At 64.3% G+C, this 57,671-nt stretch carries 45 protein-coding genes, 1 tRNA gene and 1 pseudogene (2 of these 47 cut by a window edge); 25 read left to right on the top strand and 22 right to left on the bottom strand.

Annotated elements, in window-relative coordinates:
- The 3 genes and pseudogenes from topA to AC0KVN_RS00460 form a co-directional block, all read left to right on the top strand.
- Positions 1 to 1,845, top strand: partial view of a type I DNA topoisomerase gene (gene topA / locus AC0KVN_RS00470; protein ID WP_483655214.1) — the 3' portion only. Its footprint begins 738 nt before the window's first position; only the last 1,845 of its 2,583 coding nucleotides appear in the window; its start codon lies off the left edge, out of view; it ends in the stop codon at positions 1,843 to 1,845.
- Between the two features lie 119 nt (positions 1,846 to 1,964).
- Positions 1,965 to 2,891, top strand: a complete 927-nt coding sequence (locus tag AC0KVN_RS00465) for a hypothetical protein (RefSeq protein ID WP_004207247.1) — start codon at positions 1,965 to 1,967, stop codon at positions 2,889 to 2,891.
- Between the two features lie 7 nt (positions 2,892 to 2,898).
- Positions 2,899 to 3,036: pseudogene (locus AC0KVN_RS00460) on the top strand (AraC family transcriptional regulator); the annotation flags it as partial.
- Here the strand turns inward: AC0KVN_RS00460 and AC0KVN_RS00455 are convergent.
- The 4 genes from AC0KVN_RS00455 to lepB all read right to left on the bottom strand — a co-directional run bounded on the left by AC0KVN_RS00455 (position 3,033) and on the right by lepB (position 7,072).
- Entirely contained in the window at positions 3,033 to 4,532 is a 1,500-nt protein-coding gene (locus AC0KVN_RS00455) for an ABC1 kinase family protein (protein WP_483655213.1), read from the bottom strand. The pseudogene AC0KVN_RS00460 and the gene AC0KVN_RS00455 overlap by 4 nt on opposite strands.
- Positions 4,533 to 4,585: 53 nt before the next feature.
- Positions 4,586 to 5,494, bottom strand: coding sequence for a GTPase Era (gene era / locus AC0KVN_RS00450; protein ID WP_017499591.1), 909 nt, complete (start codon positions 5,492 to 5,494; stop codon positions 4,586 to 4,588).
- 73 nt (positions 5,495 to 5,567) lie between these two features.
- Positions 5,568 to 6,248, bottom strand: coding sequence for a ribonuclease III (rnc, locus tag AC0KVN_RS00445; protein WP_097383364.1), 681 nt, complete (start codon positions 6,246 to 6,248; stop codon positions 5,568 to 5,570).
- A complete protein-coding gene (gene lepB, locus AC0KVN_RS00440; protein ID WP_010337902.1) occupies positions 6,248 to 7,072 on the bottom strand; it encodes a signal peptidase I in 825 nt (274 codons plus the stop codon). The genes rnc and lepB overlap by 1 nt, the downstream gene beginning before the upstream one ends.
- Before the next feature lie 189 nt (positions 7,073 to 7,261).
- On the opposite strand from lepB, the gene pgi reads away from it, so the two are divergent.
- Both pgi and gor read left to right on the top strand, forming a co-directional pair.
- Positions 7,262 to 8,761, top strand: coding sequence for a glucose-6-phosphate isomerase (pgi, locus tag AC0KVN_RS00435; protein WP_004207241.1), 1,500 nt, complete (start codon positions 7,262 to 7,264; stop codon positions 8,759 to 8,761).
- A gap of 198 nt (positions 8,762 to 8,959) precedes the next feature.
- A complete protein-coding gene (gene gor, locus AC0KVN_RS00430) occupies positions 8,960 to 10,306 on the top strand; it encodes a glutathione-disulfide reductase (RefSeq protein WP_435567497.1) in 1,347 nt (448 codons plus the stop codon).
- Between the two features lie 94 nt (positions 10,307 to 10,400).
- Here gor and AC0KVN_RS00425 read toward each other — a convergent pair whose 3' ends face one another.
- Together AC0KVN_RS00425 and AC0KVN_RS00420 are read right to left on the bottom strand one after the other, a co-directional pair.
- Positions 10,401 to 11,114 carry a 2OG-Fe dioxygenase family protein gene (locus tag AC0KVN_RS00425; protein WP_435567498.1) on the bottom strand — a complete coding sequence of 238 codons (714 nt, stop codon included), beginning with the start codon at positions 11,112 to 11,114 and terminating at the stop codon, positions 10,401 to 10,403.
- Between the two features lie 152 nt (positions 11,115 to 11,266).
- Positions 11,267 to 12,052, bottom strand: a complete 786-nt coding sequence (locus AC0KVN_RS00420) for an SDR family NAD(P)-dependent oxidoreductase (protein ID WP_435567499.1) — start codon at positions 12,050 to 12,052, stop codon at positions 11,267 to 11,269.
- Positions 12,053 to 12,154: 102 nt separating this feature from the next.
- On the opposite strand from AC0KVN_RS00420, the gene AC0KVN_RS00415 reads away from it, so the two are divergent.
- The gene (locus AC0KVN_RS00415) at positions 12,155 to 13,051 is read left to right on the top strand and encodes a LysR family transcriptional regulator (protein ID WP_161730605.1); all 897 of its coding nucleotides are present in this window, start codon (positions 12,155 to 12,157) and stop codon (positions 13,049 to 13,051) included.
- A gap of 36 nt (positions 13,052 to 13,087) precedes the next feature.
- Here the strand turns inward: AC0KVN_RS00415 and AC0KVN_RS00410 are convergent, their stop codons facing one another.
- On the bottom strand, positions 13,088 to 15,544 hold the full coding sequence (locus AC0KVN_RS00410) for a TonB-dependent receptor (RefSeq protein WP_435567500.1): 2,457 nt from the start codon (positions 15,542 to 15,544) through the stop codon (positions 13,088 to 13,090).
- A 245-nt stretch (positions 15,545 to 15,789) separates the two neighbouring features.
- The gene (locus AC0KVN_RS00405) at positions 15,790 to 17,205 is read right to left on the bottom strand and encodes a helix-turn-helix domain-containing protein (RefSeq protein ID WP_010338815.1); all 1,416 of its coding nucleotides are present in this window, start codon (positions 17,203 to 17,205) and stop codon (positions 15,790 to 15,792) included.
- Positions 17,206 to 17,345: 140 nt separating this feature from the next.
- Here AC0KVN_RS00405 and AC0KVN_RS00400 point away from each other — a divergent pair, with 140 nt between their 5' ends.
- From AC0KVN_RS00400 to AC0KVN_RS00370, 7 genes are all read left to right on the top strand, one after another.
- Positions 17,346 to 18,878: an acyl-CoA carboxylase subunit beta gene (locus AC0KVN_RS00400; protein ID WP_004207231.1), complete on the top strand. Its 1,533-nt coding sequence runs from the start codon at positions 17,346 to 17,348 to the stop codon at positions 18,876 to 18,878.
- Between the two features lie 113 nt (positions 18,879 to 18,991).
- A complete protein-coding gene (gene mce, locus AC0KVN_RS00395) occupies positions 18,992 to 19,432 on the top strand; it encodes a methylmalonyl-CoA epimerase (RefSeq protein ID WP_037506692.1) in 441 nt (146 codons plus the stop codon).
- Between the two features lie 112 nt (positions 19,433 to 19,544).
- Entirely contained in the window at positions 19,545 to 21,698 is a 2,154-nt protein-coding gene (scpA, locus tag AC0KVN_RS00390; protein WP_099231546.1) for a methylmalonyl-CoA mutase, read from the top strand.
- Entirely contained in the window at positions 21,699 to 22,712 is a 1,014-nt protein-coding gene (bioB, locus tag AC0KVN_RS00385; RefSeq protein WP_004207227.1) for a biotin synthase BioB, read from the top strand.
- A gap of 130 nt (positions 22,713 to 22,842) precedes the next feature.
- Positions 22,843 to 23,058, top strand: a complete 216-nt coding sequence (locus AC0KVN_RS00380; RefSeq protein WP_435567501.1) for a hypothetical protein — start codon at positions 22,843 to 22,845, stop codon at positions 23,056 to 23,058.
- On the top strand, positions 23,059 to 25,056 hold the full coding sequence (locus AC0KVN_RS00375) for an ATP-binding protein (protein ID WP_435567502.1): 1,998 nt from the start codon (positions 23,059 to 23,061) through the stop codon (positions 25,054 to 25,056).
- 142 nt (positions 25,057 to 25,198) lie between these two features.
- Positions 25,199 to 25,570, top strand: a complete 372-nt coding sequence (locus AC0KVN_RS00370; RefSeq protein ID WP_435567503.1) for a tRNA-binding protein — start codon at positions 25,199 to 25,201, stop codon at positions 25,568 to 25,570.
- 1 nt (position 25,571) lies between these two features.
- Here the strand turns inward: AC0KVN_RS00370 and AC0KVN_RS00365 are convergent, their stop codons facing one another.
- Complete coding sequence (locus AC0KVN_RS00365; RefSeq protein ID WP_483655212.1) at positions 25,572 to 26,603, bottom strand: M28 family peptidase; 1,032 nt, start codon at positions 26,601 to 26,603, stop codon at positions 25,572 to 25,574.
- Between the two features lie 180 nt (positions 26,604 to 26,783).
- Between AC0KVN_RS00365 and AC0KVN_RS00360 the strand changes: the two genes are divergently transcribed.
- Both AC0KVN_RS00360 and alr read left to right on the top strand, forming a co-directional pair.
- Positions 26,784 to 28,373: an MFS transporter gene (locus AC0KVN_RS00360; RefSeq protein ID WP_435567505.1), complete on the top strand. Its 1,590-nt coding sequence runs from the start codon at positions 26,784 to 26,786 to the stop codon at positions 28,371 to 28,373.
- Positions 28,374 to 28,400: 27 nt separating this feature from the next.
- The gene (gene alr / locus AC0KVN_RS00355; RefSeq protein ID WP_435567506.1) at positions 28,401 to 29,444 is read left to right on the top strand and encodes an alanine racemase; all 1,044 of its coding nucleotides are present in this window, start codon (positions 28,401 to 28,403) and stop codon (positions 29,442 to 29,444) included.
- Positions 29,445 to 29,500: 56 nt separating this feature from the next.
- Here the strand turns inward: alr and AC0KVN_RS00350 are convergent, their stop codons facing one another.
- Both AC0KVN_RS00350 and AC0KVN_RS00345 read right to left on the bottom strand, forming a co-directional pair.
- Positions 29,501 to 30,673: an acetyl-CoA C-acetyltransferase gene (locus AC0KVN_RS00350; protein ID WP_435567507.1), complete on the bottom strand. Its 1,173-nt coding sequence runs from the start codon at positions 30,671 to 30,673 to the stop codon at positions 29,501 to 29,503.
- A 50-nt stretch (positions 30,674 to 30,723) separates the two neighbouring features.
- Entirely contained in the window at positions 30,724 to 31,698 is a 975-nt protein-coding gene (locus AC0KVN_RS00345; RefSeq protein ID WP_435567508.1) for an alpha/beta fold hydrolase, read from the bottom strand.
- Positions 31,699 to 31,822: 124 nt separating this feature from the next.
- Here AC0KVN_RS00345 and phaR point away from each other — a divergent pair, with 124 nt between their 5' ends.
- The 3 genes from phaR (at position 31,823) to proS (ending at position 34,368) form a co-directional block, all read left to right on the top strand.
- Positions 31,823 to 32,401, top strand: a complete 579-nt coding sequence (gene phaR / locus AC0KVN_RS00340) for a polyhydroxyalkanoate synthesis repressor PhaR (protein WP_017502180.1) — start codon at positions 31,823 to 31,825, stop codon at positions 32,399 to 32,401.
- Positions 32,402 to 32,407: 6 nt separating this feature from the next.
- Positions 32,408 to 32,752, top strand: a complete 345-nt coding sequence (locus AC0KVN_RS00335) for a hypothetical protein (protein WP_333702292.1) — start codon at positions 32,408 to 32,410, stop codon at positions 32,750 to 32,752.
- A gap of 89 nt (positions 32,753 to 32,841) precedes the next feature.
- Positions 32,842 to 34,368 carry a proline--tRNA ligase gene (gene proS / locus AC0KVN_RS00330; RefSeq protein WP_435567509.1) on the top strand — a complete coding sequence of 509 codons (1,527 nt, stop codon included), beginning with the start codon at positions 32,842 to 32,844 and terminating at the stop codon, positions 34,366 to 34,368.
- A 124-nt stretch (positions 34,369 to 34,492) separates the two neighbouring features.
- Here proS and AC0KVN_RS00325 read toward each other — a convergent pair whose 3' ends face one another.
- The 3 genes from AC0KVN_RS00325 to hslV form a co-directional block, all read right to left on the bottom strand.
- A complete protein-coding gene (locus tag AC0KVN_RS00325; RefSeq protein ID WP_435567510.1) occupies positions 34,493 to 36,616 on the bottom strand; it encodes a S9 family peptidase in 2,124 nt (707 codons plus the stop codon).
- Between the two features lie 112 nt (positions 36,617 to 36,728).
- Entirely contained in the window at positions 36,729 to 38,030 is a 1,302-nt protein-coding gene (gene hslU, locus AC0KVN_RS00320; RefSeq protein WP_004207215.1) for an ATP-dependent protease ATPase subunit HslU, read from the bottom strand.
- Between the two features lie 17 nt (positions 38,031 to 38,047).
- Positions 38,048 to 38,614 carry an ATP-dependent protease subunit HslV gene (hslV, locus tag AC0KVN_RS00315; RefSeq protein WP_375187952.1) on the bottom strand — a complete coding sequence of 189 codons (567 nt, stop codon included), beginning with the start codon at positions 38,612 to 38,614 and terminating at the stop codon, positions 38,048 to 38,050.
- A gap of 183 nt (positions 38,615 to 38,797) precedes the next feature.
- Here hslV and AC0KVN_RS00310 point away from each other — a divergent pair, with 183 nt between their 5' ends.
- On the top strand, positions 38,798 to 38,983 hold the full coding sequence (locus AC0KVN_RS00310) for a hypothetical protein (protein WP_004207213.1): 186 nt from the start codon (positions 38,798 to 38,800) through the stop codon (positions 38,981 to 38,983).
- A gap of 34 nt (positions 38,984 to 39,017) precedes the next feature.
- Here the strand turns inward: AC0KVN_RS00310 and AC0KVN_RS00305 are convergent, their stop codons facing one another.
- The gene (locus AC0KVN_RS00305; RefSeq protein WP_046989731.1) at positions 39,018 to 39,146 is read right to left on the bottom strand and encodes an entericidin A/B family lipoprotein; all 129 of its coding nucleotides are present in this window, start codon (positions 39,144 to 39,146) and stop codon (positions 39,018 to 39,020) included.
- Between the two features lie 142 nt (positions 39,147 to 39,288).
- On the opposite strand from AC0KVN_RS00305, the gene AC0KVN_RS00300 reads away from it, so the two are divergent.
- Positions 39,289 to 39,363, top strand: a tRNA-Val gene (locus tag AC0KVN_RS00300).
- Between the two features lie 173 nt (positions 39,364 to 39,536).
- Here AC0KVN_RS00300 and AC0KVN_RS00295 read toward each other — a convergent pair.
- The 3 genes from AC0KVN_RS00295 to AC0KVN_RS00285 are packed head-to-tail and all read right to left on the bottom strand — an operon-like array spanning position 39,537 to position 42,963.
- Complete coding sequence (locus AC0KVN_RS00295) at positions 39,537 to 40,790, bottom strand: DUF3526 domain-containing protein (protein ID WP_483655211.1); 1,254 nt, start codon at positions 40,788 to 40,790, stop codon at positions 39,537 to 39,539.
- Positions 40,787 to 42,229, bottom strand: coding sequence for an ABC transporter permease (locus AC0KVN_RS00290; RefSeq protein ID WP_483655210.1), 1,443 nt, complete (start codon positions 42,227 to 42,229; stop codon positions 40,787 to 40,789). Before AC0KVN_RS00290 ends, AC0KVN_RS00295 begins: the two co-directional genes overlap by 4 nt.
- Positions 42,226 to 42,963 (bottom strand): ABC transporter ATP-binding protein, encoded by a 738-nt coding sequence (locus tag AC0KVN_RS00285; protein ID WP_069336064.1) that lies wholly within the window; start codon positions 42,961 to 42,963, stop codon positions 42,226 to 42,228. The genes AC0KVN_RS00290 and AC0KVN_RS00285 overlap by 4 nt, the downstream gene beginning before the upstream one ends.
- A gap of 153 nt (positions 42,964 to 43,116) precedes the next feature.
- Here AC0KVN_RS00285 and AC0KVN_RS00280 point away from each other — a divergent pair, with 153 nt between their 5' ends.
- Both AC0KVN_RS00280 and AC0KVN_RS00275 read left to right on the top strand, forming a co-directional pair.
- Positions 43,117 to 45,321, top strand: a complete 2,205-nt coding sequence (locus tag AC0KVN_RS00280; RefSeq protein ID WP_435567511.1) for a TonB-dependent siderophore receptor — start codon at positions 43,117 to 43,119, stop codon at positions 45,319 to 45,321.
- A gap of 17 nt (positions 45,322 to 45,338) precedes the next feature.
- Positions 45,339 to 47,147, top strand: coding sequence for a M14 family metallopeptidase (locus AC0KVN_RS00275; protein ID WP_483655209.1), 1,809 nt, complete (start codon positions 45,339 to 45,341; stop codon positions 47,145 to 47,147).
- Between the two features lie 43 nt (positions 47,148 to 47,190).
- Here the strand turns inward: AC0KVN_RS00275 and AC0KVN_RS00270 are convergent, their stop codons facing one another.
- From AC0KVN_RS00270 to AC0KVN_RS00260, 3 genes are all read right to left on the bottom strand, one after another.
- Entirely contained in the window at positions 47,191 to 49,311 is a 2,121-nt protein-coding gene (locus AC0KVN_RS00270; RefSeq protein ID WP_435567513.1) for a TonB-dependent receptor, read from the bottom strand.
- Positions 49,312 to 49,464: 153 nt separating this feature from the next.
- Complete coding sequence (locus AC0KVN_RS00265) at positions 49,465 to 50,781, bottom strand: sigma-54-dependent transcriptional regulator (RefSeq protein ID WP_483655208.1); 1,317 nt, start codon at positions 50,779 to 50,781, stop codon at positions 49,465 to 49,467.
- Positions 50,778 to 52,535, bottom strand: a complete 1,758-nt coding sequence (locus AC0KVN_RS00260; protein WP_483655207.1) for a sensor histidine kinase — start codon at positions 52,533 to 52,535, stop codon at positions 50,778 to 50,780. The genes AC0KVN_RS00265 and AC0KVN_RS00260 overlap by 4 nt, the downstream gene beginning before the upstream one ends.
- A gap of 257 nt (positions 52,536 to 52,792) precedes the next feature.
- On the opposite strand from AC0KVN_RS00260, the gene AC0KVN_RS00255 reads away from it, so the two are divergent.
- The 3 genes from AC0KVN_RS00255 (at position 52,793) to mqo (ending at position 57,449) form a co-directional block, all read left to right on the top strand.
- Positions 52,793 to 54,133: a dicarboxylate/amino acid:cation symporter gene (locus AC0KVN_RS00255; RefSeq protein WP_435567516.1), complete on the top strand. Its 1,341-nt coding sequence runs from the start codon at positions 52,793 to 52,795 to the stop codon at positions 54,131 to 54,133.
- 12 nt (positions 54,134 to 54,145) lie between these two features.
- Positions 54,146 to 55,627, top strand: a complete 1,482-nt coding sequence (locus AC0KVN_RS00250; RefSeq protein ID WP_482240359.1) for an alginate export family protein — start codon at positions 54,146 to 54,148, stop codon at positions 55,625 to 55,627.
- 97 nt (positions 55,628 to 55,724) lie between these two features.
- The gene (mqo, locus tag AC0KVN_RS00245) at positions 55,725 to 57,449 is read left to right on the top strand and encodes a malate dehydrogenase (quinone) (protein WP_483655206.1); all 1,725 of its coding nucleotides are present in this window, start codon (positions 55,725 to 55,727) and stop codon (positions 57,447 to 57,449) included.
- A 57-nt stretch (positions 57,450 to 57,506) separates the two neighbouring features.
- Here the strand turns inward: mqo and AC0KVN_RS00240 are convergent, their stop codons facing one another.
- On the bottom strand, positions 57,507 to 57,671 hold the 3' portion of the coding sequence (locus AC0KVN_RS00240) for an SDR family NAD(P)-dependent oxidoreductase (protein WP_435567519.1). Its footprint extends 570 nt past the window's final position; 165 of the gene's 735 nt are visible here — the last part of the coding sequence; its start codon lies beyond the right edge, outside the window; its stop codon occupies positions 57,507 to 57,509.

The following is a 57,671-nucleotide window of genomic DNA, read 5'->3' as shown; positions in this document are numbered from 1 at the left end:
ACCAAGCCGCTCACCCGCAATCCCCCACCGCCCTTCACCACCTCGACCCTGCAGCAGGAAGCCGCGCGCAAGCTCGGCTTTTCGGCCAGCCACACGATGCGGATCGCGCAGCAGCTCTACGAGGATGGTGCGATCACCTATATGCGTACCGACGGCGTGCAGATGGACGGCAGTGCCATCTCGGCCGCGCGCAAGGCGATCGCGGAACGCTATGACGGCGGCTATCTGCCCGAAAAGCCGCGCCAATATCAGACCAAGGCGAAGAATGCGCAGGAAGCGCACGAAGCCATTCGTCCGACCGAATTCCATCGTGACAAGGTGGGCGGCGGCGATCATGCGCGGCTCTATGACCTGATCTTCAAGCGCGCGCTGGCGAGCCAGATGGCGTCGGCCCGGCTGGAGCGCACCACCATCGACATGGTCGACGGCAGCGGCAGCCATACGCTGCGCGCCACCGGCCAGGTGGTGATCTTCCCCGGCTTCCTCGCCCTTTACGAAGAAGGTCGCGACGATGCCGAGGATGACGACAGCAAGCTGCTGCCGCGCCTGAGCGAAGGCGACGCGCCGGCCAAGAAGAAGGTGAGCGCCGAACAGCATTTCACTCAGCCGCCGCCGCGCTATTCCGAAGCCTCGCTGGTCAAGAAGCTGGAAGAGCTGGGCATCGGTCGCCCGTCGACCTATGCCTCGACCCTGCAGGTTCTGAAGGACCGCGACTATGTGCGCGTCGAGAAGAACCGCTTCTTCGCCGAGGAAAGCGGGCGTCTCGTCACGGCCTTCCTGGAGCGCTTCTTCGAACGCTATGTCTCCTATGATTTCACCGCGGGTCTTGAGGACGAGCTGGACGAAATTTCCGGCGGTCGTGCCCAGTGGCAGGAAGTGCTCGAGGCCTTCTGGAAGGACTTCAAGCCCAAGACCGCCGAGATCATGGAGCAGAAGCCGTCGGACATCACGGCCGAGCTGGACAAGTTCCTGGAGCCGATGCTGTTCCCGCCCAAGGCGGACGGCAGCAATCCGCGCGCCTGCCCGCTCTGCGCCGATGGCCAATTGTCGCTGCGTGGCGGCCGCTTTGGCGCGTTCATCGCCTGCTCCAACTATCCCGAGTGCAAATATACCCGCAAGTTTGGCCAGCCCGGCGGCAGCGATGGCGCCGATACCGGTCCCGAAATCCTGGGTCAGCATCCCGAGACCGGGCAGGACATCGTCAAGAAGTCCGGCCGTTTCGGCCCCTATATCGAGATGGGAGAGGGCAAGGAAGCCAAGCGTGGGTCGATCCCCAAGGATCTGCCTGGTGGTGAGATGACGCTCGACTGGGCGATCAAGCTGCTGAGCCTGCCGCGCGAAGTCGGCCTGCACCCGGAAACCGGGCTGCCGATCGTTGCCAATATCGGCCGTTTCGGTCCCTATCTGCTGCATGACGGCAAATATGGCCGCCTGTCCTCGACCGCCGAGATTTTCGAAGTCGGCATGAACATGGCCGTCGCCAAGCTCGCCGATGCGGCGAACAAGGGCGGGCGTGGCGGTTCGTCGCGCGAGCCCTTGAAGGTGCTGGGCAAGCATCCGCGCACCGAGGCGGAGATCAAGCTGATGGCGGGCCGCTATGGCCCCTATGTCACCGACGGCACGACCAACGCGACCCTGCCCAAGACGATCGAGCAGGATGCGCTGACGCTGGAGGAAGCGGCCCAGCTGATCGACGCGCGCGCAGCGGCGGCCCCGGCCAAGAAGGGCAAGAAGGCGCCGGCGAAGAAGGCCGCTGCCAAAAAACCGGCGGCAAAGAAGGAAGCGGGTGAGAAGAAGCCCGCCGCCAAGAAGGCTCCGGCCAAGAAAAAGGCGGCGGCGGAATAGGGATCATTATCGAAGGGGTGATGTCAGGGCAGCGCAATGCCCCGACATCACCCCATTCTTGACCTCATTTCGAATCCGAAATATTCTAGAAATCGGGTCGCACTATCAGGGGGTGGTGCATGATGGTTTCCAGAATTCATTTGGCTGCGGTGCTTTTACCGCTCTCTTCACTTCTTTCGGGGTGTATCAGCGCGGGATCCGCGCGCGTTGAGCCGGTGACCATGGCGGTCTATCCCGATGGCCAGCGCTGCGGGCAGGTGCGAAAGCCGCAGGATGTGCGGCTTACTGATCGCCAGCCTGATGATTTCCGGCCGGGCGCAATCGACCTGTCCTGCTTTCGTTTCCCGGAAGACGAAAATGTCGATGCAGAGCAGCCTGCGGCCAACAAGAAGCAAAATGCAAGGCTGACGGCTTATGCCCGTGCGGCCGGCAATAGTGCCGACCGCAATCGTCTGGCCGCAATCCTGCTTAAGCAGGCCGACGATGTCTGTACCTCGGAAAAGGCGCTGCTGCTCAAGCGTCAGGCTGAAGTGAATGGCTGGCTCAGCATCGCGACCACTGGCCTGTCTACCGTATCGACGATCGTTACCGGGGAACTGGCGAAATCGATCCTGTCAGGCGGGGCGGCCATTACCAGTGGCAGTCGCGATCATGTGAATACCCATGTTTATCGCAACCAGATCATCCAGACGATCACCAAGGCCATCGATACGGAACGAAGCCGTATTTTTGATGTGATGAAGCCGAACCTCGCTTTGGATAGCGGCAAATATAATGTCGATGCGATGATCCGCGATGTGAACGCCTATCATCAGGCCTGCTCTTTCGGCACCGGGCTCCAGATCGTAATGGACGCGGTGGAGAAACGCGAAGCGTTCGAGAAGATGGACAAGATCCAGAAGATCGATGATCAGATCCGCACATTGCGGGACTCCAGGGATCGGCAATTGGCGACGGCTGCAACCGATACGGCGCTGGAACTGCTGGAGAAGGAGCGTGTGCGACTGGCAACAGGCATAACAGTCGATGCTCCCGATGCTAACTGAGACCCATGGCGATGCGGCCGCGACCGCCTATAGAGTCGGTTATGAAAGCCCGTCCCAGTTCAGCCGCGAATATGCGCGGATGTTCGGCAATCCGCCGTTGCGCGACGCGGCGCTGCTGCGCGGATCGGAACCGGCCATCGCCTAGCCCCAAATGTACGCGGCGGCGATCAGGGCGCTGGCGGCCAGGATGGCGGCGGCGATCCATTTCGCGCCATTGTCGGGCGACGGTGGCGTGGCAGGTGTTGCATCTGCCTCCAGCCGGCGGGTCAGCGCGCGCAGCAGGCGCGGGGCGTCGTCGGCGATGCGCGAGAGTTCGAGCAGCAGGGCGACGGTCTTTTCGGGCGCATGGGCGGCGTTGACCTGGTTCATCACCAGCCGGCCGCGCGCCTTTTGCAGCGCCTGTGACAGGTCGAAGCCGGGCTGGATCGCGCCCAGCACCCCGTCCATCGTGATCAGCGCCTTGAAGATGAGGGCGAGGTCGGGCGGCAGCACCAGCCCCTCCTTGCGTAGCAGCGGAAAGAAGTCGGCGACCATGCGCGTCAGCACCAGCGGGCCGCTGCCATGGCGCGCGACCAGTTGTTCAGCGGCATCCAGCACCCGGCCGGGATCGGGCGCGCTGGCCTTTGACCAGACCATCAGCGTGTCGGCCAGGGTGCGCGCGTCGCCGGAGCGCAGCGAGAGGATGAAGGACAGGAATTCCTGCCGCCGCCGCGCGCTGACATGGCCGATCAGGCCGAGGTCGAGCAAGGCAAGCCGGTCGCCGGGCAGGCAGAGAAGGTTGCCGGGATGGGGATCGCCATGGAAGCGGCCGTGGACCAGCACCATGTCGAGCACCAGCGCCGCGCCAAGGTCGGCGATCGCGGCCGGATCGATGCCGGCGGCGCGCAAGGCGTCGCCGTCGCGTGGTGGCACCCCGTCGATATAATTCATCACCAGCACGGTTTCCGCGCAATAGGTCCAGTGGATCGCCGGGATGAGCACGGCCGGATTGTCGGCCAGGTCTTCGCGCAGCCGGTCGGCATTGCGGCCTTCCTGGGTGAAATCCAGTTCCTCCAGCACGGTGTCGAGCAATTGCTGCACCAGCGCCTGCGGCTGGAAACGGCGCGCCTCGCGGCTGCTCGCTTCGACGATGCCCGCCAGATGGGTGATGAGGCGGAGGTCCGCCTCCATCGCCTTGCGGATGCCGGGGCGACGGATCTTGACCACCACCTCCTGCCCGTCGGTCAGGGTCGCGCGATGGACCTGCGCCATGGAGGCGGCGGCGAGCGGGGCGGTATCGAAGCGGGCGAAGGCGGTTTCGACCGGTTCGCCAAGCACCGCTTCGAGGCGCGGGCGAAGCTGGTCGAAGGGCAGGGTGGGCGCGTCGCTATGCAGCTTGCCGAATTCGGCGATCCACGCCTCGGGCAGCAGATCCTGCCGCGTGGCGAGGATCTGGCCGAGCTTCACATAGGTCGGGCCGAGCGCTTCCATCGCCTGCCGGGTGCGGCGGGGCAGGTCGGGCGGATCGGCGGCGGCATTGTCATCGCCTTTCGCCAGCCCCAGCCGGGCAAGCAGCATGTCGAGGCCGAAGCGGGTCGCGACGCTGGTAATCTCGGCCAGTCGTGCGCGATCCCGCGTGGCCACCATGATGGTCTTGAGCATGATGGCTCAACGACCGGGGCGGCGATTATGTTTCGCTTGTGCAGCGAAGTGGATCAGTCGACCCAGTCGAGGCCGATGTCGCGATAGATGAAGCGGTCTTCTTCCCAATCTTCCTTCACCTTGACGTGGAGGTAGAGATGGACCTTGACGCCCAGGAGGTTGGCCAGCTCGGCACGCGCCTTGGACCCGATTTCCTTGAGGCGCTGGCCACCCTTGCCCAGCACGATCGCGCGCTGGCTGGAGCGGCCGACCAGGATCTGCTGGTGAATTTCGACCGAACCGTCGTCGCGCTCCTTATACTGCTCGGTATCGACCGCGGCGGCATAGGGCAGTTCGGCGTGGAGCTGGTGATAAAGCTGCTCGCGGGTGATTTCGGCCGCGAGCATGCGGTCGGTCGCGTCCGACACCTGATCCTCGGGGAAATGCCAGGGGCCTTCGGGCATGGCGTTGGCAAAGGCGGTCTTGAGTTCGGGCAGGCCGTCGCCGGTCGCGGCGGAAACGAAGAAGGTCTCTTCGAATTCCAGCTCCTCATAGAGGCGCTGGGTATGGACCAGCAGCTTCTCCTTGACCGCGATGTCGACCTTGTTGAGCACCAGCCATTTGCGTTCCGGGCGGGCTTTCAGCGCAGCGATGATCGGCTCCATCTTGGCGCCAAGGCCAGCCTTGCCATCGACCAGCAGGACGATCAGGTCGGCGCCCTGCGCGCCGCCCCAGGCGGCCTGCACCATCGCGCGATCGAGGCGGCGACGCGGCGCGAAAATGCCGGGCGTGTCGACCAGCACCATCTGCGCGTCGCCCTCGATCGCGACGCCCATGACGCGGGTGCGCGTGGTCTGCGCCTTGGGGCTGGTGATCGCCACCTTCTGCCCGACAAGCGCATTGACCAGCGTCGACTTGCCGGCATTGGGGGCGCCGACGATGGCGATGACGCCACAGCGCTGATTTTCAAACTCGATGGTCAATCACATGCTCCGTTCGCTCCACGCCAATGCGCGGAGACGTCTTCCTAAACCAAAATGAATGTTGGGGACAGGCTTAGCCCGCCAATTGCTCCAGCAGGGCTTTCGCGGCAGCGGTTTCGGCTTCCTGCTTGGAGCCGCCGGTGGCGCTCGCCTCGCCCGCGCCCTTGATCGAGACGGTGACGGTGAAGCGCAGCGCATGGTGCGGCCCCGACCGGTCCGTCATCACATATTCGGGCGGCTTGCGCTTGTTCGACGCGGCCCATTCCTGCAGCGCCGACTTGGGGTGACGCGGCGCGGCGGTCTGGGTATCGACCCGGTCGCCCCACAGGCGGCGGACCAATGTGCGCGCCTCATCCAGCCCGGCCTCCAGATAGAGGGCACCGATCAGCGCCTCCATCACGTCGCCCAGCACATTGTCGCTGTCGGCGGCGCCATCGTCGCGCGCCTGCTTGCCCAGCACCAGATGGGGCGGCACGCCGGCAGCGCGGGCCACCTGCGCGCAGGTTTCGCCCGAGACCAGCGCGTTGAACCTGCGCGACAGCTTGCCTTCCGGTTCGGCCGGGAAGCGGGCGTAGAGCCATTCGGCGATCAGCAGCCCCAGGATGCGGTCGCCTAGAAATTCCAGCCGCTCGTAATTTTCCGCCTTGGCGCTGCCATGGGTCAGCGCCTGTTCGAAGGCGGCGGGGTTGATCGGCGCGCGGCCGATCAGCGCGATCAGCCAGGCTGCGGTATCAGGCCTGTGCGAAGCCACCATCAAAAGCCTTCCCCGATCCGGCTCCAGCGTGCGGCGGTGAACCAGGTCCAGGGCAGCAGCCAGTTGGCGCTGCCATCGGTCGAGAAGACGGAAACCAGCGCCTTGCCGACCAGATTTTCCTCGGGGACGAGGCCGATGCCGCCGCCTTCGACCGCCGGGAAGCGGCTGTCGGCGCTGCGATCGCGATTGTCGCCCATCATGAAGAGATGGCCTTGCGGCACCAGCACGGTGTCACGGTCGTCGGCCGCGCCATCTGGCACCAGGTCGAGGACATTGTAGCTCTTGCCGCCCGGCAGCGTCTCACGGAACTGGGGATAGCGGCACTGCTTGCCACCGCCCGGCGCGGCCTGTTCGAATTCGGGGCGATAGCAGGGGGAGGGACTGCCTTCCTTCTGCGCTGCATCTTCCATGTTCGGCGTCACCGGAATGACGAGGTCGGCGACCTTCTGCTTCGGGATTGCCTGGCCGTTCAGATAGACGGTGCCGCCGCGGACCGAGATCATGTCGCCCGGCAGGCCGATCACCCGCTTGATATAGTCGTTCTTCTGGCTCGGCGGCGCCTTGAACACCACCACGTCGCCGCGCTGCGGCGTCGAGGCGAAGATGCGGCCGGGGATCAGCGGCACTGAGAAGGGCAGCGAATAGCGCGAATAGCCATAGGGCCATTTGGCGACCAGCAGATAGTCGCCGATCAGCAGGCGCGGCTGCATCGATTCCGAGGGGATGTTGAAGGGGGAGACGATGAAGCTGCGCAGGACGAAGACGAACACCGCCAGCTTGGCGAGGAACCAGATGAAGTCCCGCGTTTCCGATTTTGCGCTCATGTCTGCCTAATGTTCCTTCAAGATCGTGCCGCGCTGCGACGTGTCACTGCGGCCTGTCGCGGCTTTTGCGGGGTCGCCCGCGCCGCGTCAAGCGCGTGGACGATGCAATGCGTGCCGCTTTTGGATAAGGAGAGGAAGAATCGACCGGTGCAGCGTCGATATCGACCAACGACCAAGAGGATCTCCCGCATGTCCAGTCCCGCACTGGCGGCCCTTGCCGCCCTGCCTCAAGCTGAACTCAAGACCATCTTCGAGAGTGATCCCGACCGCCTGTCCAAGCTGGTGCTGAGCCATGGGCCGCTGCGCTTCGACTGGTCCAAGACGCATCTGACCGACGATCTGGTCGACGGCTTCCTGAAGCTGGCGCAGGAACAGGATTTCACCGGCCGGCGCGAGGCGCTGTTCGCCGGCGAGGCGGTGAACAATACCGAAGGCCGCGCGGCAGAGCACACGGCCCAGCGCGGCGTCGGCAATGCCGACAGCGTGGCGCTGGCCAAGGCGCTGCACAATCGCACCCGCGCGCTGATCGACGCGATCGAGGCAGAGGCGCTCGGCCCGATCCGGCATATCCTGCATATCGGCATCGGCGGGTCGGCGCTTGGGCCCGACCTGATCGTCGATGCGCTGGGCGGCGACGGCATGCGTTACGATGTCGCGATCGTCTCCAATGTCGACGGCACGGCGCTCGAAAAGGCGATGGATGCGTTCGATCCCGACGCCACGCTGATCGCGATCGCGTCCAAGACCTTCACCACCAGCGAAACCATGCTGAACGCGGCGAGCGCAATCAACTGGATGGTCGAGGCGGGCGTCGAGGATCCCTATGGCAAGGTGATCGCGCTAACCGCCGCGCCGGAAAAGGCAATGGAATGGGGCGTCGACGAGACCCGCATCCTGCCCTTCCCCGAAAGCGTGGGCGGCCGCTATTCGCTCTGGTCGTCGATCGGCTTCCCCGCCGCGCTGGCGCTGGGCTGGGACGCCTTCGAGAGCCTGCTGGAAGGTGCGGCGGCGATGGACCGCCATTTCCAGCTGACCGATCCGCGCGAGAATATCCCGCTGATCGCCGCCTTCGTCGATCAATATTATGCCCGCGTGCTGGGTTGCGAGACCCGCGCCCTGTTCGCCTATGACGAGCGGCTGGCGCTGCTGCCCTCCTACCTCCAGCAGCTGGAGATGGAGAGCAACGGCAAGTCGGTGAAGCTGGATGGCTCGCCGGTCGATGGGCCGACCGCGCCGATCACCTGGGGCGGCGTCGGCACCGATGCGCAGCATGCGGTGTTCCAGTTGCTGCACCAGGGCACGATCCTGACTCCGGTCGAGTTCATCGCCTCGATCGAGCCGGGCAATGCGCTCGACCCGGCGCATCATCGCGCGCTGCTGGTCAACTGCTTCGCCCAGGGGGCGGCATTGATGCGCGGCAAGGACAATGAAGACCCGGCCCGTGCCTATGCCGGCAACCGCCCGTCGACCACCATCCTGATGGATGATGTGAACCCGGAGGCGCTGGGCGCGCTGATCGCCTTCTACGAGCATCGCACCTTCGCCAATGCCGTGCTGATGGGGATCAACCCCTATGACCAGTTCGGCGTGGAACTGGGCAAGGAGATCGCCAAATCGATCGAGGCCAATGGCCCGACCGGCTTCGACCCCTCGACCATGGCGCTGATCGAGATCGCGCTGGGCGAATAATCCTCCCCGGCACGGGGAGGGGGACCGGCCGCAGGCCGGTGGAGGGGGCTATCCTTCTCCGCCGGGCTGGCGGCGCACCCCCTCCACCATGCTGCGCATGGTCCGCCTCCCCGCATGCGGGGAGGAAATTCCCATTTGTAACTGCGCCGTCCAGCCGCCATATCCGCCGCCAAGATAGTGCGCCGAGCGGAGACTGGCATGAGCGATTATGATTTCGACCTTTTCGTCATCGGCGCAGGATCGGGCGGGGTGCGCGCGTCGCGCGTCGCCGCCGCGCATGGCGCAAAGGTCGCGGTGGCCGAGGAATTTCGCGTCGGCGGCACCTGCGTCATTCGCGGCTGCGTGCCCAAGAAATTGCTCATCTATGGCGCGCATTTCGCCGAGGATCTGAAGGACGCGCGCCGCTTCGGCTGGAACGTGCCGGACTGCGGCTTTGAATGGGCGACGCTGCGCGACAATGTGCTGGCCGATGTCGACCGGCTCGAAGGGCTCTACACCAACACCCTCAACAGCCATAAGGTCGAGCTGATCGCCGAACGGGTGACGGTGACCGGGCCGCACAGCGTGAAGCTCGCCAGCGGAGGCGAGGTGACGGCCAAGGTCATCCTGGTCGCGACCGGCGCCTGGCCGCTGATCCCTGAGGTGGAGGGCGCCGAACATGGCATCACCTCCAACGAGGTGTTCCATCTGGACGAATGTCCCAAGCGCATCGTCATCGTCGGCGGCGGCTATATTGCCAATGAATTTGCCGGCATCTTCCACCAGTTCGGCAGCCATGTGACGATGGTCAACCGCGGTGGCACGCTGCTGCGCGGCTATGACGAGCAGATCCGCGACCGCCTGCTCCAGATTTCGACGATGAAGGGAATTAATTTCCGCTTCAACGCGCAGATGGAGAAGATCGAGAAGAAGGAGGATGGCACCTTGTGCGTCCACTTCAAGAATGGCGATCCAGTCGCGGCCGATATCGTGCTGTTCGCCACTGGCCGCCGTCCGCACACCGATGGTCTGGGGCTGGAGAATGCCGGCGTCGAGATTGACGATAAGGGCGCGATCAAGGTCGACGAATATAGCCGCACCAGTTGCGAGAGCATTTATGCGGTGGGCGACGTCACCGACCGGCTGCAACTGACCCCGGTGGCGATCCGCGAGGGCCATGCCTTTGCCGACACCGTGTTCGGCAACAATCCGCGCACCGTCGACTATAGCTGCGTGCCGTCGGCCGTGTTCAGCCATCCGCCGCTGGCTGGCGTCGGCCTGACCGAAGCGCAGGCCAAGAATAAATATGGCACCGTGAAGGTCTACACCTCCGACTTCCGGCCGATGAAGAATGTGCTGGCCGGGCGCGACGAGCGGGCGCTCTACAAGATGGTCGTCGACGCGACCACCAACAAGGTGGTGGGCCTGCACATGATCGGCCCGGATGCGCCGGAAATCCTGCAGGCAGCTGCCGTCGCGGTGAAGGCGGGCCTCACCAAGCAGGATTTCGACGATACCGTGGCGCTGCACCCCAGCATGGCCGAAGAGCTGGTGCTGCTGAAGTAAAGGCGGAGAACCAAAAACCCGTTAGCTTCGAGCGTGTCGAGAAGCGCAGAGCGCTGCGCTTGCCGTTTCTCGACTTCGCTCGAAACGAACGGGCTTAGTTGTTGGCTACAAAGGTAATCACCAGCGCGTCGCGCCAGGCAGGCTGGGCGGGATCGACGGCGTGGATTTCGGTTACGCCGTGGAAGATGCGATGATCGTCGATCAGCATCGCGTCGCCCGGCTGGGCCAGGGTGAATTCGCCCATCGGCGTGCCATCGGCGGCGCCGATGCGGGTGACTCCCTCGCGCACGTTGCGGCGCTCGACCAGCATCACGAAGACCCGATCGACGCCGTCGCGGTGCATGCCCTCGGGCGTGGGGCGGCCAAGCTCCCCCGGCTTCGCCTCAATGCGGAATTGGTGCATCTCGACATGCCAGTCGCCCGATGATGCCGGATCGAAATGGCCAGCGCAAAAGGCTAGCAGCGCCTGCGTCACCGGCAGCGCGATCGTCGCGTCCTCGACCGGATCGAACCAGCGCTGCACGTCGCCGTTCAGCGGATTATAGTCGCGGCTCTGATAATGGGGCTGGTGCGGCTGGCGGCTGAACTGTCCAGCGGCGCAGCGAAAGGTGGCGTGGCGGCGGCGGCGATAGCGGCCGCCATCGGCCATGAAGAGGTCGGGGCCAAGATCGTCCCAGCTGCGGGCAAAGGGCGCCCATTCGGCCGCGCCGATTTCCAGCTGGCGCAGCAGGCCGGCGCCGGCCAGGCGGGCATAGCCATCCTGTTCCAGCGCCTGGTCGATGGTGGGCAGGCAGTCCGTATCGCTCATTTCCATCCTCATAGGCAGAGGAGGAAACGAGCGACAGGGCCAGTTGCCACAAGCAGGATGCTAACTCCCGTTCGCTTCGAGCGAAGTCGAGAAGCAGCAAGCGCCGTGCTTCCGTTTCTCGACAAGCTCGAAACGAACGGACGTGGAGTTTCTTAGTAGATCGTCGGCACCATGCCGCCTTCGACCTTGACCGCGGCGCCGTTGGTGGCGGCGGCCAGCGGGCTGGCGAGATAGGCGGTCATCGCGCCGACTTCATCGGCCTCGATCAGCCGCTTGATCAGCGAAAGCGGGCGCAGCTTGGTGAAGAATTCGGCCTCGCGCTCGGCTTCGGACGCGTCCTTATTCTCGACCACGGAGCGGATGAACTCGACAATGCCTTCCGAGCGGGTCGGGCCGGGCAGCACCGAATTGACGGTGACGGCGGTGCCGCGCGTATGTTCGGCCAGGCCCCGCGAGATGGCGAGCTGGGCCGACTTGGTCATGCCATAATGGATCATCTCGGCGGGCGGCAGCAGGCCGCTTTCGCTGGCGATGAACAGGATGCGACCCCAGTTCTTTTCAAGCATCTTCGGGAAATAATGGCGGGCAAGACGGGCGCCGCTCACCACATTGACCTCGAACAGATGATGCCAGTCCGCGTCCGTAATGTCGGTGAAGTCCTTGGCCTCATAGATGCCGAGATTATTGACGAGGATGTCGATGTCCGGGACGGCGGCGATCAGCGCGTCGGCGCCCGCTGCGGTGGCGGGATCGGCCAGCACCGGGCGGATGGCGCCGGCCTGCGAAAGCTCGGCGGCGGCAGCGTCCAGCTTGGCCTGGTTGCGGCCGGTGATGACGACCTCGACCCCTTCCTCAGCCAGGCGCTTGGCGATGGCGAAGCCGATGCCGGCGGTCGATCCGGTGACGAGGGCGGTCTTGCCCGAAAGCTGAAGATCCATGGTGCATTCCTCTGAAAAGTGACAGCGACGTTGACACCAAGATAGACTGTTTATCATTGGTGATTAGATTGCACTTTGGCATTTCAGAAGTGATTTGAAATCATGGATAATAGGTTCGGCGACATCGAAACCTTCCTGATGGTGGCGGGTGAAGGCAGTCTGGCGGCCGCCGCCAAGGCGCTGCGCCTGACGCCATCGGCGGTCAGCCGGTCGATCGCGCGGCTAGAACAGCGGCTGGGCGTCACCCTGCTGCGGCGGACTACCCGCGCGCTGGCGCTGACGCCGGAAGGTGTCGCCTATCGCGACCGTATGGCGGTGCTGCTGGGCGACATGATGGCGCTGGAAGCGGGGCTGGGAGAGGATCGCACGGCGCCGCGCGGGCTGTTGCGGATCAACGCCTCGCCCTCCTTCGGCATCGAATGCCTGATCCCGATCCTGCCCGGCTTTCGAGCACTATATCCGGCGGTGACGGTGGACCTGACCCTGTCCGACACGATCGTCGATCTGGTCGAGGAGCGGGCCGATATCGCCATCCGCATCGGCCCGCTGCGCGACACAAGCCTGCGGGCGAAGAAGCTGGGCCATAGCGCGATGGTGCTGGTGGCGAGCCCCGCCTATCTTGCCCGGCGCGGCACGCCGCAAACGCCGGACGATCTGGACGATCATGACTGCCTGCGTTTCAGCTTCCGCCGCTCGATCGACGGCTGGCCGTTCCGCATCGGCGGAAAGCTGGTGCAGCGACCCGTACAGGGCAGTTTCTACGGCAATTCAGGCGAAGTGGTGCGCCAGATGGCGGTCGCCGGCGGCGGCATCGCCCGGCACGGCCATTTCCATGTCGCCAGCGACATCAGGGCGGGGCGATTGGTCGAAGTGCTGGCCGACTATAATCCCGGCGATGGCGAGGACATCCACGCGCTCTACGCGGCAGAAGATCGCACGGCGGCGCGGGTGCGCGCTTTTCTCGACTATCTGGACGGGGCGATGCCCGTGGTGGGCTGAAGGGGCGCCTGCCGGTGCCGGCGCCCCTTCGTCCGGTCAGAAGGCCACGACCATCGACCCGCTGATCGCGCGGGGCGAGCCGAGATAGGCGGTGGTGGCGGTGCTGGTGAGGCCGGTGCCCGAATAGCCGATATAGACCTTGTCGAACAGGTTGGTGACGTTGAGCTGGAAGAAGGTCTTCTTGAGGCCCCATTGCTCCAGCGAGAAGCGGGCGTCGAGGTCGACCAGCGTGTAACCGGGCAGCTTCACCGTGTTGATGTCGTTGACATAGCGTTCGCCGGTCCGCTTGATCTGGAGGCCGAGATCGACCGGGCCGAGCGTGCCCTGGATGCGGCTGCCCAGCGTGTAGACCGGCACGCCGGCCTCGCGCTTGCCGGCGGTTGCGGCATAGGTGCTGGCGCCGGTCTGGACATCGTCCTTGATCTCCGACTTGAGGTAGGAGCCGAAGACGTAGAGCATCAGATCCTTGACCGGACGCACCGCGACGCTGCCGTCGACGCCATATTTGTCGACGCGGCCGAGGTTGCGGGTCACGCTGCAATCGCAATCGGCGTCATAGGCGGTCGCCAGGCGGTTGTTGTAGCGGGTGTACCAGCCCGAGAGCTGCGCCTGAACGATGCCGGACTGATAGCGCAGGCCAAGGTCGAACGCGTCGGAGGTTTCCGGCTTGGGATTGCCCGAGCTGGAGCCTTCGTCGAAATAGAGCGCGCCATAGAGCGCGTCGGTGCCGGGTACGGACAGGTTCTTGGCATAGCTGGTGAAGACGCTGGCCTTGCTGGTGAACTTGTAGGTGACGCCAAGGTTGGGCAGCAGCTTGTTATAGTCGAACTTGCGCGACTGCGGCGCGGCATAGGCGCTGTTGGCGTCGAGCTGGGCATCGATGCCGGCCTGGGTCGCCGGGCAGTTGACGTTGCCCGATGCGTCGGTGGTGACGCAATATTGATTGAGGTCGCGGCTGAAGAAGGGCATGCGCGCGCCCAGCAGCAGGATGACCTGATCGTCGAGATAGGAACCGCGATATTCGCCCGAAATCTGGTTCAGCGTGGCATAGGATAGCCGGTTGCGCTTCTGCACGACATTGCCGTCGGCATCGACGATCGGATTGTTGATCGGGAAGACATCGACCGGATCGCCATTGGCCTCCAGATAGCCGGCCTCGCCGGTCTGGCGATGGCGGGCACGGTCATAGGTGTAGGACAGGCGCAGGCGGTTGTCGGGGTCGATATCGTAGGACAGGTTGGCGATCACGCCATAGCGCTTGGTCACGGTCTGGCTGGGCGAGAGCACGCGGACGAAATCCTGCGTGTCGCCATCGCCGTTCAGGTCCACGCCGCCGACATAATAATATTGGGTCGAGCTGCTGGTGGCGGTGTTGCGGCTGTCCTTTAGATAATAGCCGCCCGTATTACCGTCGGCGCTGGCCCCTTCATAGGCATAGGATGTGCCGCCGCCATTGGCCTTGGTATATTGGAAGCTGGGATCAACCGTCAGCGTGAGGCCGTTCGCCAGGGTGAAGCGCGAGTTGAGCCGGACATTGCCGGTGTTGGACGGGTTGTAGCGCCGCTCGAACGCCGATCCGCAGCTATTGGCATAGTCGGTGACGCCGGTCTGTGGCGTGTCGACGGTGCAGGTCGCGGTGTCGTAGAAGCGGCCGTCGGTCGTGCCGGGGAAGGTCGCGGTGGTATAGGTCGAACCGTTGAAGGTGTTGCGGTTCTGGTTGTAATGGCCGGCCAGCGCGATGAAGTCGCCATTGCTGCCGATCGGCTGGTAGATCTTGCCATTATATTGCTGTTTATCAACGCCGCCATAATTGGTGTAGGTCGACTTGTTGGTCGCGCGCGAGGCGGAGAACCAGGCCTTGGTGCCGAACGGCGTGAAGACGCCGGTCTGGAACATGCCGAAGATGCGGTGATAGGCGCGATCATCGTCATTGCCGCGGGCGACGATATTGCCATAGCTGGCGCTGATCATCGCGCCCATCTCGTCCGATGGCATCAGCGAGCGGATGTTGATCGTGCCGCCGGCGGCCGAAGCGGTCGGGCTGTCGACGTCGGTGGAGCCCAGGCTGACGGTCGCCGCCTCGATGATTTCCGGATCGAGCTGCTGATTGGTGTAGAGGGCGTAATTGCCCGAGTCATTGAGCGGAATGCCGTCGATCGTCTGCGACACGCGGTCGGAACTGAAGCCCCGCACGGTGAAGCTGCCGCCCAGCGATCCCCAGGGATCCTGGTTGGAGAAGCTGACGCCGGGCACCAGGTTCAGCGTTTCGTTGATCGCCTGGCCGGGGCGCTGGCGGGCGATGATCTCCTGGTCGAGCGTGACCTTGGCCTTGGGCGTTTCGGGAATCTTGACGCCGCCGACGCTCTGGTCGCCCTGCGCGCCGGTGACGATGATGCTGTCCTCGAAATCCTGCGAGCCGGTCGATTGCGCAAGCACGATCGCCGGCGCAGCCGCCACGACCAGCGCGGCGCTGCACATCAATAGCTGTTTCATTGACCCGAAATCCCTTTTTACCATGTGCGACAAGGGTGCCGATTATCTGTTCTGGCACCGAGCTGTCCTTGACAGTCCCGCCCTGCAACTGGGATTTTGCTATGACAATTTTGTTAAAAGTGACACGACATATAAATGAATTATATTTCAATATGCTGCATGATATTCATGCTTGGAGTTGAATATTGAAATGTAAAAGTATCGGCGAATTTTATTTCGTATTTTCGTGCCATTATTACTTTGCGTCAGCCGATCCAGTAGGGGACGATCTGGCGATTGTCGGGGTCGACATGGATCGGGCGGTCGGCGGGCGGGAAGGCGCGCTGGTCACAGCTCTGGCGCGAGCAGAGGCGGCAGGTGATGCCGATCGGCGTCGCGGCGCCTTCCTCCTGCAGATGCAGGCCGTCGGCATAGACGAAATTGGCCGCATGGGCGACCTCGCAGCCCAGCACTACGGCGAAACGGCGCGGGGTGCGCTTGTAGCTGCCGGACGGCTTCACCAGCCCCTTGGCCATCGAGACATAGCGCACGCCGTCGGGGGTCTCGCCAAGCTGCACATTGATGCGATCGGGCACGGCCACCGCCTCATGCACGTTCCACAGCGGGCAGGCGCCACCAAAGCGGGCGAATTGCAGGCGAGTGGCGCTGTGGCGCTTGGTGATGTTGCCGGCCATGTCGACGCGGCAGAAGAAGAAGGGGATGCCGCGCAGGCCCGGCCGCTGCAGCGTGGACAGGCGGTGGCACGCCTGTTCGAAGCTGACGCCGAAGGTGCGGGCCAGCCGGTCGATATCATGGCGCATCGTCCGCGCCGCCTCGCGGAAGGGGGCGTAGGGCATCAGCAGCGCGCCGGCGGCATAATTGCCAAGGCCGATCGCGAGCAGCCGGTCGGCGCCGGTGACCGGCAGGCCGGCCTTGCGCACGACATCGGCGATCACTGCCTGTCCCTCCAGCATCATCAACTGGTGCGCCAGCATGAACTTGCGGCTTTCGGTCGGCAGGGCGGCATTGATGAACAATTGCCGGTCGGCGGCGCGATAGGCGCGCAGCGCGCTGTCGGGCGTCTCTGCGATCAGCGTCTCGATGCCGTGGCGGCGGGCGAGCGCCTCGACCAGCATCCCTTCGTCCAGCACCTGGCCCTGGGCAAAGCTTTCGGCCATCTCCTCGGCCAGGCAGTCGAGGCTATGGACATAATTGCCGGCCTCATGAAACCAGTCGCGCGCCGCTTCCCAGGGCAGACGGGCCTGCACCTCATGATCGTTGGCGATCGCCTCCTCGATCATGTTGATCCGCTCATTGGCGCGCATATGGGCGTTGTAGAGATCGACATAGCGCGCCGCGAATTCGGGGAATTGCAGGTGCAGCTTCTCGATCCGTTCCGGCTCCAGCGCCGGGCCGGGCAGTTCGGGATGGGACAGGGCAAAGGCGAAGGCGCCCAGCAATTGCTCGTCCTCGCGGCTGTCGAAACTGGCCCAGTCGGTGGGAAAGGCATTGGCGAGCGCGGCCTTGACCTTGGCGGTCAGCGGGCGATCGTCATTTTCCATTTGGCTGAGATAGGATACGGATATGCCCAGTGCCTGCGCCATGGTCGCCTGGTCCATGCGATGGTCCAGGCGCAGCTGGCGCAGGCGTGGACCTGCGAATATACGATTGCCGCGTGCCATAATCCTTACCCTAATTTGCGAAGTCGCGATTTGCAAATTAGCAAATTTACATTTGCGAACTTTACTTGCGGCTGGGTAGGGGAAGGGCAAGGCGGCGTCGGCCAAGCTATTGACGCCACGAATTTGGAGAGAAGCCTTTCATGTCGAAGCTCGCCATCATCGAACAGCTGGAAGCCAAGCGCGAGGGCGCCCGCATGGGCGGCGGCCAGCGCCGCATCGACGCGCAGCATGGCAAGGGCAAGCTGACCGCGCGGGAGCGGATCGAAGTGCTGCTGGACGAGGACAGCTTTGAAGAGCTGGACATGTATGTCGAGCATAACTGCATCGATTTCGGCATGGACGAGCAGCATATTCCCGGCGACGGCGTCGTCACCGGATCGGGCACGATCAACGGCCGGCTCGTCTATGTCTTCAGCCAGGACTTCACCGTCTATGGCGGTGCGGTGTCGGAACGGCACGCGATGAAGATCTGCAAGATCATGGATATCGCGATGAAGGTCGGGGCGCCGGTGATCGGCCTCAACGACAGCGGCGGTGCGCGCATCCAGGAGGGTGTCGCCTCGCTCGCCGGCTATGCCGAGATTTTCCAGCGCAATGTGCTGGCGTCGGGCGTGGTGCCTCAGATCAGCGTCATCATGGGGCCGTGCGCGGGCGGCGCGGTCTATTCGCCGGCGATGACCGACTTCATCTTCATGGTGAAGGACAGCAGCTTCATGTTCGTAACCGGGCCGGACGTGGTCAAGACCGTTACCAACGAGGTGGTGACCCAGGAGGAACTGGGCGGCGCGATCACCCACACGACCAAGTCGGGCGTGGCGGACGTGGCGTTCGAAAATGACATCGAGGCGCTGCTGGCGGTGCGCGATTTCGTCGACTTCCTGCCCGCGTCCAACAAGGAGCCGGTGCCCGAGCGGCCGAGCGCGGACCCGTGGGACCGGCTGGAGGACAGTCTTGACACGCTGATCCCGGCCAATGCCAACCAGCCCTATGACATGCACGAGCTGATCCGCAAGGTGGTGGACGAGGGCGACTTCTTCGAGGTGCAGCCGGCCCATGCGGGCAATATCCTGTGCGGTTTCGGCCGGATCGAGGGCAAGACGGTGGGCATCATCGCCAATCAGCCGATGGTGCTGGCCGGCGTGCTCGACATCAACTCGTCCAAGAAGGCCGGCCGCTTCGTGCGCTTCTGCGATGCGTTCGAGATCCCGATCGTCACCTTCGTCGACGTGCCGGGCTTCCTGCCGGGCACCGCGCAGGAACATTCGGGCATCATCAAGCATGGTGCCAAGCTGCTCTTCGCCTATGCCGAGGCGACCGTGCCGAAGATCACCGTCATCACCCGCAAGGCCTATGGCGGCGCCTATGACGTGATGAGTTCCAAGCATCTGCGCGGCGATCTGAACTATGCCTGGCCGACCGCCGAGATCGCGGTGATGGGCGCCAAGGGCGCCGTCGAGATCATCTTCCGCGGCAAGACGCCCGAAGAGATTGCCGAGAAGACCAAGGAATATGAAGACCGCTTCGCCAACCCCTTCGTGGCGGCGAGCAAGGGCTTCATCGATGAGGTGATCCAGCCCCACTCGACCCGCAAGCGGATCGCGCTGGGCCTGCGCAAGCTGCGCAACAAGGCGCTGGAGAACCCCTGGAAGAAGCATGATAATATTCCGCTCTAAATAACGACGTCATCCCCGCGAAAGCGGGGATCCATCCCCCACATCGCTTCTTGGGGATGGGTCGGGAGATGGATTCCCGCTTTCGCGGGAATGACGACATTGGGAATGATGTGATGAAACTCGGCCGTCTCAACCATATCGGCATCGCGACGCCTTCGCTGGAGGCTTCGCTCGCCTATTATCGCGACATCATGGGCGCGACGCTGACGCATGAACCGTTCGACCTGCCCGCGCAGGGGGTGAAGGTGTGCTTTGTCGACACGCCGGGTGAAGGCGGCACGGCGGGGACGCAGATCGAACTGATCGAGCCGCTGGGCGAGAATAGTCCGATCCACGGCTTCATCGCCAAGAACCCGGCCGGCGGGCAGCATCATATGTGCTATGAAGTGCCGGACATCCACGAGGCCAAGGCCTGGTTCGAGGGGCTGGGCAAGAAGGTGCTGGGCGAGCCGCGCATCGGCGCTCATGGCACGCCGATCTTCTTCGTCCATCCCAAGGACATGAATGGCGTGCTGACCGAGATCATGGAGACGCCGAAGGACGGCGCGCATTGAATTACGTCATGCCGGACTTGATCCGGCATCCCGCTTCTTTTCAGCAAGCGGGATGAAGATAGCGGGACCCCGGCTCAAGGCCGGGGTGACGAATGGGTAGGATAGGACACGCATGACCGAGAAGCCGACATTGGACCAGTGGGCCGCCGCTGCCGCCAAGGAAGTGAAGGGCAAGGATCTGAACTGGGATACCCCCGAGGGTATCGTGGTGAAGCCGCTCTACACCGCCGAGGATGTGACCGTCGATCCGGGCCTGCCGGGCTTCGCTCCCTTCACGCGCGGCGTGCGCGCGTCCATGTATGCGGGTCGGCCCTGGACCATCCGCCAATATGCGGGCTTCTCGACCGCCGAGGAATCCAATGCCTTCTATCGCCGCAACCTGGCCGCTGGGCAGAAGGGCCTGTCCGTCGCATTCGACCTCGCCACCCATCGCGGCTATGACAGCGACCATCCCCGCGTCGTCGGCGATGTCGGCAAGGCGGGCGTGGCGATCGACACGATCGAGGACATGAAGATCCTGTTCGACGGTATTCCGCTCGACAAGATGAGCGTGTCGATGACCATGAACGGCGCGGTGATCCCGATCCTCGCCTTCTTCATCGTCGCGGGCGAGGAGCAGGGGGTCGAGCGCAAGCTGCTCGACGGGACCATCCAGAACGACATCCTCAAGGAGTTCATGGTCCGCAACACCTATATCTACCCGCCCGAACCCTCGATGCGGATCATCAGCGATATTTTCGGCTATACGTCGCGCGAGATGCCCAAGTTCAACAGCATCTCCATTTCCGGCTATCATATGCAGGAAGCCGGCGCGACGCAGGTGCAGGAACTGGCCTTCACCATCGCCGACGGCGCGGAATATGTGCGCTATGGCGTGGCGAGCGGCCTCGACATCGACAAGTTTGCCGGGCGTCTCAGCTTCTTCTTTGCCATCGGCATGAACTTCTTCATGGAAATCGCCAAGCTGCGCGCCGCCCGCGTGCTGTGGCATCGCGTCATGACCAAGCTGGGCGCGCAGGATGAGCGCAGCAAGATGCTGCGCACCCATTGCCAGACATCGGGCGTCTCGCTGACTGAGCAGGATCCCTATAACAACGTCATGCGCACCACGATCGAGGCGATGGCGGCGATGCTGGGCGGCACCCAGTCGCTCCACACCAATGCGCTCGACGAAGCGATCGCGCTCCCCACCGACTTCTCGGCCCGCATCGCGCGCAACACGCAGATCGTCATCCAGGAAGAGACCGGCATGTGCAATGTCGTCGATCCGCTGGGCGGCAGCTACTATATCGAGGCGCTGACCCAGCAGCTGGTCGATGCCGCGCAGGAGATTATCGACCGCGTGGAAGCCGAAGGCGGCATGGCCAAGGCTGTGGGCGCGGGCTGGCCCAAGGCGATGATCGAGACTGCGGCGGCCGCCCGTCAGGCGCGCGTCGACCGGGGCGAGGATGTCATCGTCGGCGTCAACAAATATCGCCTCGCGAACGAAGATCTGCTCGAAACCCTCGAAGTCGACAACACCAAGGTCCGCGAGGCGCAGATCGCCCGCATCAACCGGGTGAAGGCGGAGCGCGACGAGGATGCCTGTCAGGCTGCGCTCCAGTCGCTGCGCGATGCCGCCGCCGCGCCGCAGTCGATCGAGACCAATCTTCTCGCCCACGCCGTCGAGTGCGCGCGTGCGCGCGCCACGCTGGGCGAAATCTCGGCCGCCATGGAAGACAGCTTCAACCGCTATGGCACCCAGCCGACGCCGGTGAAGGGCGTCTATGGCGCGCCCTACAAGGATGACAGCCGCTGGAAACAGGTTCTCGACGGGGTGCAGGCCGTCGAACGGCGCCTCGGCCGCAAGCCCAAACTCCTCGTCGCCAAGATGGGGCAGGATGGGCACGACCGGGGCGCCAACATCATCGCGTCGGCCTTTGGCGACATGGGCTTCGATGTCGTGTCCGGGCCGCTGTTCCAGACGCCGGAGGAAACGGTGGTGCTGGCGCTCGACAGTGGTGTCGATGTGGTCGGCGCCTCTTCGCTGGCCGCCGGGCACAAGACGCTGATCCCGGAACTGATCAACCGGCTGCGCGACCATGGTCGTAGCGACATCAAGGTGATCGCCGGCGGGGTCATCCCGCCACAGGATTATGACTATCTTCGTGACGCAGGGGTTCAGGGCATTTATGGGCCGGGTTCCAATGTCGTGGAGTGCGCCGCCGATGTGCTGCGCCTGCTCGGCCACAACATGCCCCCGGCGGGGCTAGAGGAAGCTGCGTAAATGAATACCCCCTGCACCCTGACCGCCCGCAACGACTGGACGCGCGAGGAAATCGCCGCGCTGTTCGACCTGCCCTTTGGCGACCTGATGTTCGAAGCGCAGTCGATCCACCGCGCCAATTTCCCGCGCAACGAGGTGCAGCTGTCCACCCTGTTGTCGATCAAGACCGGCGGCTGCCCGGAGGATTGCGGCTACTGCAACCAGTCGGCCTCGGCGGAAAGCGGGCTGAAGGCCGAGAAATTGATGAGCGTGCAGGCGGTGATGCAGGCGGCGGCGCAGGCGAAGGATGCAGGCTCCTCGCGCTTCTGCATGGGCGCGGCCTGGCGCAACCCCAAGGACCGCGACATGCCCGCCATCGTCGAGATGGTGAAGGGCGTGCGCCAGATGGGCATGGAAACCTGCATGACGCTGGGGATGCTGAGCGAAAGCCAGGCCGATATGCTCGCGGAAGCGGGCCTCGATTATTACAACCATAATATCGACACCTCGCCCGAACATTATGAGAAGGTCATCACCACCCGGACCTTCGATGATCGTCTGGTGACGCTGGAAAATGTCCGCAATTCGGGCATCAACGTTTGCTCGGGCGGCATCGTCGGCATGGGCGAGGCGCGCGAGGATCGCGTCGGCTTCCTGCACGCGCTGGCCGTGCTGCCCGTCCATCCGCAGAGCGTGCCGATCAACGCGCTGGTCCCGGTCAAGGGCACGGTGCTGGGCAATATGCTGGCCGACACGCCGCTCGCCAAGATTGACGAGATCGAGTTCGTCCGCACCGTCGCGGTCGCGCGGATCGTGATGCCGGAATCCATGGTGCGCCTGTCCGCGGGCCGCGAGAGCATGTCGGACAGCTGCCAGGCACTCTGCTTCATGGCGGGCGCGAACAGCATCTTCACCGGCGACAAGCTGCTGACCACGGCGAACGCCGGCGACAATGCCGACGCGGCTCTGTTCGCCAAGCTCGGCGTCGTGCCGATGCAGGCCGAAGTGAAAGTTGAGCTGGAGGCGGCTGAGTGACGCTGCTCCTCCCCACACGTCATGCTGAACTTGTTTCAGCATCCATTGTGCCTTCGGGCACGATGGTGCGTGGGGACGAATGGCCCCTGAAGCGAGTTCAGGGTGACGGTCAGGTTTTTGGGTTGGCAGAGTGAGCGCCGGCAAGCTCTATTTGTTGATCTGGTTGACGATCCAGTGGCTGGCCATGGGGCCACTGGGCGCTGCCCTTTCCTATTTTCTGTTCTTCTCGGATGCGCACGGACTGCCCGGTGACAACTTTGCTTTGAGCATCGCTATCTTCGGGTTGTCCACTGTCGGTTACGTCATCGCGTTGCGCATCCTCCTATCTGGGCGAGGAAATTCCTGAATGATAAAGAAAATCCTGATCGCGAACCGTGGCGAAATTGCGTGCCGTGTCATGCGCACGGCCAAGAAGATGGGCATCAAGACCGTCGCGGTCTATTCCGATGCCGACGCTCGCGCGCCGCATGTGCTGATGGCTGATGAAGCCGTCCATATCGGCCCGCCGCCCGCCGCCCAATCCTATCTGCTGGCCGACAAGATCATCGAAGCGTGCAAGGCGACCGGTGCCGACGCGGTCCACCCCGGCTATGGCTTCCTCTCCGAGCGCGAGAGCTTCCGCAAGGCGCTGGACGCGGAGGGCATCATCTTCGTCGGCCCGCCCGCCAACGCCATCGCCGCCATGGGCGACAAGATCGAATCCAAGAAGCTGGCGATGGAAGCGGGCGTCAATGTCGTCCCCGGTTTTGTCGGCGTGATCGACGACACCGAACATGCGGTGAAGATCTCCAACGAGATCGGCTATCCGGTGATGATGAAGGCCTCGGCCGGCGGCGGTGGCAAGGGGATGCGCCTTGCCTATAGCGAACAGGATGTCCGCGAAGGCTTTGAAGCGACCAAGCGCGAAGGCCTCAACAGCTTCGGCGACGACCGCGTCTTCATCGAGAAGTTCATCGAAAGCCCGCGCCATATCGAAATTCAGATACTGGGCGACCAGCATGGCAATATCGTCTACCTCAACGAGCGCGAATGTTCGATCCAGCGCCGCCACCAGAAGGTGGTCGAGGAAGCACCGTCGCCCTTCGTCAGCCCCGAAATGCGCAAGAAGATGGGCGAGCAGTGCGTCGCCCTGGCCCGTGCGGTCGGCTATTTCAGCGCCGGCACGGTCGAACTGATCGTCAGCGGCGAGGACAAGACCGGCGACGGCTTCTACTTCCTGGAAATGAACACCCGCCTTCAGGTGGAGCATCCCGTCACCGAGGAAATCACCGGCGTCGACCTGGTCGAACAGATGATCCGCGTCGCCAATGGCGAGAAATTGTCCTTCGGTCAGGCGGACGTCAAGATCAACGGTTGGTCGATCGAGAACCGCGTCTATGCGGAGGACCCTTATCGCGGATTCCTGCCGTCGACCGGTCGTCTGATCCGCTATAATCCGCCCGAAACCGGCACGGATGAGAGCGGCGCGCTGATCCGCGTGGATGACGGCGTGCAGGAAGGCGGCGAGGTGTCGATCTTCTACGACCCGATGATCGCCAAGCTGATCACCTGGGCGCCCACGCGTCTGGAAGCCATCGACAAGCAGATCGAGGCGCTCGACAAGTTCGAGATCGAAGGGCCGGGCCATAATATCGATTTCGTGTCCGCGCTGATGCAGCATGAGCGGTTCCGCTCGGGCAATATCACGACCGGCTTCATCGCCGAGGAATATCCCGAGGGCTTCACTGGTGCCCCGGCGTCGGAAGAACTGCTCAAGCGCCTGTCCGCCATCGGCGCCTTCGCCGCCATGGCGCAGGCCGACCGTGCGCGGCGGATCGACGGGCAGCTTGGCAAGCGCCTTAGCCCCCCAACCGGCTGGCAGGTGAAGATCGGGGACGCTGTCCATGACGTCGTGATCGACGGCGACGAAGTGACGGTCGATGGCGAGAGCATCGACATGGCGCTGGAATATACGCCCGGCGATCGGCTGATCGAAGCGGAATTCGGCGAGGAGCAACTCGCGGTGCGGATCGCGCCGATGCGGTCAGGCTTCGTGCTGACGGTCCATGGGGCCAGCCACAAGCTGCGCATATTGCCCGCCCATGCCGCGCCCTATGCCGCGCACATGATCGAGAAGATCCCGCCCGATCTGTCCAAATATCTGATCTGCCCGATGCCCGGCCTGCTGGTCGCGCTCAACGTCAAGCAGGGCGACAAGGTCGAGATCGGCCAGCCGCTCGCCGTGATCGAGGCGATGAAGATGGAAAATATCCTGCGCGCCGGCAAGGCAGGCACGGTCAAGAGCGTGTCGGCGGCACAGGGCGAGAGCTTGCCGGTCGACGCGGTGATCCTGGAACTGGAATAAGCATTCCTCCCCGAAACGGGGAGGGGGACCACGAAGTGGTGGAGGGGGGATGCTTCTGGACGCGGCCTCGCATTTGGGGCACGCCCCCTCCGTCGGCTTCGCCGCCACCTCCCCGCAGGCGGGGAGGAGATGGAGTTCCTGCATGCATCTGACCCACGACCCCAGCGCCCCCGCCGCCGACCCGATCGCCTTCGACGATTTCCTGAAGGTGGACATCCGCGTCGGCACGATCGTCTCGGCCGAGCCCTATCCCGAGGCGCGCAAGCCCGCCTACAAGCTGCTGATCGATTTCGGCCCGGCGATCGGCCACAAGAAATCGAGCGCCCAGATCACCGAAAACCACGCACTGGAAGACCTGCCCGGTCGTCAGGTCGCCGCCGTAGTCAATTTCCCGCCGCGCCAGATCGGCAAGTTCATGTCGGAGGTGCTGACCCTGGGCTTCGCCGACGCGGCCGGCGCCGTCATGCTGTTCGCGCCCGACAAACCCGTGCCCAATGGTTCGCGGCTGTTTTAGGCTATAGCGCGCCCTTCCGCGCCCACGCACGCACCACCCGTTCCACGCCATCGATCACCCGCGCCATGCGGTCATAGTCCAGCCGGTTGGGTGTATCGGCTTCGCTATGATAATAGCGATAGCGGAACGGGGCCGTGTCAGTGATCATCAGGGCGGGTATCCCGACCTGCGCGAACGCCCAATGGTCCGACCAGTCGATCCCCTGCACGAAGCCGGGGGCGCTGCCGCCGACGCTGGGAAAGGCTGCCTCGCGCCGGAATGCAGCAACCGTGGCACGAATGAACGGGCGCGAGGATGTCATGCCGACGAAGGCGATGAAATTGCCGGTGCCGGGATAGAGGGCTGATAACGGAAAGGGGTAATGCTGGCTTCCCTTTGCATCGCTGTAGAAGCCGATCGTCTCCAGCGAAATCATGCCGAGCGTGCGCTCCTGACCGGCCGCCAGCGCCTTGGCATAGGCAAGGCTGCCCATATGCGCAGTCTGGAAATAGGGCGGCTCTTCATTGGCGAAGAAGGCGAAGCGTAGCCGCAATCGGCTCCGTCCGCGCAGATCGGACAGGGCGCGGGCAAGTTCCAAGGTTGCCGCCGTGCCTGATCCATTGTCATTGGCACCCGGCGTCGTGCCATAGCTGTCATAATGCGCGCCGATCACCAGCGTCGGCGCATCAGCATCGGTGGGTTCGAGCATGGCTTCGATATTGAAGACGCCGGGGACGCCCTGGATTGGCTGGCGGTGTGGGGCATAGCCGGCCTGTCGCAATTTCATTTCGACATAATGTGCGACATGATCCATTTCGCGCAAATGGGCGTGATTGTGCGGCCTTCGCGCGATGAGCGCGACATCGGTCTTCAGCCGCCCGCTGAGCGCTCGCTGCTCCGCTGTAAGGCGTGGCAGCGGCCCTTGGTGGGACCGACCGGGCACGGCGGTCATCCAAAACAGGATCGCTACGGGCGTGGCGATGATCAGCAGAATGGTCGCGATCAGGGTCGCTTTCGTCAGCATGCCAGATGCGTCTGCGCCTTCGCTGACCATTCTGCCTCCCCCAAGCCTGGCCGCGCGTGGCTGCGTCCGCAATTGCTGCACCTGTCCTACACAGGCCTCGCCATGCTAGACCAGCATGATCTTATCGACATGGTGATTGGAAATTTCCTTTCCCGTTGGCGCATGAAGATGTCAAAATATACGGGAAATATGCGAAGTTAAGGGGGCGGGATGACGCAGACGGTCGGGGGCGACTATGTGATGGATGCGAAGCGGGACCGGTTGGTCATCACCGCTTCGGCGCTCGGCACGGTGTTCGAATGGTATGATTTCTACATCTATGGCGTGCTGGCACCGATCATCGGCCGCACCTTCTTTCCGACCGACAATCCGACCGTCGAACTGCTCTACTCGCTCGCCGGCTTCGCGATCGGCTTCGGCTTCCGACCGCTGGGTGCGATGCTGTTCGGCTATCTGGGCGATCGGCTGGGGCGCAAATATACGTTCCTTGCCACCATCGTTCTGATGGGGTTGGCGACGGCGGGTGTCGGGTTGACCCCGTCGGCGGCCAGCATCGGCGTCGCCGCGCCGGTCATCCTGATCCTGCTCCGCATCGCGCAGGGGCTGGCGCTGGGCGGCGAATATGGCGGGGCGGCCATCTATGTCGCCGAACATGCCCCGGCCGGGAAGCGCGGCTTCTACACCAGTTTCATCCAGGCCGGCGTGATTGGCGGCTTCATCCTGTCGCTGATCGTCGTGGTCGGCACCCAGTGGATCGTCGGCATGGAAGTGTGGGACGCTTGGGGCTGGCGCATTCCCTTCATCTTCTCGCTGGCGCTGCTCGCCATTTCGTTGTGGATGCGGCTGATGCTGCGCGAAAGCCCGGTCTTCACCGCGATGAAGAAGGCCGGGCAACAGGCGAAGAACCCGCTGAAGGAAGCCTTCACTGCGCCGGGCAACAGGAAGCGGATGCTGGTGGCGATGATCGGCATCGCCGCGGGCTTCACCGTGATTGCCTATACGGTGATGTTCCAGGCGCTCTATTTCCTGCAAAGCGGCCTGCATGTCGCGCCGGGTATCGCGCAACTGCTGGTCGGCGGCAGCGCCTTTGCCGGCATGGCGAGCTTTATCTTCTTCGGCTGGCTGTCGGACCGGATCGGGCGCAAGAAGCCGATCGTCATCGGCTATGCGCTGGTGCTGCTGCTGGTCATGCCGCTCTACCAGTATATGGGCGCGACCGCGAACCCGGCGCTGACCCAGGCGGCAGCGCGGGCGCCGGTGGTGGTGAGCGGCCCGGATTGCCGTTTCGATCCCTTTGCCAAGATACAGCCGACCGCCTGCGGCAAGCTGCTCGATCATTTTTCCAAGCGCGGCATCCCCTATGACAAGCGCAGCGGCGCGGCCCCGGCGGTCAGCATCGGCGGCGTGGCCGTGGCGGACCTCAGCAGTGACGGGATCGATGCCGCGCTGACGGCGCAGGGCTATGATTTCGGTATCGTCCGCCCCGACTGGCCGCGTGCGCTGATGCTGTTCGCCGCGCTGCTGTTGCTCTGGACCCTGTCGGGCGCGACCTATGGCCCGGTCGCGGCGCTTCTGTCGGAATATTTCCCGGCCCGCATCCGCTACAGTTCGCTCTCCATCCCCTATCATATCGGCACCGGCTATTTCGGCGGCTTCCTGCCGCTGGTCAGCCAATATATCGTCGCGCGGACCGGCGATCCCTATGCCGGCCTATGGTACACGATCGTCGTGGTGGCGCTGGCGCTGGTCACCTGCCTCGTCGCCTTGCCGGAAACGAAAGGACGCCCCCTCGACGCCTGAGCCCCGGCGCGCTATCGGCTGCGGGCAATGACTGGCTATACCGCTCCGCTCCGCCTGCGCCTCGATGGCGATGCGCTGCTTTCCAACTGGCGCTGGCTGGCGCGGCAGGGCGGCGCCCCGGCCTGTGGCGCTGCGATCAAGGCCGATGGCTATGGCCTGGGCGCGGCCGGCGTCATGCAGCGGCTGAAAGATGCGGGCTGTCGCGATTTCTTCGTGTCCAACTGGGGCGAGGCGGCGGCGCTCGAAGCGCAGATGGACGGTGTGAACTTCGCCGTCCTGCACGGCGTCCGCGACGAGGATATGGCGCAGGCGCTGACCTCGCGAGCGCGGCCGGTGCTCTGTACGCCGGGCCAGGTGGCGCGCTGGAAGGCGGCGAGTGGTGGCGCCTGCGACCTGATGATCGATACCGGCATGAACCGGCTGGGCCTCGACTGGCGCGCCGACCTCAGCGAACTGGTCGAGGGGCTGGAAATCGTCACGCTGCTCAGCCATCTGGCGTCTGCGGACGAGGATAGCGATCTCAATCCGACGCAACTGGCCCGCTTCCGGCAGATCCGGGCCGCAGTGCCCGCGCAGCGCTACAGCCTCGCCAACAGTGCCGGTATCTGCATGGGCGCGGACTATGGTTTCGACCTGACCCGGCCGGGCATCGCCCTTTATGGCGGCGTGCCGCATGCCGATGCAGCACCGCATCTCCGCCCGGTCGTGCAGCCGCAGGCCCAGATATTGCAGCGCCGCTCGGTGATCGCCGGCGACACGATCGGCTATAACGCGACCCACCGCGCCGAACGCGATCTGGAGATTGCGATCCTCAACATCGGCTATGCCGACGGCTATCTGCGCGGCTTTTCCGGGCGTGGTGCGGCGCTGGTCGATGGCGTGCGGCTACCGGTGCTGGGCCGGGTGTCGATGGACCTGCTGGCGGTCGACGTCGGCGCCCGCCCGGATGTCGCGGAGGGCGACTGGCTGACGATCGACTATGATCTGCCGGAGGCGGCGCAGGCGTCGGGCCTGTCGCAATATGAACTGCTGACGGGCCTGGGCAAACGCTTCGATCGCATCTGGGCCTGATACGAAAAGGGCGCCAATCACGAGACCGGCGCCCTTCGCTATTCAGTCGCTGCCGCTCAGCGCTCGATGCACATCGACACGCCCATGCCGCCGCCGACGCACAGGGTGGCCAAGCCCTTCTTCGCGTCGCGCTTGGCCATTTCATACAGCAGCGTGGTCAGCACGCGCGCACCGGATGCGCCGACCGGATGGCCGATCGCGATCGCGCCACCGTTGACATTGACCTTGGCCGGATCCCAGCCCAGTTCCTGGCCCACGGCCAGCGCCTGCGCGGCAAAGGCTTCGTTCGCTTCGATGAGGTCCAGGTCAGCGACCGACCAGCCGGCCTTTTCCAGCGCCTTGCGGCTGGCCGGGGCCGGGCCGATGCCCATGATCGAGGGATCGACGCCGCAGGTGGCGAAGCTGGCGATACGGCCCAGGATGGTGGCGCCGCGCTTGGCGGCTTCGTCGGCGCTCATCACCACCAGCGCGGCGGCGCCGTCATTGATGCCGCTGGCATTGCCGGCGGTCACGGTGCCATCCTTCTTGAAGGCGGGGCGCAGGCCCTGCAGCGCTTCGATCATGGCGCCGGCGCGGATATATTCGTCCTGGTCGACGATGGTGTCGCCCTTGCGGCCCTTGATCGTCACGGGCAGGATTTCGTCGGCGAAGCGGCCCGACGCGCGCGCGGCTTCCGCCTTGTTCTGGCTGGCGACGGCGAACTCATCCTGCGCCTCGCGGCTGATCTGGTATTTCTCGGCCAGGTTCTCGGCGGTGATGCCCATATGATAGCCCTGGAACGCGTCGGTCAGGCCGTCATGGATCATCGTGTCGACAAAGCTGACCGGGCCCATTTTGGTGCCGCCGCGCAGCATCTGGGCATGGGGGGCGAGCGACATGCTTTCCTGACCGCCGGCCACCATGATGCGGGCATCGCCGGCCTTGATCGCCTGGGCCGCGAGCGCGACGGCGCGCAGGCCCGATCCGCACAACTGGTTGAGGCCGATGGCGGTGCGCTCGACCGGGATGCCGGCGTTGACGGCGGCCTGGCGGGCGGGGTTCTGGCCCTGGCCGGCGGTGAGGATCTGGCCCAGGATCACTTCGTCCACTTCCTCGGGCGCGACGGCGGCCTGTGCCAGCGCGGCGAGGATGGCCTGGCGGCCCAGTTCATGTGCCGGAGTCGTGCCGAAGGCGCCCATGAAACTGCCCACGGCGGTACGCTTGGCGGCGGTAATGACGATGTCTGACAAAGGCTCGATCCTCACTAGTGATAATGTTGTTTTCGCAGGCGCACATAACATCATCCGCCATGGCGGGAAAGCCAAAGGGACAGCGGATGCCACAGCATGTCGGGTGCCCGCTGGCTCAATATCATGCCGACATGGCCAAGGTTCAATATCCGGCTTTCCGTAAGGGACGGGGCGGCCGTGGCGGGCACGATTCGATCGGTTGCGGAAGCGATCGACAAGCTGGGGCAGGCGAGCGAGGCCGGGTCTATGACGGTCCCGTCGATGTGCCATTCGTTTCGCCCGCTCGCATTCGCCGCATAGAGCATCTCGAACAATTGCTGCCCGGCGGCATAGGTGAGCGGTGCGCCCTCATTGGCCCAGTCCTCGACCGCGAGAAAGGCGCGCTCCTCGTCGGAGCCGGCTGTCATGTCGGCGAAGGCCGCATATTTCTGCACGGTGCGCTGTGGGTCGAGTGCCCAGAAGCCCGATTGCAGCGCCTCCATCGGCACATAGCCGAGCCGGTCGCACACCGGCTTCGCACCGCGCCACAGGGCGGCGATCTCGGCAAGGTCGGCGGACGGGAAGCCGGCAAAATCCCAGGGCGAAGCGATCGTCGCCAGGGCTGCGACCCGGTGCAATGCTGCGGCTGCAATGGCGATCGTGCCGCCTAGGCAATAGCCGACCAGGATCGGCGGGCGCCGCAATGCAGCGAGCATCGGTATGAGCCGGTCGGTGACATGGCCGTCGAGGCCGAGGCTGCGGTCGGCGGCCGTCGGCGCCCCCCAATCGACCAGATAGGCATCATGGCCCGCTGCGGCCATGTGGCGCAGCATGGAGCGGCTTTCCGACAGGTCCAGCACCTGTGGTGGGTTGATCAGGGAGGGGATGAAGACGACCGGCGACCGATCGTTTTCCGTTGCCAAATCAGCCCGATACCGCAGCAGTCGGGCACTGCCCGCCGTTGCGGCAATGGGGCATGGTGGTGGTGGCGACGGACGCTGCGCCTCCTGATAGCGACGCAGGCCGATGAAGGCGCGGCGACGCAAATCAGGATCATGCTCCGTTTCGCGCCATAAAATGTTGAGAAAAAGGGGTAAAGGACGCGGGCCATGTTGCGGCGCGGCATCGCCCTGTGCTAATGCGGGATGAGCAGGTGAGGGAGAGACAGGCATGGCCAAATCGAAGGCTGCTAATGAATCCGAACCGGTGGTTATCAAGAAGTACGCTAACAGGCGGCTCTATAACACCGAAACTTCAAGTTATATCACGCTGGACCTTTTGTCGCAGATGACCCGCGAGGGGCGCGAGTTCGTCGTCGTCGACGCGAAGACCGGCGAGGACATCACCCATAATGTCCTGACCCAGATCATCATGGAAGAAGAACAGCGTGGCAAGAACATGCTGCCGGTCAACTTCCTGCGCCAGCTGATCGCCATGTATGGCGATTCCATGCAGTCGATGGTGCCGCAATATCTCGAAGCGTCGATGGACGCCTTCCGCAAGAACCAGCAGCAGTTCCAGGAAGCCATGAAGGGCGCCTTTGGTGGCGGCCCGCTGGCCGAGATCGCCAAGCGCAACATGCAGATGTTCGAGGCCGCGGCGAGCGCGTTCGGCAATGGCGTTCCGGGCATGCCGGGCGCCACGCCCAGCCCGACCCCGGCCGCGACCGAAGAAAGCAAGGATGACGAGATCGCCGTCCTGAAGGCGCAACTGGCTGCGCTCAATGCGAAGATCGACAAGCTGAGCTGATCCACCATGGCCAAGGCGGATAGACTGGAGCGCCTGGATATCCGCAGGGCGGAGCTGGAAGAGGAATATCGCGCGGCGCTGATTGCGGCGCTGCGCGTGACCGCTGGCGGGCGCTGGGGCCTGTTCGACCATCAACAGGATCGCAGCGCCCGCGGCAAGACCGCGCCGGTGCTGGCACAGCTCGACGAACTGGCGCAAGAGATCGACGCGATGCGCGACACGCTGGGGCTGGAACCGTTTGACCTCCATCCCGCTTTTCTGGCGGCGCGGGGCAAGCCGGCGGCCGATGCGGTGGGCGAACCCAAGCAGGCCAAGGCCTGGCTGGAGCGACTGGGCGCCGACGCCAACTGAACGCCGTCCGGCGCGATGCTTGGGGGTCGACAGGGATGGCGGGTCTGGCCTATGGCGCGCCATCCACTTTTAGACAGGCGACAGACCCCGTGAAACACGCCCTTAACGTTACCCGCGAACAGGATTTCGCTGCCTGGTATCAGGCCGTCATCACCGAAGCCGACATGGCCGAGGAAAGCGGCGTGCGCGGCTGCATGGTGATCCGTCCCTGGGGCTATGGCATCTGGGAACGGATCCAGACCCTGCTCGATGCGCGCATCAAGCAGACCGGCCACGAAAATTGCTATTTCCCGCTGTTCATTCCGCTCTCCTATTTCGAGAAGGAAGCCGAGCATGTCGACGGCTTCGCCAAGGAAATGGCGGTCGTCACCCATCATCGCCTGATCCAGAAGGACGGCAAGATGGTGCCCGATCCCGAAGCGAAGCTGGAAGAGCCGCTGGTCGTGCGCCCCACGTCGGAAACCGTGATCGGGGCCGCCTTCAGCCGCTGGGTGCAGAGCTGGCGCGACCTGCCCGTGCTGATCAACCAGTGGGCGAATGTCGTCCGCTGGGAAATGCGCACCCGCATGTTCCTGCGCACCAGCGAATTCCTGTGGCAGGAAGGGCATACCGCACACTCGACCGTCGATGAGGCGATGGAAGAGACGATGAAGATGCTCGAAGTCTATCGCAGCTTCGCCGAAGAATGTGTCGGCCTGCCGGTGGTGGCGGGCGAGAAGCCGGAGAATGAGCGTTTCCCCGGCGCCGTCGCGACCTATTCGATCGAGGCGATGATGCAGGATGGCAAGGCGCTGCAGGCTGGCACCTCGCACTTCCTGGGCACGACCTTCAGCCAGGCGCAGAATATCAAGTTCCAGAATGTCGAAGGGCAGCAGGAACTGGCCCAGACCACCAGCTGGGGCATGTCGACCCGCATGATCGGCGGCCTGATCATGGTGCATGGCGACGATGACGGCCTGCGCGTGCCGCCGCGCGTCGCGCCCTATCAGGTCGTGGTCGTGCCGATGCTGCGCGATACCGAGGAAGACGCCGCGATCGTCGATTATTGCACCGATCTGGTGAACCAGCTGAACGGCCTGGACGTGTTCCGCGAGCCGGTCCGCGCGCTGCTCGACAAGCGCCCGTCCAAGGCTGCGACCAAGCGCTGGGGCTGGGTCAAGAAGGGCGCGCCGATCGTGATCGAGGTTGGCGGTCGTGACGTTGCCGGTGGCAATGTCTCGGTCATCCGCCGCGATCGCCTCTATCGCGAGGATGGCAAGCTCGACAGCCAGATCGTCGCCAAGGGCGATTTCGTCGCCGGCGCAACCGCGATGCTGGAGGATATCCAGACGTCTCTGTTCGCTGATGCGAAGGCGCGTCTGGACGGCAATATCGACAGGTCGATCACCGATCTCGACGCGCTCAAGGCCTATTTCAAGGCCAGCAAGAACCCCGGCTGGGCGCTGGTCCAGTGGGCCAAGCCGACCGGCGCGGAACTGGAGAAGGTCGTGCAGTGGCTGAAGGGCGAGAAGCTCACCCTGCGCAACGTGCCGACCGACGCGGAAGCGGCGGATGGCGCCTGCATCTTCACCGGCGGCACGGCGGTTGAGCGGGTGCTGGTGGGCCGCAGCTACTGAACGTCATCTCCCCTCCCTTCTAGGGAGGGGATTAAGGGGTGGGTAGCGAGCGAAGCGAGCGTTCTACTGCCACTACGCGGCAGACCCACCCTTGGCCCCTCCCTGGAAGGGAGGGGGGTAAGCGTTACTCCACCCCCAATTGCTCCAGCGCGAAGGCGCTATATTCCGCCTGGTCGCGATAGCGGCGGAAGCGGCCCGACTTGCCGCCATGGCCGGCCTCCATGTTGATGCGGAAGACCAGCGGGTTGCTGTCGGTCTTGGTCGCGCGCAGCTTGGCGACCCATTTGGTCGGTTCATAATATTGGACCTGGCTGTCCCATAGGCCGGTGCCGACGAACAGGCTGGGATAGGCCTTCGCCTCGACATGATCGTAGGGCGAATAAGCCAGCATCACGTCATACCAGGATTTCTGCTCGGGATTGCCCCATTCGTCATATTCGCCGGTGGTGAGCGGGATGGTCGGGTCGAGCATGGTGGTCACGACATCCACGAACGGTACCTGCGCGATGATGACCTTATAGTCCTGGGGCGCCATGTTCGCGACCGCACCCATGAGCAGGCCGCCGGCGCTGCCGCCCATCGCGGCGACGCGGCCCTTCTTCGCATAGCCCTGATCCACCAGCGCGCGGGTCACGTCGATGAAGTCGGTGAAGCTGTTCATCTTGTTCTTGAGATGACCGTCATCATACCATTGGCGGCCCATTTCCTGGCCGCCGCGAATATGGGCGATGGCATAGACGACGCCGCGATCAAGCAGGCTGGGGAGCAGGGGCGAAAAGGCCGGGTCGGTCGAATAGCCATAGCTGCCATACGCATATTGGTAGAGCGGCGCGCTGCCATTCTTCTGGAACCCTTTGGCGTAGATGAGCGACACCGGCACCTTCGTCCCGTCGCGCGCGGTCGCCCAGACCCGTTCGGTCACATATTTGGCAGGGTCATAGCCCTTCACCTCCTGGACCTTCAGTATCTTGCGTTCGCCGGTGTCGACATTCACCTCATAGGTGGTTTCGGGCGTGCGCAGGCTGTCATAGGTGTAGCGGACCCAGGGCGTGCCGCTTTCGGCGTTGACGTCGAGCGCCATGGCATAGGCTGGCTCGTCGGCATTGACGAAGCTGCTCTTGCCGCTTCTGGTCAGCAGGCGCAGGCGCTTATTGCCTTCGGAGCGTTCCTCGATCGCGAGGAAGCTGTCGAAGGGATGGAAATTCTCGATGAAGACGCTGGCGCTGGTCGGCACGATATCCGTCCAGGCGGCGCGGCCCTTGGCGGCATCGGCGTCCGATACGGTCATCAGCCGGTAATTGGGCGCCTGCCAGTTGGTGCGGATCGTCCATTGCCCGCCGACATTGTCGCTGCTGTAGAGGAAGTCGCGCTCGCGCGGGGCAAGCGGCGTGAAGCTCGCGGGATTGGCGGACGGCGCGCAGCGTTCCTCATTGCTGACCGTCGATTGCAGGACGATGCAGACGAACTTGTCCGACGTCGTCTTCTTGAGGCCCATGTAGAAGCTGTCGTCCTTCTCCTCATAGACCAGTCGATCGGCGCTGACGGGCGTGCCCAGCACATGCGCCTTCACCCGCTTGCCGAGCAGGGTGGTCGGGTCTTTCTCGACATAGAAGATCGTCTTGCTGTCATCGGCCCAGGCGAAATCGGGTTCGGCATTGGGGATTTCGTCGCTCAGCAGCTTGCCGTCGGCGAGTCCCTTGACCCGGATCACATATTGACGGCGGCCGACCAGATCCTCGGCATAGGCGAGCAGCCTGTCGTCGGGACTGACTTCCTTGCCCCCCACCGCGAAATAGCCCTTGCCCGCGCCCATCCTGGACTCGTCGAGCAATATTTGCTCGGGCGCATCCATGCTGCCCTTGCGCCGGGCGACGATCGGATAGTCGCCGCCGGTCTCGAAGCGGCTGTAATACCAGTAGCCCTTCTTGCGATAGGGGACGCTGCTGTCGTCCTGCTTTATGCGGCCGGTGATCTCGCCGTAGAGCTTGTCCTGCAACGGCTTGGTTGGCGCGAGCAGTGCGTCGGCATAGGCATTTTCGGCCGCCAGATAGGCGAGCATCTCGGGATTCTTGCGGCTGTCGTCGCGCAGCCAATAATAGGGATCCTGCCGCGTCGCGCCGAAGGGCGCCTTCACCTCATGCGGCTTCTTTGCCGCGACGGGTGGTTTGGGGGCGGTCTGCGCCTCGGCGGTGGTGGACAGCGCGGCAATGCCGAGGCTCGCCAAGAGCCAGGCCGAAGTGCGGATCATATTCCCTCCCTGCGAATCGCATGGCGGAGGCTGACATGATGGCGGGCAGGGGGGAAGATGATCCGGGCCTGCCATAAGAAACGGCAGGCCCGGACTGAAGCTAGGCGCTCAGTTACAGCACATATTTGCTGAGGTCGGTGTCATGGGCAACCGCCGACAATTGCTTGTCGACATAGGCCTGATCGATCACCAGCGTCTCGCCGCGGCGATCTTCCGCCTCGAAGCTCACATCCTCCAGCAGCTTTTCCATGACGGTCTGCAGGCGGCGGGCGCCGATATTCTCGACCTCGCTGTTCACCTCGGCCGCGATCTTCGCGACCGCGCGGATGCCTTCGGGCGTCAGGTCGATCGTTACTTCCTCGGTCGCCAGCAGCGCGCGATATTGCGCAACAAGGCTGGCCTTGGTGTCGGACAGGATCGCGACGAAATCCTCCTCGGTCAGCGCCTTCAGTTCCACGCGGATCGGCAGGCGGCCTTGAAGTTCGGGCAACAGGTCGCTGGGCTTGGCGACATGGAAGGCGCCTGAGGCGATGAAGAGGATATGGTCGGTCTTGAGCGGGCCATATTTGGTCGAGACGGTCGTGCCCTCGATCAGCGGCAGCAGATCGCGCTGCACGCCTTCACGGCTGACCGAGCCGCCGCGCACGTCGCTGACGGCGATCTTGTCGATCTCGTCGAGGAAGACGATGCCATTCTGCTCGGCGCTGGTGATGGCGACGCGGGCGACATCATCCTGATCGAGGCGCTTGTCCTGCTCTTCCTCGACCAACTTGTCCCAGGCGTCGGCGACACGCATCTTGCGGCGCTTCTTCTGCTGCTGGCCGAACGCCTTGGACATCATGTCGCTGAGGTTGATCATGCCGACCTGGCCGCCCATGCCGGGAATTTCCATCGGCATCGACGGGGTGTCGGCGACTTCCACCTCCACCTCGACATCGTTCATCTGGTTGCCCTCGATCTTCTGGCGGAAGGAGAGGCGGGTGGCTTCGCTGGCATCCTTGCCGGTCAGCGCATCGAGCAGGCGGGCCATGGCGGCTTCCGACGCGGCTTCGCGCACGGCTTCGCGGCGGCGGTCCTTCTCCAGCCGCACCGCTTCCTCGACCAGATCGCGAACGATCTGCTCCACGTCGCGACCGACATAGCCGACCTCGGTGAACTTGGTGGCCTCGACCTTGACGAAGGGGGCGTCGGCCAGCTTCGCCAGGCGGCGGCTGATCTCGGTCTTGCCGCAGCCCGTCGGCCCGATCATCAGGATATTCTTGGGCGTCACCTCGTCGCGCAAATCGGCGGGCAGGTGCTGGCGGCGCCAGCGGTTGCGTAGCGCGACGGCGACGGCGCGCTTGGCATCATGCTGGCCGATGATATGCGCGTCGAGCGCGGCGACGATGGCTTTGGGGGTCAGATTGTCGTTCATGGTCTTTTCTTGGGATCTCAGGCTGCGCTGTCGAGCGTTTCTATGGTGAGCTGGTCGTTGGTGTAGACGCAGATATCCGCCGCGACACCCATCGCCTTGCGGGCCAGGGTTTCGGCATCTTCCTCATATTCCACCAGCGCGCGGGCGGCCGAGAGGGCATAATTGCCGCCCGAACCGATCGCGGCCACGCCGCCCAACGGTTCCAGCACATCGCCATTGCCGGTCAGGATCAGGGTCACGTCCTTGTCGGCGACGATCATCATCGCTTCCAGGTTGCGGAGATATTTGTCGGTGCGCCAGTCCTTGGCGAGTTCGACGGCCGCGCGCATCAGTTGGCCATTATGGCGTTCGAGCTTGGCTTCGAGCCGCTCGAACAGGGTGAAGGCGTCGGCGGTGGCGCCGGCAAAGCCGCCGATGACGCTGCCGTCATGCAGGCGGCGTACCTTGCGCGCATTGGGCTTCATCACGGTCTGGCCCATGGAAACCTGGCCGTCGCCGGCGACGACGACCTTTCCATTCTTGCGGACCGACATGATGGTGGTGCCATGCCAGACCGGCATGGACGAGCGGTTATGGTCATTCATGACCGCGCATATGGGAGCGGCAGTCAAGCGCTGCAAGCGTCTATGTAGAAACACGAGCCCGCCGCCGAAACGTGCGATTTGTGGGACGATTTCTGACTATCGGTTAAGGAACCAATGTCGATGAATTGACATTGTGCAACGCAGCAATCATTGTCAGTCGTCCCAAATGGAGGGAAGCTACTCATGACTCTCAAGGCCAGAGCACAAGAAAAGGTCGAGCGCGCGGGTATTGCCAACTATTCGTTCGACCAGGATGTTCTGGTAATGTGTGGCGTGCGCTATGCGATCGAGGCGTGCGAATGCGGCGAGCCGGATTGCGACGGTGTGCGTCTGCGCAAGAAGTCGGCCTTTCCGCGCATCCTGCAATGATGCAGGGCGGCAGGACGCCGCCCCGTCCCCGTTATCAGTGAATGACTTCCTTGCCGGCGGTGCCGACCGATTCGATGTCGCGGCCGACGCCCTGCACCGTGTTGCAGGCGGCGAGCGCGGACAGGAACATGGAAGCAAGGACGAGAGCGACGGTCTGACGCATGGATGATGCACTTTCTGATCTATGTTGGTCGGGCCTGTATAATGCGGCCAAACGCGCTGGACAGAGATAATTTCCAAAAAGCTGCAAGGCGGCGCTTGACAGGTCAGGCATCGGATGCGAAAGGCCGCCTCCTCCTTACAGGGGGCGCGTAGCTCAGCGGTAGAGCACACCCTTCACACGGGTGGGGTCACAGGTTCAATCCCTGTCGCGCCCACCATGATTTCAACGATTTGCGTTGAAGCATGGCTGGAGATATCCAACATCGGTAGTTGACCGTTGCAGGCACAGACCAGCACCGGCGCTTCTATGTGCCCTCGGCAAGTCGATGGTTGCCGCCGAGGATGAAGCGAAGCGAGCAATTTCGCCCTCATCCCCGGCCATCACAGTCTCTCACATATCGTCGAAGCGCGGGGCGCCTTCGAAATCCGCCTGCCCGAACGGCTTGTCGGTGAAGAGATAGGCATAATAATAATTGCGCAGCCGGGTGTGAAAGGCGCGGATGCGGTCCTGATAGGCGAATTGCGCCTGCATGTCGGTGTCGGCGAGGCGGGCGAGCAGCGCCTGTACGCCGACCGAGGGCAACAGCCAGCCGACTGAACGGGCGGCGGCATCGCGCGCCTCGATCCCGTGACGGTAGGCGTTCGCCTTGGGCGCGACGTTTTCATCGCCGACCTGGTGGAAGGCAAAATACCATTTCCAATGGAATGCGTGGCTTAGCGGCGGGCTGTCCTTCCATTCGGGATGGCCGGCATAGAAGGCCCGCATCGTCTGTTCGTGCGGAATGTCCCAGGCACGGTTGACCGCCTCGCGCTGGGCGAGCGTCAGTTCCACGCCCTGGCCGACCGGGATGGCACGGTTGATTGCGACATGGGCGATGGTCGGCAGCAGCAGGGTGAGCAGCAGCCACAGGCCGGCAAGCGTCGCGGCATTGGTGACCGAACTCCAGCGCAGCCGTCCTACCAGCAGCGTGACGCCGATCCAGAAGGCGAGATAGAGGGCGACGAGGCCGAGCACCGCCAGCAGCGGCAGGGGCGGCACATGCGAAAGACTTGCCCCGATACTGACAGGCAGGGCGAGCGCGAGAAACAGCAGGCCGCCGCGCAGCAGCACGCGCCGGGCCCAGAGATGCCGTCCCGATCCTGCGAGCGCATCGAGCATGCGCAGCCGCCCGGCTTCCCGCTCGCCCGAGACGAGATCGTGGAACAGCGCAATCACGAACAGGGGCGTCAGATAGACCAGCACGAAGGCGAAATCGAAACGACCGGGGAGAGCCAGTTCGGGATTGAACGCCTCGCCATCGTAAAGCTGTGCTTCCAGCCCCAGCGCGCGGACACGCAGGATGTAAGGTGCGACGTCCCGCAGGCCGAGGGCCACGAAGGCGAGCGGCGCGGGCGCATCCCAGGTGGCATGGAAGCTGTAATAGGCGGCATTGCCGGGATCCTGCGTCTTGCCGGCCCATTGCGCGACGGCCGCGATATCCTGAGCCTGTTTCGGCTGGATGCGGGCGATGACGGCGCGCTGCCGGGCGACTTCGGCCATGCCGGCAGCGACCGAGGCGATCGCGAGCAGGGCGACCAGCAGCAGCGCCAGCAGCGCCATGCGCGAGCGCAGCAGCAGGCGCAGTTCATGGGTGAGGAGGGTCATGGGCGGGCTTTCTGAAGATGGCGGGCGACGGGCCGCAGCGCCAGCAGCGCGAGCGCCAGCCAGGCGAGCAGCAGGCCCAGGCCGGGCAGGCTGGCGGTCACCAGATCGCCGGCGGTCGGCGCGATGAAGCGGAATTGCGGGATTGCCTGCCAATGGTCGGCGGAGATGCGCTTGCGCTGATCGGCGCCGGCATCCTTGGCCTTGTCATCGGCATAGCTGACGGCATCGGCCTGCAATTGATTGAGATGCTGGACCATGGCGTAGCGATAGGCTTCGGCCTGGGCGAGGAAGCGGCGATGGCCCGTAAGATCGGTGCCCGCCGCGGCCATCGACAATTGCCGCAGCGAGATGGCCGGGCTGATGATGCCGAAGCCGTCGGTCAGCCGGCTCTGCGCCTGCTGGATCGCGAAGCTGCGATCGGCATAGGTGTCGAACAGGCGCGATGTCAGCTTTTCGCCCTCTACCGCGAGCAGGCCGTTATAATTGACCGGCAGATCCTCCACCTTGTCGACGCCATAGCGGCGCAGCACCTTCTGCTTGAAGGCGTTGAAGAAGGGATCGTCAGGGTTATGCGCGTCGCCAAGGCGATGCAGATCCTGCTGGATGGCAATGTCGGTTTCCAGGCGGGTGGGCAGGCTATGGGCCTGCGCCGCGATGTCGGGCGCCACGCGCGGCAGCAGGATCACCAGCACCGCCCAGAGCGCGAGCAGCGCGAGCAGCGCGTCGCGGCCGCGCCTTACCAGCGCGGAGACAAGGATCACGATGATCGACCACAGTGCCAGATAGGCGCCATAGCCAAGCGCGATCACCGCCATCGGCCCGGCCAGCGCGCCCGGCTGACCCGCGATCAACAGGAAGGCGATGAGCGCGGGCAGACCGACCAGCGCGGCGACCACGGCTAGCGCCAGCAGCTTGCCCATGACGAGCGCGCGGGCGGACACGCCCTGCACCAGCATCTGGCGCAGCGTGCCGCGTTCGCGTTCACGCGCGACCGCGCCATAGCCAAGGAAGATCAGCAGCAGCGGCGCAATCACCTGCAACACGAAGGCCGGGGTCAGCTGGCCGAAGCGGACCAGCAGCGAGGATTGGCGGACATCGCCGAAATTGGCGCTGTTCTGGCGATGCCCTTCCAGGAAGATGCTGTTGCCGGTGAACGCATCGACGCCGGGATCGAAGGCAGCGAGCGGTGGCAGCGGGCGGAAGATGAAATTGCCGAAATGGACCATGCGATGGGGATGGCGGTCGGGCTGCGCCTCGAACGCCTCGGCGGCCTGAGCCTGGAACCGGGCGCGGGTTTCGGCAATGCCGCTCTGGTGCGACCAACTGATGAGCGCGGCGGCGAGCGTCAGCAGGACGAGCAGCGCGAAGGCGATGACGGCGACGCGGTTGCGCCGCATCAGCCGCAATTCGTCACGCGCGATCAGGGTGATGACGCTCATGCGGCAACAGCTTCCCGGGCGAACTTGCGATGCAGGTCGCGCACGTCGAAGCGGTCCGTGCCCTGCGCCGATGCCTCGTCGACGATCCGGCCGGATTCGAGGAAGCCGATCCGGTCGGCAATGTCGGCCGCCGACAGCAGGTCATGGGTGACCATCAGTACGGCCGCGCCCTTGCGCGCGACATCATGGACCAGGCGGTTGAAATCGGCGGTCGCGCGCGGATCAAGGCCGGAAGAGGGCTCGTCGAGCAGCAGCACCGGCACTTCGCGCAACAAGGCGATGGCGATCGCCACCTTCTGCCGCATCCCCTTGGAAAAGCCGCCGAGCCGCTTGTCCCAGGCCGATGCCTGCAGGCCCGTTGCGTCGAACGCGCCGTCAATCTCCTGCGGGGCCGGGTGGCGGCCGGCCAGCGCCAGCAGATAGGCGGCATTTTCCCGCGCTGTCAGATGCTCGTAAAGGGCGACATTTTCGGGGACATAGGCGATCTGCTCGCGCGCCCTGTCGGGCTGCGCCGCCGGGTCATGGCCGGCCACCAGCACCGTGCCGCTGTCTGGGCGGGCAAAGCCCAGCAGGGTCGACATGGTGGTCGACTTGCCGGCGCCATTGCCGCCGAGCAGCGCATAGATTTCGCCGGCATCGACATGCAGGGTCAGGCCGCGCAGCACATGATGGCTGCCATAGGACAGGTGGACGTCGGACAATATTATGGGCTGGCCGGTGGCGGTCAGGGACATGGGGGCAAGGCTCCTTGGCTGTTGCGCCGGACCATTTCGGCGATGCAGCAATCTGTCAATGAAATAATATAACATTTCCATTGACGAGCGCGACGAGCCTACCCTAGGGGCAGCGGCGAATGAGATTTCGTCTCATTTCATTCAGGGGAAAATATGTCGATCCAGTTCCTGCCGCGGGCCTGCGCTGCGCCCGTCCGTTCCCGTCGCTTCCATCACATCGCCCGCGCGCTGCCGCTGGCCGCCGTCCTGGCCTGGCTTCCAGCCCAGGCGCAGACTGGCGACGCGGTTCATCATGTGCCGGAGGGCGAGGGTGCCATCACGGTCGACGGCGTGCGTCAGGCCTATCGTGGCGATTTCTCCGTGAAGGAAATTCCCCAGGCCATCACAGAGATCGACGCGGAGACGCTGCAGCAGAATAATATCCTGCGCCTGACCGACGCGCTGGACATGAACGCCTCGGTCGCGCGCCAGAATACGCTGGGCGGGCTGTGGGACAGTTTCGCCATTCGCGGCTTTGCCGGCGATGAAAATCTGCCGAGCGGCTATCTGGTGAACGGCTTCAATGCAGGGCGCGGCTTTGGCGGCCAGCGCGACGTGGCCGGGATCGAACGGGTCGAGGTGCTCAAGGGGCCGGCGGCGGCGCTGATCGGGCGCGGCGAGCCGGGCGGCACGATCAACCTCGTCACCAAGCAGGCGGAAATCGGCCGGACCTTCGGCACGGGCACGCTGCAATATGGCAGCTATGACCGGTTCCGCGCTGACGCCGACGCCAATCTGGCGCTGACCGACGGCATCACCGCGCGGCTGATCGGCTATTATGAGAAGGGCGACACGTTCCGCGACTATGTGTCGCAGAAGCGCTGGGGCTTCCTGCCCTCGATCGGCGTTGCGCTGGGCGATCGGACGCGCCTCACCTATGATTTCGAATGGACCCGCGTGGAGGTGCCGTTCGATCGCGGCATCGTCGTCCTCGACAATGATTTCAACACCGTGCCGCGCTCGCGCTTCCTGGGCGAGCCGGGCGATGGCGACACGATCGCCCGTGCCACCGGCCACCAGTTGCGGCTCGACCATCAGTTCAATGACGACTGGAGCCTGCTGGTCGGGGCCAGCCATCGCGATACGCTGCTGACCGGTTTCTCGTCCGACGCCGAGCAGACCGCGTCGCGCCAGAAACTCTATGCCGACGGCCATTCCCTGTCGCGCCAGCGCCGCTCGCGCCGCTATGATGCGGAACATAGCGTGGTCCGCGCCGAGGTCGCCGGCAAGTTCGAGACCGGATCGCTGCGCCATCGGGTGCTGATCGGCGGCGATTTCGACCAGTTCGAATATGATAATTATTTCACCCGCTATCGCCCGCCGGCGTTGAGCAGCAATCCGAGCGACCAGGCCGGCTATGTTATCGACATCGACAATCCGGTCTATGGCCAATATCCGCTGCCTGCGACGTCGGTGTTGACCAATCGTCTGGATACGCAGCGCAGCTTCGGCTTCTATGTGCAGGACCAGATCGAACTGACCGATCGGCTTCAGGTCCGCATCGGCGGCCGCTACGACAATCTGACGCTGAAGGTCGATAACCGCGTGCTTGCGGCCGCCAATCGTTACAATAGCCGCCAATATGAGCGGTTCAGCCCGCAGGCCGGCATCGTCTATGACCTCAGCGATCCGATCACCCTCTATGCCGCTTATGGCCAGGGCTATCGCGCCAATGTCGGCGCGGATTTCTTCAACAATATCTTCGACCCGGAAACGAGCGAGTCGATCGAGGCTGGTGTCAAGCTGACCGCGCTTGGCGGCGCCTTGACCGGCACCCTGTCCGTCTATCAGCTGACCAAGGACAATGTGCTGGCCAGCGACAATAATAATCCCAGCTTTTCCGTCGCGATCGGCAAGGCGCGGAGCCGCGGCATCGAACTGGACGTGAACGGCCATCTGCCCGGCGACATCGATATCCTGCTGAGCTACGCCTATACCGATGCCGAAGCGCGCGAGGCGGTGAACGATCCCAATTTCGCCACCCAGATCCTGCCCGGGTACAGGCTGGTCAACATTCCCGACCATGTTCTCAACATCCAGGTCGCGAAGCATTTCGAGATCGGCGGGCGCGAGGCCCAACTGGGCGCAGGCATGCAGTATGTCGGCGAACGGCTGGGCGAGACAGGCACGGACTTTACCCTGCCGTCGCACACCCTGTTCCGTCTGTTCGGCAGCGTCGATGTGATCGAGGGTGTCGAGCTGTTCGGGACGATCAGCAACCTGTTTGACGAGACATGGTATGCCAGCAGCTACAGCTCCGTCTGGGTGCAGCCGGGCACGCCGCGCACCTCCACGGTCGGCGTGCGCACCCGCTTCTGAGCCGGAAGGATAGAGACATGAGCAAGAGCATGACGCGCCTTCTGGGCGCCGCCGCTTTGTGTGTCGCTGGCGCCGCCATCGCGCAGCCGCCGAGTGAGGCGCCGCTGCCGGGGCTGCCCGCGTCGGTGCTGCCGCCAACGCTGCCCTGGTCCGGTGCGAGCGAAAAGCTGGTGGTCGGCAAGGATGATCCCTGGATCACGCCGGCCGAGCAGGCAGGCTTTGCCACCACGCCGCGCTATGCCGAGGTCGAGGCGTGGTTGAAGCGACTGGATGCAGCATCTCCCCTCATCAGCCTCGAAACCTTCGGCCGCACCGGCGAAGGGCGCGATATGCTGCTGGTCCGCGCCAGCAAGGGCGGCACGGGCAAGCCGGTCGTGCTGGTGCAGGCGGGCATCCATGCGGGCGAGATCGATGGCAAGGATGCGGGCCTCATGCTGCTGAGGGACATCGCGCTGCGCGGCAAGGACGGGCTGCTCGACAAGGTCGATCTGGTGTTCGTGCCGGTCTATAATATCGACGGTCATGAGAAGATGAGCCGCTGGAACTTCCCGGCGCTGCGCGGCCCGACGGAGAAGGGCTATGTCGGCAATAGCCGCAACATCAACCTGAATCGCGACTATTCCAAAGCGGACGCGCCCGAATGCCGGGCGATGATCGGCCTGCTGCGCCGGCTCGACCCGATCCTCTATGTCGATTGCCATGTCAGCGATGGCTTCGACATGCAATATGACATCACCTTCACCTATGCCGGCTGGGGCCGCTATGCCTATCATCGCGCCACCGCCGACTGGCTGCAGGGCCGTTTGGGACCGAGCGTGACGGCAGCGCTGGAAAAGGCCGGGCATGTCCCCACCATCTATCCAAGCCCGATCGACACGCGCGAGCCGACCAAGGGTATCCGCCAGGCGCCCGAAGGGCCGCGCTATTCGACCGGCTATGGCGATTTCATCGGCGTTCCGACCGTGCTGGTCGAAAACCATATGATGAAGCCTTATCGCCAGCGAGTGCTGGGCACCTATGTGCTGCTGGAGGCGGCGCTGAAGCTGGCCGGGCAGGATGCCGGAGCGATTGCGCAGGCGAAGGCCAGCGACCAGGCATCGCGCCCCGCCGAAATGCTGACCCGGTGGAAACCCGCTGCGCAGCCGATCGGCTGGGTCGAACGGTTCAAGGGCATTGCCTTCGACACCTATGTCTCGCCGGCGAGCGGGCGCAGGGAACAGAAATGGCTGGGCCGCCCGGTCGACTGGCGGATGCCGATCATCGGCCAGGAACCGGTCGAGACGGTGCGCCTGCCCAAGGCATGGTGGATACCGGCCGGGCAGGCCGAAGTGATCGACCGGCTGACGCTGCACGGCATTCAGTATGATGTGCTGGACGCGCCGCGCACGCTGACGCTCGATCGGGCGCGGCTGGTGGACCCGCAATCGATGTCGGTGCGCGACGCGCGCATCCCGCTGGACACGAAGTTGCGGCACCAGACCGTGACTGAAACGCTGCCCGTCGGCACAGTGCGCGTGCCGGCCGATCAGCCGCTGGGCCTTTTGGCGGCAGCGCTGCTGGAGCCGGAAAGCCAGGACAGTTTCCTCGCCTGGGGCTTCTTCCCGGAGATATTGGCGGCGCCTTCTGGCGCGGAGGATTTCGTCCGCGCGCCGATCGCCGAGGCACTGCTGGCCGCCGATCCGCAGCTTCGCGCAGAGTTCGAGGCGAAACTGGCCGCTGATGCTACATTTGCGGCCGATGGCGACGCGCGGCTCGACTGGCTTTCGGCCCGGCTGCCCGATCGCAGCCCCTATCATCATCTCTATCCGGTGCTCAGGGAGAACTGAGCCCGATGAACCGGGGCGGTCGACCCGCCCCGGTTCTTCCAAATCAGAAGCTGACCCGCGCGGTCACACGGATGTCGCGGCCGGTGAGCGGGGCATAGTCCTTGAGGAAGGACGAGGCCCGGCGGGCGACCACATCGAAGATGTTGTTGGCCGACAGGGCGAAGCTGAGCGGACGTTCCTTGCCCCAGGGGCGAACATTCAGCTCGGCATTGACCATGGTGTAGCCGGCTGTCGTGGTCTCGAATTCGGCGACCCGGTCCTGCTTGCTGACACGCTCGACTTCGCCGCGCAGGTCGAACTTGGTCGCCTGATAGGCCAGGCCGCCGAGCAGACGGAGCGGAGGAATGCGCGGCGCCGGCCCGACGCTCTTCACATTGGCATGGACATAGTCGGCCAGGCCATCCGCGACGATCTTGCCGTCGCCCAGCTTGGCCAGGGTCAGCGATCCCTGCACCTCGAAGCCATAATAGCGGGCGTCCGCCTGGTTGAACGCATAGACGGGCAGGCCATCCTCCTCCTCGCCGGTCAGATCCTCATAGATGAAGTTCGAGAACCAAGTGTGATAGGCCGACGCCTCGAAGCTGTAATTGTCGCCGCTGCCGCGCAGGATCGCCTCGACGCTGTTGGCCTTTTCCAGATTGAAGTCGGGATTGCCGACCTCATAGGCCTGGGTGCCGGCATGGGGACCGTTGGCGAACAATTCTTCAGCCGCCGGCGCGCGTTCGGTGTGCGACAGGTTGAGGCCGATGCGCCAGCTGTCGGTCAGGCCATAGGAGGCGCCGACCGAGCCCGAGAAGGCGTCGAAGCTGCGCTTGCCGGCGAAGAACTGTTCCTGATCCTCCAGCGGATTGGCGGTCAGGCTGGTATGTTCGTAGCGGCCGCCCAGCTCGAACTTGAGCGCGCCATAATCGAGCTGCTGCAGGGTGAAGACGCCGACCTGCGTGGTCGAGTTTTTCGGCAGGAAGGCTTCCTCGCCGATCACGTTGAAGTCGCGGTTGAACAGTTGCACGCCGGTCGCGCCGCGCCAGGCGCCATGCTTGGCCTGGGTCAGTTCCAGCCTGGCTTCCATGCCCTTGCTGAAGAAGGCGGTGCCGACCGAGCCATCTTCTTCCAGCTCGGCATGGGTATAGTCCGCATAGCCCAGACGCAGCGAAACCTTGTCCAGCACATTGCCGTCGCCATTCACTTCGGCGCGCAGGTTGACGCTGTCCTGTTTCATGCTGAGGCGCGGGGCTTCCTGCTCGTCGCCCGGCTGGGTCGCAAAGCGGATCGGCACGCCATATAGGCTGTCATAATGGTCGTAGGAAATGCCGATATTGCCGGTGTCGCCGATATAGGCGATTCCCCCGCCAGCGGTCCAGGTCTTGGCCGCCGAATTGGGCAGCTTGCCCTTGACCGCGGCATTGCCGGCGAAGTCGATCGCTTCCTCGCCTTCTTCCGCCGGTTCGGCGGGAAGCAGGCTCGACGCCAGCGCTTCGGCACGCAGTGCTGGCGTCAGCGCATGGCCGCCGATGCGGACATCGTCGCTCTTGAGATAGCTGCCATCGGCATGGGCAACCCAACCGCCCGACAGGGGGACATCGACCGAGGCCGCGCCTGAACGCTCGTCTGCGGCCGAACCATAGGTGCCGATCGCATCGACATGGACCGGCTCATCCGGGATGGCCGTGGGGATACGCTTGTCGATCACGTTGACGACGCCACCGATCGCCGACGATCCGTAGAGCAGCGACTGTGGCCCGCGCAGCACCTCGATCCGTTCGGCGAGCAGCGGATTGACGACCACGGCATGATCGACCGAGGTGTTGGACACGTCGACGGTCGACAGGCTGTTGGTCAGCATCTTGACGCGTTCGCCCTGCAGGCCGCGCAGCACCGGGCGCGATGCGCTGGGGCCGAAGGAGGTGGCGGATACGCCCGGCTGATGTTCCAGCGTCTCGCCGATCGAGGGGCGGATTGCCTGGGTTAGGTCCTTGCCCTCGACCACGGCGACACTGGACAGCATGTCCTGGCGGCGGGTCGGCAGGATGCCGGTGACGATGATGTCGGAACGGGTGGCCTGATGATAGCCGTCGGCCGCGTCATCCGATGCGGTTTGCGCATGGGCGGCTGTCGAAACGCTGAGAACGGCAAGCGCGCAGCCGGCGAGAAACTGGAATTTCATGGACTTGGATCCCCCGAGGTGGATGGAGCGACATTATTCTGGCCTCCAGGCCCTGCTCGGTCGCGCTGGAGGCTGCCCCGCCTCTGTAAAAACATGTCTATGATGTTACAACATATCAAACATTACATTTCTGTCATGTGGCCGAAGCCCTATCTATCCATCCAGCCCGCGCAGTTTCCGCAGGTCGATGCCCAGCCGTCGGACCCGATAATAGAAGGTCTTGCGCGGCAGGCCGAGGCGCTCGATCGCCTGGCCCATGTCGCCGCCGGTCGCCTGGATCGCCTCGATGATCGCCATGCGCTCGAACGCGTCCATGCGCGCGTCGAGCGGCAGCATCGCGCCATCGGCAACGGGTTCCTGCTCCAGTCCCAGCGCGAGCCGCTCGGCCAGCCGCCCCAGTTCATGGACGTTGCCGGGCCAGTCATGGTCCAGCAGATGGGCCAGCACCGCGCGGCTGACCGGCGGCACCGCGCGGCGGAAGCGGCGCGCGGCGGCATCGAGCAGATGGGCGAAGATCAGTGGAATATCCTCGCGCCGTTCGCGCAGCGGCGGGATATGCAGCCGCACCGCCGCCAGCCGATAGAGCAAAGCCGGCTGGATCGTCGCCGCCTGGCCCTGCTGCGTCATGCAGCCGATCACGCGCAGGTCCACCGGCTGGGGTTCGCGCGCGCCGACCGGGCGGACCAGTCGATCCTCCAGAAACTGGATCAGATGCGCCTGCAGCGCCGGCCCCGACTGGTCGACATCGTCCAGGAACAAGGTGCCCTGATGCGCGCGGGCCAGCCGCCCTTCGAGCGGCGCGCGCCCGGCCAGGCTCTCGCCATGCAGGCTGGTTTCGGCGATCGCATCGGGCACGGCGGCGCAGGCGATGCTGACGAACTGGGCGCTGGCGCGGCGGCTGCGCTGATGGATCATGCGCGCGACCAGTTCCTTGCCGGTGCCGGTCTCGCCCTCGACCAATATGTCGATATTGGTGTCGGCCAATGTCGCCACCATGTCGCGCAGCCGCTCGATCGCCGGGGAATGACCAATCAGCGGGGAGGCGACGGCGGTATCGACCATTGCGCGCAGGCGACGATTTTCGATCACCAGCAGCCTCTTCTCGCTCGCCCGCGCGACCGATGCCAGTAGAGCGTCAGGATCAAAGGGCTTGGTCAGGAAGTCCCAGGCGCCGGCCTTCAGCGCATCCACCGCCATCGGCACATCGCCATGGCCGGTGACCAGGATTACCGGCAGTTCCGCGTCGCGGGGGTGGAGCGCCCGGAACAGGTCGATGCCCGACATGTGCGGCATCCGCACGTCGCTGACCACGACGCCGGGAAAATCCGCATCGATCGCAGCTAGCGCGTCGGCGGCGCGGGCGAAGGCACGGACCTCATGGCCCGCCAGCGTCAGCGTCTGCGCCATGGCGGCGCGCAGGTCATCATCATCGTCGACCAGGGCGATCGGACGCGGGGGCATGTCGGTCATGCGCGTTTCAAACTCAGTTGGAAATGGGCGCCGACTTCGCTGGGCAGCAGGCGCAGCGATCCGCCCATGTCGGCCATGATGTCGCTGGCGATGACAAGGCCGAGCCCCAGGCCCGACGGGCGGCTGGTGACGAAGGGCGTGAAAAGCTGGCCCTGCACCGACGGATCGATGCCCGGCCCATTGTCGATCACCGATAGCAATACCGTCTCCGCATCGAGCGCGACCGACAGTCGGATCGTCGACGCGGTCACGCCCTCCAGCGCTTCCAGCGCATTTTGCAGCAGGTTGACCAGAACTTGTTCCAGCCGGATCGTGTCGGCCATGACACGCAGATCGTCGGGCAGGACCGGCAGATGCAGGTCGACCCGCGCCAGCCGCGATTTGAGGATCAGCACACTGCCCTCGATCGGCCCGGCGAGCGGGATGGCATCGATCGCGCCGGTCGCCTTGCGGGAAAAGCCGCGCAGTTCGGCCGTGACCTTGCCGATCCGGTCGGTCAGCCGCTCGATCGCCGCCATATTTTCGGCAGCCGCCTCACTATCGCCGCGCTCGATCAACAGCCGGCCATTGGCGGCATAGCTGCGGATCGCGGCGACAGGCTGAGCGGTTTCATGGGCGATGCCGGCGGTGATCTGGCCTAGTGATGCCAGGCGATTGGCCTGGCGCAGCCCTTCACGCAGCGTGTCGGCGCGCGTTTCGCTGGCGGCACGTTCTTCCATCTCGCGACGTAGTTCACGGGTGCGGGCGGTGACCATTGCCTCCAGTTCGCTGGTGCGGGCGGCGGCCATGGCCGCCCGTTCGGCGCGACGATGGCCGCGCTCACGCAATATCCAGATGCCACCGGCGAGCAGCAGCAGCAGCAACAGGGTCGCCAGCCGCACCGTGCGCACGAAGCTTTCCACGCCATGCAGCGGCGTCAGCATGTTGAGCTGCCAGCCCGGTTCGCCGGCCGCAACCGATTGCCACAGCAGCCGGCGGCGCGGTTCGTCGGCGGGGCTGACGATCTGCCGGCCATCGGCATCGCCCATGCCCCTGAGCGGCACCGACAGCAGTGAGCCGCGGCCGGACTGCAATTCGGCGCGAAAGCGCTGCTTGGCCTGCGCCGACAGCGGATGGATGGTGGTGAAGCGCCAGTCGGGGCGGCTGGTGATCAGGATGATGCCCTCGCGACTGGTGATGAAGGTGATCTCACCGAGCCGCGCCCATTGCTGCTCGATCCCGTCAAATTCCAGCTTCACCACGACATAGCCGCCGCCGCGCGATCGCCGCGACAGATACATGCCGGGCCGCTCGCTGATCGTGCCGAGGGCGAATTGCGCGCCCGATCCATGGGCGGCGGCGAGCTTGAAATAGTTGCGGAAGGAATAGTCCTGGCCGACGAAGCTGCGCTCGCTGCCCCAGTTGCTCGATGCGACGGTGCGCCCGGATGCGTCGAGCACATAGATTTGCGCCGCGCCGGTGGTGCGGGCAAGCGCCTGCAGCTTGCGGTCCAGCGCGCGCAGCGCGGCCTGTGATCCGGTGAGGCCGGCGACCAGGTCGCTGTCGTCGGACAGGGCGATGGGCAGCAGCCGGAACCGCTCGATCTCGCTCTTGAGATAGGCTTGGCGCAGGATCGCGGCGCCGCGCGTCTCCACGCTTAGCCGGGCAATGGCATTGCGCTCGGCAACCTCGCCCGACAGCCAGAGCAGGCCCCCGGCCACGCCCAGGAACAGGGCGATCCACAGGATGCGATTCGGGAAGCGGGCGCTGTCCATAGCCCTGCATATCGCGCCGGTAAGCCATGTGCAAATTTCTGCACATCATGCAAAGCTGGTGAGCAGATATCTGCACTGAAAATGCTTTCTCACCCGTGCCGATGTATAATTAACATATTGAATTATAATAATTTAATCTCATTTTTCCTACAATTTGTCCTGCACTTCCGACGGCTCGATACTGGCCACCTCAATTCCCGACCCGCCCAATCAAGAAGGCGGGAAGGCTTTTGGCGAGGGCCAGAAAGATAACTGTCATGCAGATTTCCGATTTTCCCGACACGCCGGTCGTGCGGCGTCCCTGGTATCTTCATCTCTATGCGCAGGTGCTGCTGGCGATCATCGCCGGCGTGGCGCTCGGCCATTTCGCGCCGCATCTGGGGGAGGCGATGAAGCCGGTCGGCGACGCCTTCATCAAGGCGGTGAAGATGGTCATCGCCCCGGTCATCTTCCTGACGATCGTCACCGGCATTGCCGGCATGCGCGACATTGCCAGCGTCGGCCGGGTCGCGGGCAAGGCCTTTGCCTATTTCCTCTTCTTCTCCACCCTGGCGCTGGTCGTCGGCATGATCGTCGCCAATGTGGTGCGGCCGGGCGCGGGCCTCAACATCGATCCCGCCACGCTCGACGCCAGCAAGGTCAGCGAATATGCGGAAAAGGCGCATGACAGCACGCTGACCGGCTTTCTGACCGGCATCATCCCCGACAGTTTCCTGTCTGCCTTCGTCAGCGGCAATATCCTTCAGGTGCTGTTCGTCGCGATCCTGTTCGGGGTCGCGCTGGCACTGATCGGCGATCGCGGCGCGCGCGTGCTCGATCTGCTCGAAGATGTCTCGACCGCCGTGTTCAAGCTGGTCGCCATTGTCATGAAGGCCGCGCCCGTGGGTGCGTTCGGCGCCATGGCCTTCACCATCGGCAAATATGGCGTCGGCACGCTCGCCAATCTCGCCTTCCTGGTCGGCACCTTCTACCTCACTTCGGCGCTGTTCGTGGTCGTGATCCTGGGCCTCGTTGCCCGTGCCTCCGGTTTTTCGATCTTCGGCCTGATCCGCTACCTGAAGACCGAATTGCTGCTGGTGCTGGGCACCTCCTCGTCGGAAAGCGCGCTGCCGGCGCTGATCGAGAAGATGGAGCGGGCGGGCTGCCCCAAGTCGATCGTCGGCCTGGTCGTGCCGACCGGCTACAGCTTCAACCTCGACGGCACCAATATCTACATGACGCTGGCCGCGCTGTTCATCGCGCAGGCTACCGGTGTCGACCTGTCGATCGGCGACCAGATCCTGTTGCTGGGCGTCGCCATGCTCTCGTCCAAGGGCGCAGCGGGCGTGACCGGCGCGGGCTTCATCACGCTGGCGGCGACCCTTTCCATCGTCCCCTCCGTGCCTGTCGCCGGCATGGCCCTGATCCTGGGCGTCGACCGCTTCATGAGCGAATGCCGCAGCCTCACCAACTTCATCGGCAATGCGGTGGCGACGGTCGTCGTCTCGCGCTGGGAAGGGCAGCTGGACCAGGCGCGGTTGCAGGCCGCGATGCGGGGTGATGGCAGAGAGCCATCCCCGGCTGAGCCGGCGCTCGCCAACGCCGTCCCGGCGGAATGAGGCGCAGCCACCATGGTTCGTTTCTCCTGCGCGGCCGTGCGCCGCCCCGTCGCCGTCTCCGCTCTCACCCTAGCAACCCTGTTCGCCAGTCCCGCATGGGCGGACGACATGCCCGCTGAGCCCGCCAGCCTCTATCCCGCCGATGCCGTCGGCGAAGGATCGGTATCGGGCGGCTATGCCCTGTCGCGCTGGGCGGAGGACTGGCGCAGCAAGGCCGATCCCGCGCAGCGCGACGACCTGTTCGATCGCCTCAAATATCTGCCGCTGGATGCGGATGGCGACATCTATCTGACGCTCAGCGGCGAGGCGCGGGTGCGGGTCAACTACACCACCAACCTCAACCTGCGGAACGCCGGCAGCCAGCGGCAGGACATCAACCGGCTGGTCGGCGGTGCCGATCTGCATGTTGGACCGCATCTGCGCTTCTATGGCGAGATCGCCCATGGCGGCATGTCCGGTGACAATATCGGCACGCCGTCGGGATCGCTGCGCAATGATCTGGTGCTGCTCCAGTCCTTCGCCGAACTGAAGGGCCGGGTCGCGGGCATGGACCTGGGCCTGCGCTATGGGCGGCAGGAATTTACCGACGGCCCCAATCTGCTGACGTCGCAGCGCGACAACAACACGATCCGCTATGCGCTGAACGGCGTGCGGGCCTGGGCACGGACGGGGTCGCTCCGCATCGATGCCTTCGATTTCAAGCCGACCGCGCTGGGCAATGGCGGGACGAGCGACGACAAGGTCGAACAGGGCCGGCGCTTTTCCGGCTTCACCGCCGGAATCCGCATTCCCGAAAAGGCGCTGGGCGGATCGGAGCTCTATCTCGATCCCTTTTTCTGGCGGTTGCGCACCAGCGAAGCGCTGTGGGGTGGCATCACCGGCCGGGTCGAGCGCTTCTACGCTGGCGCGCGCCTGTGGGGGGAGGTTGGCCCGGTCAATCTCGACTGGACCGTCAACCACCAGTTCGGCGATTTCGACGGGCGCGACATCAGCGCCTGGCAGCTCTTCTTCAACCAGAGCTACAAGCTGCCCGGCGATCTGCCGATGGGGCCGCGCATCGGCTTCCACGCCGATTATGCCAGTGGCGGCGGCACGTTCGAGGGTGGCACGCTGAAGGCCGCCTACGCCCCCTTCGGCAACAATATCTATTACAGCTACCAGCTGTGCATGACGCCGACCAACCTCAAGACGCTGGCGCCCAGCCTGACCCTGTCGCCGTTCAAGAGGGTGAAGGCGACGATGGAATATCAGTTCGCCTGGCGCGCCGATGAAAATGATGCGGTCTATCGCGCCAACAAGTCGATCTTCGCCGGCACCCAATCGGTCCCCGGCCACAAGATCGGTGAATCCATCCGCGCACAGATCACATGGTCGATCACGCCGCGCCTGTCCTTTGTCGGGCGCTACGAGCATCTGGATGCAGGCCCGGTGCTCAGCCGCGCCGGCTATGGCAACAGCGATTATCTGGCCGGCTGGCTGAGCTTCCGTTTCTGAAGGTGGATGGGGTGGTGCGCATGACCTGACGGACAAGATTGGCGAACGCGCATCCGGCCGCCCGGCCCCTTTCCACGCAGATTTGGAACCCACGATCATGACATCCTCCTCCAGTCCGGCGGCATCGCGCCGCCGGCCCCTGTTCAAGAAGATCCTCCTTACCCTCGCCATTCTCCTCCTGGTGCTGGCGATTGCCGCCACCGCCTTCCTGTTCCGTCCGATGGCCTCGCCCGCCGGCAAGGCGGCCGCCAATGACCAGGCGGTCGACGTGCTGGTGATCGGTGGCGGCATCATGGGCGTGACGCTGGCCACCTATCTCCAGGAAATGGAGCCGGACTGGCGGATCGACATCTACGAGCGGATGGACAAGGTCGCGCAGGAAAGCTCCAATGGCTGGAACAATGCCGGCACCGGCCATTCGGGCTTTGCCGAGCTGAATTATACGCCGGAGAAGGACGACGGATCGATCGCGACCGACAAGGCCGTCGACATCGCCGAGCAGTTCGAGATTTCGCGCCAGTTCTGGTCGCATGAGGTCAAGCAGGGCCGTCTGCCCAAGCCGACCGATTTCATCAACGCGACGCCGCATATGAGCTTCGTCTGGGGCGACGACAATATCGCCTATCTGCACAAGCGCCGCGATGCGCTGGTCAAGAACCCGCTCTTCTACGGCATGCAATATTCGCAGGATCCCGCACAAATCCGCCGCTGGGCGCCGTTGGTGATGGAGGGGCGCGACCCGAAGCAGAAGGTGGCGGCGACCTTCATGCCGCTCGGCACCGATGTCAATTTCGGTGTCATCACGACCCAGTTGACCAACGCGCTGACCCGCAATCGCAATTTCACCCTTCAGCTTGGCCATGAGGTGCGCGGCCTGCATCAGAATGCGGACAAGACGTGGAACGTCACCGTCCATGACCTCAAGAAGAACAGCGATGCCGTGGTGAAGGCGAAGTTCGTCTTCATCGGCGCGGGCGGTGCCTCGCTCAAGCTGCTGCAGATGTCGGGCATTCCGGAATCGAAAAACTATGCCGGCTTCCCGGTCGGCGGCCAGTTCCTGGCGTTCGAGGGCCCGGCCGCGACCAGCCGTCACAATGTGAAGGTCTATGGCAAGGCGGAGGCCGGATCGCCGCCCATGTCGGTGCCGCATCTTGATGCGCGCAAGCTCGACGGCAAGTCGGTCACCCTGTTCGGTCCCTTCGCACTCCAGAGCACGAAATTCCTGAAAAATGGCTCGCCGCTCGATCTGTTCGCTTCCATCTACAAGAATAATGTGGGCGGCATGATGAAGGTCGGCGCGGAAAATCTGGATCTGGTCCGCTATCTGGCGCAGCAGGCGACGCTGACCGATGCCCAGCGCCAGGCCGAACTGGTCAAATATTATCCCAATGCCAAGCGCGGCGACTGGAAGCTGATCACCGCCGGCCAGCGCGTGCAGGTGATCAAATATGATCCCAAGAAGGGCACGGTGCTGCAGTTCGGGACCGAGATCGTCACCGACAAGGATGCCAGCATCGCTGCGCTGCTGGGCGCCTCGCCCGGCGCTTCCACCTCGCCGGCGATCATGCTGGAAGTGATGCGTCGTGCCTTCCCGCAGCAGATGGCGACCAGCTGGAAGCCCAAGGTGGCGGCGATGGTGCCCTCCTATGGGCAGAAACTCAACGCCAGCCCGGATCTCACCAACCGCATCCGCCGCATGACCAGCCAGACGCTAGGCCTGCCTTATGTCGAGGTGCCGGCGAGCCTCAATGGTGCGACGCCCGATGCCGGCGCCAAACTGCCGCCGAAGCGCAACCTCAATTCGGAACAGCAGGCGCTGTAACGACCGGACAGGGGAGAGGCTGGTGCGTGATCGCCAGCCTGTTCCCTGTCCCTCAGCCTATCGCCGAGTGATGCCCGCGCCGCCATCCACCGGGAACACGCCGCCGGTGATCCAGGCGGCTTCATCCGACGCGAGGAACAGCACCAGATTGGCAACATCCTCGACCGTGCCGAGCCGGCCGAGTGGATGGCGCAGGATATTGGCGGCCAGCGCGGCGGCCGG

This window comes from Sphingobium sp. SG1, from assembly GCF_057063145.1.
This window is presented reverse-complemented; position numbering and strand designations above follow the sequence as displayed.

What these genes read in the sequence shown, in the direction of transcription:
- alr (WP_435567506.1), top strand. Translation starts at nt 28,401, where the DNA reads ATGACTGGCTATACCGCTCCGCTCCGCCTGCGCCTCGATGGCGATGCG.
- AC0KVN_RS00375 (WP_435567502.1), top strand. Translation starts at nt 23,059, where the DNA reads ATGATAAAGAAAATCCTGATCGCGAACCGTGGCGAAATTGCGTGCCGT.
- AC0KVN_RS00280 (WP_435567511.1), top strand. Translation starts at nt 43,117, where the DNA reads ATGTCGATCCAGTTCCTGCCGCGGGCCTGCGCTGCGCCCGTCCGTTCC.
- AC0KVN_RS00370 (WP_435567503.1), top strand. Translation starts at nt 25,199, where the DNA reads ATGCATCTGACCCACGACCCCAGCGCCCCCGCCGCCGACCCGATCGCC.
- AC0KVN_RS00400 (WP_004207231.1), top strand. Translation starts at nt 17,346, where the DNA reads ATGTCGAAGCTCGCCATCATCGAACAGCTGGAAGCCAAGCGCGAGGGC.
- AC0KVN_RS00265 (WP_483655208.1), bottom strand. Translation starts at nt 50,781, where the DNA reads ATGACCGACATGCCCCCGCGTCCGATCGCCCTGGTCGACGATGATGAT.
- AC0KVN_RS00290 (WP_483655210.1), bottom strand. Translation starts at nt 42,229, where the DNA reads ATGAGCGTCATCACCCTGATCGCGCGTGACGAATTGCGGCTGATGCGG.
- mce (WP_037506692.1), top strand. Translation starts at nt 18,992, where the DNA reads ATGAAACTCGGCCGTCTCAACCATATCGGCATCGCGACGCCTTCGCTG.
- AC0KVN_RS00410 (WP_435567500.1), bottom strand. Translation starts at nt 15,544, where the DNA reads ATGAAACAGCTATTGATGTGCAGCGCCGCGCTGGTCGTGGCGGCTGCG.
- AC0KVN_RS00260 (WP_483655207.1), bottom strand. Translation starts at nt 52,535, where the DNA reads ATGGACAGCGCCCGCTTCCCGAATCGCATCCTGTGGATCGCCCTGTTC.
- hslV (WP_375187952.1), bottom strand. Translation starts at nt 38,614, where the DNA reads ATGAATGACCATAACCGCTCGTCCATGCCGGTCTGGCATGGCACCACC.
- AC0KVN_RS00270 (WP_435567513.1), bottom strand. Translation starts at nt 49,311, where the DNA reads ATGAAATTCCAGTTTCTCGCCGGCTGCGCGCTTGCCGTTCTCAGCGTT.
- AC0KVN_RS00420 (WP_435567499.1), bottom strand. Translation starts at nt 12,052, where the DNA reads ATGGATCTTCAGCTTTCGGGCAAGACCGCCCTCGTCACCGGATCGACC.
- AC0KVN_RS00285 (WP_069336064.1), bottom strand. Translation starts at nt 42,963, where the DNA reads ATGTCCCTGACCGCCACCGGCCAGCCCATAATATTGTCCGACGTCCAC.
- AC0KVN_RS00405 (WP_010338815.1), bottom strand. Translation starts at nt 17,205, where the DNA reads ATGGCACGCGGCAATCGTATATTCGCAGGTCCACGCCTGCGCCAGCTG.
- AC0KVN_RS00310 (WP_004207213.1), top strand. Translation starts at nt 38,798, where the DNA reads ATGACTCTCAAGGCCAGAGCACAAGAAAAGGTCGAGCGCGCGGGTATT.
- AC0KVN_RS00275 (WP_483655209.1), top strand. Translation starts at nt 45,339, where the DNA reads ATGAGCAAGAGCATGACGCGCCTTCTGGGCGCCGCCGCTTTGTGTGTC.
- mqo (WP_483655206.1), top strand. Translation starts at nt 55,725, where the DNA reads ATGACATCCTCCTCCAGTCCGGCGGCATCGCGCCGCCGGCCCCTGTTC.
- AC0KVN_RS00250 (WP_482240359.1), top strand. Translation starts at nt 54,146, where the DNA reads ATGGTTCGTTTCTCCTGCGCGGCCGTGCGCCGCCCCGTCGCCGTCTCC.
- AC0KVN_RS00335 (WP_333702292.1), top strand. Translation starts at nt 32,408, where the DNA reads ATGGCCAAGGCGGATAGACTGGAGCGCCTGGATATCCGCAGGGCGGAG.
- hslU (WP_004207215.1), bottom strand. Translation starts at nt 38,030, where the DNA reads ATGAACGACAATCTGACCCCCAAAGCCATCGTCGCCGCGCTCGACGCG.
- lepB (WP_010337902.1), bottom strand. Translation starts at nt 7,072, where the DNA reads ATGAGCGCAAAATCGGAAACGCGGGACTTCATCTGGTTCCTCGCCAAG.
- AC0KVN_RS00325 (WP_435567510.1), bottom strand. Translation starts at nt 36,616, where the DNA reads ATGATCCGCACTTCGGCCTGGCTCTTGGCGAGCCTCGGCATTGCCGCG.
- AC0KVN_RS00295 (WP_483655211.1), bottom strand. Translation starts at nt 40,790, where the DNA reads ATGACCCTCCTCACCCATGAACTGCGCCTGCTGCTGCGCTCGCGCATG.
- scpA (WP_099231546.1), top strand. Translation starts at nt 19,545, where the DNA reads ATGACCGAGAAGCCGACATTGGACCAGTGGGCCGCCGCTGCCGCCAAG.
- AC0KVN_RS00425 (WP_435567498.1), bottom strand. Translation starts at nt 11,114, where the DNA reads ATGAGCGATACGGACTGCCTGCCCACCATCGACCAGGCGCTGGAACAG.
- pgi (WP_004207241.1), top strand. Translation starts at nt 7,262, where the DNA reads ATGTCCAGTCCCGCACTGGCGGCCCTTGCCGCCCTGCCTCAAGCTGAA.
- gor (WP_435567497.1), top strand. Translation starts at nt 8,960, where the DNA reads ATGAGCGATTATGATTTCGACCTTTTCGTCATCGGCGCAGGATCGGGC.
- AC0KVN_RS00305 (WP_046989731.1), bottom strand. Translation starts at nt 39,146, where the DNA reads ATGCGTCAGACCGTCGCTCTCGTCCTTGCTTCCATGTTCCTGTCCGCG.
- AC0KVN_RS00455 (WP_483655213.1), bottom strand. Translation starts at nt 4,532, where the DNA reads ATGCTCAAGACCATCATGGTGGCCACGCGGGATCGCGCACGACTGGCC.
- AC0KVN_RS00465 (WP_004207247.1), top strand. Translation starts at nt 1,965, where the DNA reads ATGATGGTTTCCAGAATTCATTTGGCTGCGGTGCTTTTACCGCTCTCT.
- AC0KVN_RS00255 (WP_435567516.1), top strand. Translation starts at nt 52,793, where the DNA reads ATGCAGATTTCCGATTTTCCCGACACGCCGGTCGTGCGGCGTCCCTGG.
- AC0KVN_RS00365 (WP_483655212.1), bottom strand. Translation starts at nt 26,603, where the DNA reads ATGGTCAGCGAAGGCGCAGACGCATCTGGCATGCTGACGAAAGCGACC.
- phaR (WP_017502180.1), top strand. Translation starts at nt 31,823, where the DNA reads ATGGCCAAATCGAAGGCTGCTAATGAATCCGAACCGGTGGTTATCAAG.
- AC0KVN_RS00360 (WP_435567505.1), top strand. Translation starts at nt 26,784, where the DNA reads ATGACGCAGACGGTCGGGGGCGACTATGTGATGGATGCGAAGCGGGAC.
- bioB (WP_004207227.1), top strand. Translation starts at nt 21,699, where the DNA reads ATGAATACCCCCTGCACCCTGACCGCCCGCAACGACTGGACGCGCGAG.
- AC0KVN_RS00415 (WP_161730605.1), top strand. Translation starts at nt 12,155, where the DNA reads ATGGATAATAGGTTCGGCGACATCGAAACCTTCCTGATGGTGGCGGGT.
- rnc (WP_097383364.1), bottom strand. Translation starts at nt 6,248, where the DNA reads ATGGTGGCTTCGCACAGGCCTGATACCGCAGCCTGGCTGATCGCGCTG.